39 protein-coding genes (1 of these 39 running past the window's edge) are annotated in these 57671 nt (G+C 67.1%); 27 read left to right on the top strand and 12 right to left on the bottom strand.

Going from position 1 to position 57671, the window contains the following annotated elements; all coding sequences use genetic code 11:
• Positions 1-2205, top strand: the 3' portion of a protein-coding gene (locus IT359_12790; GenBank protein ID MCC6929850.1) for a carboxypeptidase regulatory-like domain-containing protein. The gene continues 1587 nt to the left of window position 1, outside the view; 2205 of the gene's 3792 nt are visible here — the last part of the coding sequence; its start codon lies beyond the left edge, outside the window; its stop codon occupies positions 2203-2205.
• Positions 2206-2304: 99 nt separating this feature from the next.
• Here the strand turns inward: IT359_12790 and IT359_12785 are convergent, their stop codons facing one another.
• Positions 2305-3501: a di-heme enzyme gene (locus tag IT359_12785; GenBank protein MCC6929849.1), complete on the bottom strand. Its 1197-nt coding sequence runs from the start codon at positions 3499-3501 to the stop codon at positions 2305-2307.
• 143 nt (positions 3502-3644) lie between these two features.
• On the opposite strand from IT359_12785, the gene IT359_12780 reads away from it, so the two are divergent.
• Positions 3645-4262 carry a GNAT family N-acetyltransferase gene (locus IT359_12780; protein ID MCC6929848.1) on the top strand — a complete coding sequence of 206 codons (618 nt, stop codon included), beginning with the start codon at positions 3645-3647 and terminating at the stop codon, positions 4260-4262.
• A 35-nt stretch (positions 4263-4297) separates the two neighbouring features.
• The gene (locus IT359_12775; GenBank protein ID MCC6929847.1) at positions 4298-5587 is read left to right on the top strand and encodes a hypothetical protein; all 1290 of its coding nucleotides are present in this window, start codon (positions 4298-4300) and stop codon (positions 5585-5587) included.
• A 207-nt stretch (positions 5588-5794) separates the two neighbouring features.
• Here the strand turns inward: IT359_12775 and IT359_12770 are convergent, their stop codons facing one another.
• The 3 genes from IT359_12770 to IT359_12760 all read right to left on the bottom strand — a co-directional run bounded on the left by IT359_12770 (position 5795) and on the right by IT359_12760 (position 9272).
• Positions 5795-7054 (bottom strand): DUF1343 domain-containing protein, encoded by a 1260-nt coding sequence (locus IT359_12770; protein MCC6929846.1) that lies wholly within the window; start codon positions 7052-7054, stop codon positions 5795-5797.
• Between the two features lie 62 nt (positions 7055-7116).
• Positions 7117-8592: an amidohydrolase gene (locus IT359_12765; protein ID MCC6929845.1), complete on the bottom strand. Its 1476-nt coding sequence runs from the start codon at positions 8590-8592 to the stop codon at positions 7117-7119.
• Positions 8593-8717: 125 nt separating this feature from the next.
• The gene (locus IT359_12760; GenBank protein ID MCC6929844.1) at positions 8718-9272 is read right to left on the bottom strand and encodes a Uma2 family endonuclease; all 555 of its coding nucleotides are present in this window, start codon (positions 9270-9272) and stop codon (positions 8718-8720) included.
• Positions 9273-9564: 292 nt separating this feature from the next.
• Here IT359_12760 and IT359_12755 point away from each other — a divergent pair, with 292 nt between their 5' ends.
• From IT359_12755 to IT359_12735, 5 genes are all read left to right on the top strand, one after another.
• Complete coding sequence (locus tag IT359_12755) at positions 9565-10953, top strand: M24 family metallopeptidase (GenBank protein MCC6929843.1); 1389 nt, start codon at positions 9565-9567, stop codon at positions 10951-10953.
• A gap of 5 nt (positions 10954-10958) precedes the next feature.
• Positions 10959-12647 (top strand): amidohydrolase family protein, encoded by a 1689-nt coding sequence (locus IT359_12750; protein ID MCC6929842.1) that lies wholly within the window; start codon positions 10959-10961, stop codon positions 12645-12647.
• Between the two features lie 1431 nt (positions 12648-14078).
• Positions 14079-14474 carry a BlaI/MecI/CopY family transcriptional regulator gene (locus IT359_12745; GenBank protein ID MCC6929841.1) on the top strand — a complete coding sequence of 132 codons (396 nt, stop codon included), beginning with the start codon at positions 14079-14081 and terminating at the stop codon, positions 14472-14474.
• Entirely contained in the window at positions 14464-15924 is a 1461-nt protein-coding gene (locus IT359_12740; protein MCC6929840.1) for a M56 family metallopeptidase, read from the top strand. Before IT359_12745 ends, IT359_12740 begins: the two co-directional genes overlap by 11 nt.
• Before the next feature lie 127 nt (positions 15925-16051).
• Complete coding sequence (locus IT359_12735) at positions 16052-17104, top strand: M23 family metallopeptidase (protein MCC6929839.1); 1053 nt, start codon at positions 16052-16054, stop codon at positions 17102-17104.
• Here IT359_12735 and IT359_12730 read toward each other — a convergent pair.
• Positions 17098-19362, bottom strand: coding sequence for an EAL domain-containing protein (locus tag IT359_12730; GenBank protein ID MCC6929838.1), 2265 nt, complete (start codon positions 19360-19362; stop codon positions 17098-17100). The genes IT359_12735 and IT359_12730 overlap by 7 nt on opposite strands.
• A gap of 319 nt (positions 19363-19681) precedes the next feature.
• Between IT359_12730 and IT359_12725 the strand changes: the two genes are divergently transcribed.
• The 4 genes from IT359_12725 (at position 19682) to IT359_12710 (ending at position 26079) form a co-directional block, all read left to right on the top strand.
• Entirely contained in the window at positions 19682-21091 is a 1410-nt protein-coding gene (locus IT359_12725) for a hypothetical protein (protein ID MCC6929837.1), read from the top strand.
• Between the two features lie 63 nt (positions 21092-21154).
• Positions 21155-22537, top strand: a complete 1383-nt coding sequence (locus IT359_12720; GenBank protein MCC6929836.1) for a Zn-dependent hydrolase — start codon at positions 21155-21157, stop codon at positions 22535-22537.
• Positions 22538-22770: 233 nt separating this feature from the next.
• Positions 22771-23280: a winged helix DNA-binding protein gene (locus IT359_12715; protein MCC6929835.1), complete on the top strand. Its 510-nt coding sequence runs from the start codon at positions 22771-22773 to the stop codon at positions 23278-23280.
• A gap of 135 nt (positions 23281-23415) precedes the next feature.
• Positions 23416-26079: a carbohydrate binding family 9 domain-containing protein gene (locus tag IT359_12710; protein ID MCC6929834.1), complete on the top strand. Its 2664-nt coding sequence runs from the start codon at positions 23416-23418 to the stop codon at positions 26077-26079.
• A 635-nt stretch (positions 26080-26714) separates the two neighbouring features.
• Here the strand turns inward: IT359_12710 and IT359_12705 are convergent.
• The 3 genes from IT359_12705 to IT359_12695 all read right to left on the bottom strand — a co-directional run bounded on the left by IT359_12705 (position 26715) and on the right by IT359_12695 (position 29093).
• Positions 26715-27131 (bottom strand): PIN domain-containing protein, encoded by a 417-nt coding sequence (locus IT359_12705; GenBank protein ID MCC6929833.1) that lies wholly within the window; start codon positions 27129-27131, stop codon positions 26715-26717.
• On the bottom strand, positions 27106-27477 hold the full coding sequence (locus tag IT359_12700; protein ID MCC6929832.1) for a hypothetical protein: 372 nt from the start codon (positions 27475-27477) through the stop codon (positions 27106-27108). Before IT359_12700 ends, IT359_12705 begins: the two co-directional genes overlap by 26 nt.
• A 134-nt stretch (positions 27478-27611) precedes the next feature.
• Positions 27612-29093 carry an amidase gene (locus IT359_12695; GenBank protein MCC6929831.1) on the bottom strand — a complete coding sequence of 494 codons (1482 nt, stop codon included), beginning with the start codon at positions 29091-29093 and terminating at the stop codon, positions 27612-27614.
• Between the two features lie 1646 nt (positions 29094-30739).
• Between IT359_12695 and IT359_12690 the strand changes: the two genes are divergently transcribed.
• The gene (locus IT359_12690; GenBank protein ID MCC6929830.1) at positions 30740-31924 is read left to right on the top strand and encodes an aminopeptidase; all 1185 of its coding nucleotides are present in this window, start codon (positions 30740-30742) and stop codon (positions 31922-31924) included.
• Positions 31925-31941: 17 nt separating this feature from the next.
• Here IT359_12690 and IT359_12685 read toward each other — a convergent pair whose 3' ends face one another.
• Positions 31942-33420: a M20/M25/M40 family metallo-hydrolase gene (locus IT359_12685; GenBank protein MCC6929829.1), complete on the bottom strand. Its 1479-nt coding sequence runs from the start codon at positions 33418-33420 to the stop codon at positions 31942-31944.
• A gap of 154 nt (positions 33421-33574) precedes the next feature.
• On the opposite strand from IT359_12685, the gene IT359_12680 reads away from it, so the two are divergent.
• Both IT359_12680 and IT359_12675 read left to right on the top strand, forming a co-directional pair.
• A complete protein-coding gene (locus IT359_12680) occupies positions 33575-34492 on the top strand; it encodes an alpha/beta hydrolase (GenBank protein ID MCC6929828.1) in 918 nt (305 codons plus the stop codon).
• Positions 34493-34629: 137 nt separating this feature from the next.
• The gene (locus IT359_12675; protein ID MCC6929827.1) at positions 34630-36075 is read left to right on the top strand and encodes a HEAT repeat domain-containing protein; all 1446 of its coding nucleotides are present in this window, start codon (positions 34630-34632) and stop codon (positions 36073-36075) included.
• Between the two features lie 417 nt (positions 36076-36492).
• On the opposite strand, the gene IT359_12670 is transcribed toward IT359_12675, so the two are convergent.
• Together IT359_12670 and IT359_12665 are read right to left on the bottom strand one after the other, a co-directional pair.
• Positions 36493-38046: a cryptochrome/photolyase family protein gene (locus IT359_12670; GenBank protein ID MCC6929826.1), complete on the bottom strand. Its 1554-nt coding sequence runs from the start codon at positions 38044-38046 to the stop codon at positions 36493-36495.
• A gap of 21 nt (positions 38047-38067) precedes the next feature.
• Complete coding sequence (locus IT359_12665; GenBank protein ID MCC6929825.1) at positions 38068-39036, bottom strand: redoxin domain-containing protein; 969 nt, start codon at positions 39034-39036, stop codon at positions 38068-38070.
• A 375-nt stretch (positions 39037-39411) separates the two neighbouring features.
• Between IT359_12665 and IT359_12660 the strand changes: the two genes are divergently transcribed.
• Both IT359_12660 and IT359_12655 read left to right on the top strand, forming a co-directional pair.
• Positions 39412-40506, top strand: coding sequence for a hypothetical protein (locus tag IT359_12660; GenBank protein MCC6929824.1), 1095 nt, complete (start codon positions 39412-39414; stop codon positions 40504-40506).
• Positions 40507-40521: 15 nt separating this feature from the next.
• The gene (locus IT359_12655; protein ID MCC6929823.1) at positions 40522-41340 is read left to right on the top strand and encodes a hypothetical protein; all 819 of its coding nucleotides are present in this window, start codon (positions 40522-40524) and stop codon (positions 41338-41340) included.
• Positions 41341-41349: 9 nt separating this feature from the next.
• Here IT359_12655 and IT359_12650 read toward each other — a convergent pair whose 3' ends face one another.
• Complete coding sequence (locus tag IT359_12650; protein MCC6929822.1) at positions 41350-42534, bottom strand: ATP-binding protein; 1185 nt, start codon at positions 42532-42534, stop codon at positions 41350-41352.
• A 234-nt stretch (positions 42535-42768) separates the two neighbouring features.
• Between IT359_12650 and IT359_12645 the strand changes: the two genes are divergently transcribed.
• The 10 genes from IT359_12645 (at position 42769) to IT359_12600 (ending at position 56964) form a co-directional block, all read left to right on the top strand.
• A complete protein-coding gene (locus tag IT359_12645; protein ID MCC6929821.1) occupies positions 42769-43377 on the top strand; it encodes a hypothetical protein in 609 nt (202 codons plus the stop codon).
• Between the two features lie 184 nt (positions 43378-43561).
• Positions 43562-44464, top strand: coding sequence for a hypothetical protein (locus IT359_12640; protein ID MCC6929820.1), 903 nt, complete (start codon positions 43562-43564; stop codon positions 44462-44464).
• 97 nt (positions 44465-44561) lie between these two features.
• On the top strand, positions 44562-45650 hold the full coding sequence (locus IT359_12635; GenBank protein ID MCC6929819.1) for a hypothetical protein: 1089 nt from the start codon (positions 44562-44564) through the stop codon (positions 45648-45650).
• Positions 45651-46065: 415 nt separating this feature from the next.
• The gene (gene dcm / locus IT359_12630; protein MCC6929818.1) at positions 46066-47265 is read left to right on the top strand and encodes a DNA (cytosine-5-)-methyltransferase; all 1200 of its coding nucleotides are present in this window, start codon (positions 46066-46068) and stop codon (positions 47263-47265) included.
• Position 47266: 1 nt separating this feature from the next.
• Positions 47267-47698, top strand: a complete 432-nt coding sequence (gene vsr / locus IT359_12625) for a DNA mismatch endonuclease Vsr (protein ID MCC6929817.1) — start codon at positions 47267-47269, stop codon at positions 47696-47698.
• The gene (locus IT359_12620; GenBank protein ID MCC6929816.1) at positions 47691-48932 is read left to right on the top strand and encodes a hypothetical protein; all 1242 of its coding nucleotides are present in this window, start codon (positions 47691-47693) and stop codon (positions 48930-48932) included. Before vsr ends, IT359_12620 begins: the two co-directional genes overlap by 8 nt.
• 623 nt (positions 48933-49555) lie before the next feature.
• Complete coding sequence (locus tag IT359_12615) at positions 49556-51055, top strand: ATP-binding protein (GenBank protein ID MCC6929815.1); 1500 nt, start codon at positions 49556-49558, stop codon at positions 51053-51055.
• A complete protein-coding gene (locus IT359_12610) occupies positions 51052-53901 on the top strand; it encodes a Z1 domain-containing protein (protein ID MCC6929814.1) in 2850 nt (949 codons plus the stop codon). Before IT359_12615 ends, IT359_12610 begins: the two co-directional genes overlap by 4 nt.
• Positions 53898-54899 (top strand): PD-(D/E)XK motif protein, encoded by a 1002-nt coding sequence (locus tag IT359_12605; protein MCC6929813.1) that lies wholly within the window; start codon positions 53898-53900, stop codon positions 54897-54899. Before IT359_12610 ends, IT359_12605 begins: the two co-directional genes overlap by 4 nt.
• A gap of 13 nt (positions 54900-54912) precedes the next feature.
• Entirely contained in the window at positions 54913-56964 is a 2052-nt protein-coding gene (locus IT359_12600) for an AIPR family protein (protein ID MCC6929812.1), read from the top strand.
• Positions 56965-57671 lie beyond the last annotated feature (707 nt).

The raw sequence follows: 57671 nt of genomic DNA, 5'->3' as shown, positions 1-57671 counted from the left end.
CGCTGGGGGACGTTCACCTTCAACTCGCTGGCCGACTTCGAGGCGGGGCGCGCGGCGATGTACACGCGCACCCTCACGCCGCGCCTGCGCGAAGGGGCCGGCGCCAACGCGGCCGTCTACCTTGGCGACACGTGGCGGGTGAACCGTGCGTTGCAGCTCACGATGGGGGCGCGCGCCGAGGGGTCGTACTTTGGCCGCACACCGGCCTACAATCCGGTCGTGGAGCAGGCCTTCGGGTTCCGCACCGACAAGGTCCCCACCGAGTTCCGCCTGTCTCCGCGCGCGGGCTTCACCTACTCGTTAGGGATGCCGGAGCAGGGGCGCTTTGCCCCGCCCACGTGGGTGCTCCGCGGCGGCGTGGGCGAGTTCCGCTCGTCGCCCTCCATCGGGCTCGTCGCATCTGCCGCCGGTGCCACCGGGCTCCCGGACAACGAGTCGCAGCTCGTCTGCATAGGCTCGGGCGTCCCGATCCCCAACTGGAACCTCTACGCGCAGGACCCCGCGTCGTCCCCCACGTCGTGCCTCGACGGGGGCAACCAGGTCCTCCCGACCACGAGCCCCAACGTCACGGTGTTCGACAACGACTTCTCGGCCGCGCGTTCGGTGCGCTCGTCGTTCGGCGTGCAGCATCGCTTCCGGCAACGCTACAACATCAACCTCGACTTCCAGTACGCGCGCGGCGTGGCGCTGACCGGCTACACCGACGTGAACCTGCGCAGCACGCCGCAGTTTGGGCTCGCCGGCGAGGGAGGGCGCCCGGTCTTCGTTGACGCCTCGACCATCGTGCCGGTGACCGGCGCAGTCTCGGTCCTTGGCTCGCGCAACAACGGCGCCTTTGGCCAGGTGCTCGCCACCGGCTCCGACCTCTCCAGCGATTCGAAGCAGGTCACGCTGTCGATGGGCGGGATCACCTCGCAAGGTGCGGTGCTCAACTTCTCGTACACCTGGGCGCAGACCATCGATCAGGGGGCGACGGGGATGGGCGGCGGCGGGGCGTTCGGCGGCTTCGGCGGCGGTGGCGGCTCGTTCGGTTCACCGACCACGGCAGGGAACCCGAACATCCGCGAGTGGGCGCCGAGCGATTTCGACCGCCGGCACACCATCGTTGGAACGGTGACGTATCCGTTCAGTCAGGCGCTCGAGGTCACGGCCTTCGGTCGCCTGAGCTCGGGCTCTCCGTTCACGCCGATGGTCGGCGCCGACATCAACGGCGACGGCTCGCGCAACGACCGGGCCTTCCTCTTCAACCCGGCGACAACCAGCGACGTGGCGGTCGCCGAGGGGATCCAGCACCTGCTGGACAACGCCCCTGACGCGGTCAAGTCGTGCCTCGAATCGCAGCTCGGCGGGATCGCCGGGCGCAACTCGTGCCGCGGGCCCTGGCAGCCGTCGCTCGACCTGCAGCTCAACTGGCGCCCGAACTTCATGGGGCTCAACCGGCGCCTTGCCATCTCGGTGATGACCGTGAATGCGTTAGGCGGGCTGGACCAGCTCCTGCACGGCGACAACCTGCGTGGGTGGGGGCAGTTCCGCGGGACCGACAACACGCTCCTCTACGTGCGCGGCTTCGATGCCAGCACGCAGTCGTACAAGTACCAGGTCAACGAGCGCTTCGGCGCCAACCGCGCCGGCCAGAACGGGATCAAGGTTCCCTTCCAGCTCGGCATCCAGGCGCGCTACACCGTGGGCCCCGATCGCTTCCGCGACATGATTCGCGGGATGATTGGCGGACAGGGAGGAGCGGGGGGGCAGGGGCAGCGGGGCCCGGGCGGCTTTGGCGGCCCCGGTGGCCCCGGTGGACAGGGCGGTGGCCCCGGCGGCTTTGGTGGTGGCTTCGGGATGGGGGGCGCCAACGCTAACCCGGTGCAGCAGGTCCTCGCCCTCAAGGACTCGATTGCCCTCACGGCAGAGCAGGTGACGAAGTTGCAGCCGCTCAGCGACTCGCTCGCGGCCAGGAACAAGGTGCTGGGCGACGAGTTCCAGAAGATGCTGAAGGACGCCGGCGCCAACCCCGACATGGGGGCGTTGTTCGGGAAGATCCGCCCGAAGATGGAAGCGGCACAGAAGGATCGCGCCGCCGCGCTCAAGGAAGTGCAGGCGATCCTGACCCCCGAGCAGTGGGAGAAGGTGCCGGAGCGCGTGCGCAATCCGCAGTTTGGCCCCGGTGGGCAAGGCCAGCGCCGCCCCCCCGGGGGAGAGCGCTAGCCCTCCCAACGCGCGAAGTCTGGATGACGAGAGGGCGCCGGAGCCCCCGCGCCCTCGTCCTCTCGTCCCCAGCTTTCGCTGGGGCAGGCCTCTCGTCTTCTATTTAAGTGCCCACGGATTCGAGAACCGCGCCTCCTTCACCAGCGCCGAGTCGCTCAGCGAACGCAGGAACGCCACGAGGTCGAGCTTTTCCTGCGCTGTGAGCGTGAAGCCCTGGAGTCGCGCGTCCTTGAACGGACTCCGGCTCCCGTCGCCGGCAAGCGGGCCGCTGGCGATCAGGCGCCCGCCGCGCGCGTAGTTATCGACTACGTCCTCCAGCGACCCTACGCTCCCATCGTGCATGTAGGGAAAGGTGAAGGTGAGGTTGCGCAGCGAGGGAACACGGAACTTCCCCATGTCCTCCGCCTTTCCCGTGCGATCGAAGAGTCCGCGATTGTCGGCCGGATAGGCGCCGGCACCATCGAGGTTGTATAGCCCGTTGTTGGCGAAGACCGGGTGCGCGGTGCCGTCGGGATTGAACGACGAAGCGCTGGTGAAGAGCGGGCCCCAGTGACACTCGCTGCACTTGAGCGCGCTGGAGAAGAAGAGCTGTTGCCCGCGCAGCGCTGACGCGCTCATCGCCCCGCGTTCGCCGCGCAGCTCGCGATCGTATGGCGCAGTGCCGGTCACCATCGAACGCTGAAAGGCCGCCAGCGCCCGCGTCACGTTGGACACGGTGAACGGATCACCACTCCCCGGGAACGAGAGCGGAAACAGCTCGCGATACAACGGCTCGGCGCGCAGTCGGTCGAGCAGCTGCGTCTCCATTCCCTTGAGACCGAGTTCCACCGGACGGTCGCCGAACATCGGGACGAGCGCCTGGTGCTCGAGATCCGGCGTGACGGGATCGGTCCAGGTGAAGACGCGGAAGTAGCCGACGTTGGCGACGCTTGGGGAATTGCGCGGATGCGGCTCGCCCGTGGTGCCAATCGATCGGTTGCGCGCATCGGCAAAGCCGAACTCCTGGCGATGACACGCCGAGCATCCCGAAATCGCGTTTCCCGACAGGCGTACGTCGTAGAAGAGACGGCGCCCGAGCTCGACCTTGGCCGGTGACATCGGGTTGTCGGCTGGGACGGTCGGCGTGGGCCACCCATCGGGGAGCTGCCATGTGTAGTCAGCGGGATCACCCGAGTAGCGCGGTGCCAGCTCGTGGCCGTTTCCCGCGCACGCAGCGGCCAGCAGCGCACTGAAGCGTGCGGCTACGGCCAGGGGGGACGGTCGAGCACGAGCGGGGATCTGCGACACTTGCACCATGGGGTGACGCGATGGCTTGCCGGCGGCGTATCCTCCCTACAAACTCGCCCGGCACAGATGGACGTCAAGCAGTGGTGGCGTTCACCTCGAGCGGTCAACGCATTCCCATAGTTCCACTCGGCGCTCCCCCATCGTCGTTTGCCGTGTCGCACGCGGTTCGCCTTCGAACACCTCGCCTGGTCATTCGCCGCTGGTCCACCGCCGACGCCGACGGACTTGCGGCGGCGATCGAATCGAACCTGGAGCACCTGCAACGCTGGTTCAGTTGGGCGCGCGACGAACCGGCACCGCAGGCCGAGCACGTTCTGCGCCTCGACCGATGCGCGCGCGACTTCGATCTCGACCGCGATTGGCCGTTTGCCCTGCTCACCGCCGATGAACAGGTCATCGTGGGAGGCGCCGGCCTGCATGCCACGGGGCGAGATGATACGCTCGAAGTCGGGTGCTGGCTCTGCGCCGACGTCCAGGGGCTTGGCTTGGCGAGCGAGGTGACGACGGCACTTTGTCACGAGGCGTTCTTCCGACGCGGGATGTCGGCGGTCTCGCTGCGGTGCAATCCGCATAACGCACGTGCCATTCGCCTTGCCGAGCGCATGGGGTTCGTGCGACTCGACCAGCGTGAGGCGCTGGGGCTCGGGCAATCCAAGCATGGTGTGGCCGAGCCGACGGTCATCTATCTCCTGCGTCGGGATGAAGTCGCGCTCGATTCGCCGGTCCGCGAGGGCGGAGCGGTGTATGAGGATGACACGCCGGCATCCTGACGCCGACGTCATCCCCTTCTCGTCCCTATCTCGCCGTGACTGAACGAGCCGTTCGCCCGCAGCCGCGACCGTCGACGCCATGGTCGCTTGCCCGCGCCATGTTGCGCGCGCCACGGCTCGCGGCCGCGCTGGCGCTTGCCGGTTCGGCGTTGGTTGCGTCGTGCGACACGCGTCTGAGCGGTCGCGAGGCAAACGATGGGGAGCAGCGACTGCTGCGGGGGCGCGCCACTGGCCAGGACAGGCGCCGCGACCGCGAGCAACGCAAGGCAGCCCGGGAGGAAGCGCGGGAGGCCGAGCGCGTCGCACGAGCTTCAGCAACCGCGGCGTCAGGGATCCGCGTGGTACCGCTCGCCGAGCGTGGCGTCGTCGATGAGCGGTCGGCGGCGGCGATGAGTCGCGCAGTGGCCGGCGTCTTCTACACGATGAACGACTCCGGGAACGAGCCGGTGATCTTCGCCTTCGACACGACGGGAGCATTGCGCGGACGCTGGACGGTACGCGGCGCGCGCAACGTGGATTGGGAAGCGCTCGCGGTTGGTCCGTGCGGCACGCAGCGTCCAGGCGCTGCGGCGGGCGGTGCGGGCGGTGGTGCGACCGGTGGTGCGGCTGGTGGTGCGGCTGGTGGTGCGGCTGGTGGCGGTGGTGCAGCGGGCGTTGCGGCTGGCGGCGGGGCGGCTGTTGGCGCGAGCTGCCTGTATATCGGCGACGTGGGCGACAACGCGCAGCGTCGCCCCACCGTCACGCTGTACCGATTGCGCGAACCGCTGCCCGGCAGCTCGCGCGGAGTGGTCGACGCCGAGGCACTCTCCGTACGCTATTCCGACCGCGCGCACAACACCGAGGCGATGTACGTGGCCAACGATGGGGCGGTGGTGCTGATTCCCAAGGCCAACGGCCGCTTGCTGGGGATGGATGACGTGCGCCCGCGTCTCTATCGCGTGGCGCCGTCGGCGTGGATGCGTGCCTCGCCGGTCACGGCGACGTTGGTCGACTCCCTCCCCGAGTTCGCCGGCGGCGCCCGGAAGCGCATGGTCACCGATGCGGCGCTCTCGGCGGACGGTGCCTGGCTTGCCGTGCGTACGTACGAGTGGGTCGCTCTCTGGCCCGTGGACTCGGCGACCGGGCTTCCGCGCCGTGGCGCGGCGGGGGCGTTGTGCGACGTGCAGCAGCTCGAGGAGCGCCAGGGTGAGGGGGTGGGAATCGCGGTCATCGCGCGCGGCGCGGCACGACTTGTCTTCACCAGCGAAGGGGGGGAGCAGCCGTTGCGGCTGGCGGAGTGTCCGGCGAAGGCGGGACTGGCGGGGGCGCCGGGAGCAGTGCGATAGCGGACGGGCGAACGCTGACAACCCCGCGCCCAGCTGGAACAACAACTACTACTGCCACATGGTCGGCGCGGTGGCGGTCCTCCCACCCGCGCAGCAGCAGGCGGAAGGCGGCGAAGGCGGCGGGGAGACGGGAGACGGGAGAAAGCTTGCCCCAGTAAAGGCTGGGGGGGGTTGGGAGCCCCGACGCGCGTCGGGAGGGCGACGGTGTCAGCTGTAGAGCAGCGCCGACGTCACGCGTGCGGTCCAATCACCGGTTGCGGTCCACTCCTCGAGCATCGCGCGCGTGACGGTGAGCGAGGGGGTGTCGATGAGCGGGGCGATGCGACGCGTTCCTGCCAGCCGCGCGAAGTGATCGCCCCCGGTGGGGTTGGCGGCGGTGGGGTAGGTCGCCCACGCGAACGCGTCGCGATGCGTGCGGGCGATGGCCGCCATCAGCTGCAACGCGACGGCCACGGGGCGGATGGCGGCCGCCGCATCGCGATCGACCGGCTCGACACGAAGCGCGTTACACGCCGTTCCCGCATGCGGCGGTTGACCGGGGACGACGCGCGCGCTGCGCAGCCGAACGCCGGGCGGCAGTTCACCTTCCAGCGCCTCGATGACCACCTCCGGCTGCAACCACGGCGCGGCGACGAGTTGGAACGGCGTCGAAGTCCCGCGTCCCACGCTCAGGTTGGTCCCCTCGAACAGGCAGAGTCCGGGGTAGAGCCGCGCCGAGTCGAATGATGGCATCGCCGGCGACGTGGCGACCCAGGGGAGCCCGCACGCGGGCCAGGACATGTCGCGGCGCCACCCCTCGCACGTCACGACGCCGACGCGCGCGTCTCGAACGCGCGTCTGCTGCCAGGAGTTGGCCAGTTCGCCCAGTGTGAGTGAGTGCCGCACCGGGATCGCCCAGCGCCCCACGAACGACGCGCACGTCGCCTCGTCGAGCAGCGGTCCCTCGGCGCTCGCCAGCTCACCGCCTAACGGGTTCGGCCGGTCGAGGACCACCAGCGGCGTTCCCGTGCGTGCGCACGCTTCCAGCACGTGCGAGAGCGTCCACGTATAGGTGTAGAATCGCGCCCCAACATCCGGTATGTCGAAGAGGACGACGTCGAGATCGGCCAGCGACTCGTCAGGCGGGGCGAAGCGCTCCCCATACAGCGAGACGATCGGTAGCCCCGTCGCCGCATCGATGCCATCGAGCATTGGCGCACCGTCGTCGCCCTGCGCGCTCAACCCGTGCTCGGGCGAGAAGAGTCGCACCAACGCCACCCCCGCATCACGCAGCGCCAGGCGCGACCGCCGCTCCGCGTCATCCGCCAGTCGCGCCGCCTCGTTCGTCACCAACCCCACGCGAGGCGCGCGCGTCAGGCGCGGCTCGCGCAACCCGCGCGTCGCCAGCTCAGCGCGCGATGCGTCGAGCGCCTCCGCAATCAGCGAAGGGTCGGCGACCACGCGATCGATACCAAAGCGAACAGGCAAGTCTCTTATCCCGTCTCCCCGCAGCCTTCGCTGGGGCAAGCTTTCTCCCGTCCCCCGCCCCCCTACTTCCTGTAATCCAGCGCCGGCTTTTCCCGATCCAGCCGCGTGCTGTACACGAAGTTGGGGCCGCGGCGCTGGTCGAACTCGGCCTTGGCCTTCACGATGAGCGACGGGTCCTTGAACAGGTCGATCGCCGTAAGCGACATCGTCTTTGCCGCGACGAGCATTCCCTTGGCCCCGATCGGCGTTCCGCCAGCCGCAACGGCCTGCCACGAATGCGCCGGCGTCCCCGGAACCCAGGTGGCGGCGCTCAGTTGCACCGTTGGCACTGCCCACGACACGTCGCCCATGTCGGTGCTCGCCGGATCGACGCTCCCGCCCGTGAAGGGGAAGACCTTCCCCGCGTCGTCGATAGGCGGCACCGGGCCCTGGAGCGACTTCTGCAACTCGGTCGCGAAGGCGCGGTCTTCGGCTGTGTACTGCACGCCACCCACGCGCTCGAGGTTCTTCTGCTGCACCCGGGTCAGCACCTCGTTGGGCAGCACGTTGTACACGGCGCCGATGGTCTCATGCTCCACCGTCGTCATCGTCCCCATCGCCGCCCCCTTCGACGCGTTGATCATCCACTGCCAGATCTGGTCGAGGACGCGCATGTCGCTCTGCCGCGCGTAGATGAACAGCTCGGCGAAGTCCGGGACCACGTTCGGCGCCTTCCCGCCATTCGTGATGACATAGTGGATGCGCGTGTCCTGCGGGACGTGCTCGCGCATCATGTTCACCATGTGCGTCATCGCCTCCACGCCATCGAGCGCCGAGCGCCCCTTCTCCGGCGCCCCCGCCGCGTGGGCCGAGATGCCGCGAAAACGGAACTTGGCCGAGATGTTGGCGAGCGTGCTGTTAGCGTCGGCGACGTTGCGATCGCCCGGGTGCCACGACACCACGGCGTCGACATCCTTGAACAGCCCGGCGCGCACCATGTACACCTTGCCGCTCCCCCCTTCCTCGGCGGGCGTCCCGTAGAAGCGCAACGTTCCCGGGATCTTGTTCGCGACCATCCATTCCTTCACCGCGATCGCAGCGGCAGTCGAGGCGGTGCCGAAGAGGTGGTGCCCGCAGCCGTGCCCGGGCCCGCCGTCGCTGATCGCCTTCTTGAACGGCGACGCCTCCTGCGAGAGTCCGGGAAGCGCGTCGAACTCGCCGACGATGGCAATGACCGGCTTCCCGCTCCCGTAGTTGGCGATGAAGCCGGTGGGCTCGCCCACCACTCCCGCCTCAACGGCGAAGCCGGCGTCCTTGAGCTCCTTCTGGAGCAGGGCGCTCGACTTCTCCTCCTGATACCCGACCTCGGCGAAGCCCCAGATCTGCTTGGCGATGGAAGCGTAGTGGTCGAACTTCGCGTCGAGCGCGGAAATGATGGGGGCGGCCGCGTCCGGCTTTCCCTTCTGCGCCTTGGCGGCGGTAGGAAGGCTGAGCGCGACGGCAGCACCTGCGGCGACTAGGCGCCCCAGCGGACGGGAGAACGGACGGATGAGAGTCATGGCGGGAAGTGGAGGAAGTCTCCCGCCAACATAGGGACGAGCAGTCGAGCGTCAATCAATGAAACAGCGCTCCCTCCCGTGCACCGCCCAACTCCCGTCCCCCGTCCCCCGTCCCCCGTCCGCAGTTACGTGTCCAGCGCCTCCGCGAACAGCGCCTCGACATCGAGATCGAGTGGTGGGACGCTTGGCGCCGGCTCCCAGCGCAGCGTCGCGTCGATCATCTCGGGGCGGTCCTGACCCGGGCGCCAGCGCTCGATGGTGCGCGCGTCGGCGTCCACGATCCAGTATTCGCCGACCCCCTCTTCGATGTAGATGCGACGTTTGGTGATGCGGTCGTGGCGCGCCGTGCCGGGGGAGAGGACTTCGGCGGCGAGGAGGAGGTGGCGCACTTCTCCAAAGTCCATGGCGGGACGTCCAAGCACGTCGCGAATAGCGAAGACGTCTGGCTCCAGAAGCCGCGTCGGCGAGAACTCGACATCGGCCGGCGCCATGATCGCCCGCCCGAGACGATTCACGCGCAGGTACGCGTCCAGTTGGCGCGCCAAGGCGAAGACCACGTGTTGGTGCTTCCAGCCGGGCGCTGGCGTCACCGCCAGCACCCCGTCGAGCACCTCGTAGCGCTTCCCGTCGTCAGGGAGCGCCCGCGCCCGTTCCGCCGTCCACTCCGCCGCCATCGGCATGACCATACCATACCCCACACGCGCCGAGCCTCGCAAGCAGTTTCAACGGGGAGCCTAACGCTCGGCGCTCCGCGCACGCGTACCGGAATTTCGCGTGTGTCATCATTTCGACTCGCGCGCGGGGCGCGTTCGATCACGTCGCCGGCGCAAGCGCTTGAGCCGTGCCGACTGCGAGGGTCGCGGCGACTTTCCGTTGAGTAGCCGAGGTGCTAGCATCTGCAGTCGGTCGTTCGAAAGTGCAGCGTTATCCTTGCGTAGGCTCCCGCTCATCGCCCACCGCCGCGCCCGTCACATGCAACGCCTCCCGGTTGGTCTTCTCGCCCTGACGCTCCTTGGCATACTCGACGCCGCGCCCGCTGCCGCGCAAAACGCTGATGCGCCGCTCCGCCGTACCGTGAACGTGCGCCGCGACCCCGCCGCTTCCGCGCTCCCCTCGTGGTCGGAGCAGATTCGCATTCGCGAGTCGTGGCTCGACACGCGCCACCGCCTCCTGCTCGACATGATGCGAAAGCGCGGGATCGGGATGTGGATCGTCGTCAACGAGGAGTTCCACAACGACCCGCTCGCCGAGTTCGTCGCGCCGCCGCGCCCGTACACCGGCAACCGCGACTTCTTCATCTTCGTCGACACCGGCGGCACGGCGCTGCGCCGCATTGCCGTCACCGGCTACTCCGAGGACAACCTCAAGCGCTGGTTCGAGTCGCCGGACGAGCCGCGGCCGATCACCGCCGTCCTCCCCGAGCTGGTCAGGCAATACGATCCCCGGCGCATTGCGTTAGGCGCGGGCGGCAAGCGCGGCGTCACGCGCTCGCTCACGCACGACAGCTGGGTCGACCTCACGACGCTCATCGGCCCCGACGCCGGGCAGCGCGTGGTCCCCGCGGCCGACCTCATCGAGGAGTACCTCGACACGCGCATTCCCGAAGAGATGCCGTACTACCGCCAGGCGGTGCAGCTGACGGAGTCGCTGGCGCGGCGTGCCCTCTCCAACGAGGTCATCGTGCCCGGAAAGACCACGGTGGGCGACGTGCGCAACTGGCTGTACGACGCGCTCTGGGCCGCCGGCGTGCGCACCTGGTTCCAGCCCGACCTGCGCGTGCAGCGGCAGGGGATGGGAAAGGCATCGTCACGCGGTTTCCTCGCCGTTGCACCTGAAAGCACGGTGATCCGCCGCGGCGACGTGGTCCACCTCGACTTCGGCCTCTCGGTGATGGGCTTCGACACCGACTGGCAGAAGATGGCCTACGTCCTCAAGCCGGGCGAACGCGACGCCCCCGCCGGGCTCAAGGCGGCGATGCGCAACTCCAATACGCTGCAGGACGTGATGATGAAGACCTACTCGCGCCCAGGCGCCAGCGTCGCCGACGTGTACGACTCGACGATGGCGGACATGAAGCGGCGCGGGATCACGGCGATGATCTACTCGCACCCCATCGGCAACCAGGGGCACGGGCTGGGCGCGGCCATCGACTTCCGCTCCGCCCAGCGACCCGAGCTCGGTGCCTCGGGGAAGTCGCTGCGAAAGGGGTCGTACATCTCGATCGAACTCAACACACGGACAGCGGTCCCGGAGTGGGGCGGGCAGGACGTCTTCGTGATGTTCGAGGACGATGCGCACCTCACAGACGCGGGATGGGAGTTCTTCAGGCCGAGGCAGGAGGCATGGTACCTCATCAGATAGGGCTCATGACCAGGTTGAACGGCATGCACGTGACTCGTGGCGTTGCACTCGCCCTTGCGCTCGCGTCGGCAAGCACCATCTCATGGGCGCAGCAACCCGCTCGCGCCGCAACGGCCGTCGCCATCCGGCACGCGACGGTGATCGACGTCGCCAGCGGCCGCCTGACGAGTGGGCAGACGATCGTGATCGAGGGGGCGCGCATTCGTGCAGTCACGCCTGACGCGCGCGCGAACGTGCCGTCGGGGGCGCGCGTCGTGGACGCCTCGGGAAGGTTCGTCATTCCGGGATTGTGGGACATGCACGTGCACGCGGTCGGGCCGATGATCGATCGCCTCTTCCTCCCGCCGCTCGCGGCGATGGGCGTGACGGGTGTGCGCGACATGTGGGGGCGTTTCGCGTGGTATGATTCGGCGCGTGCGCAGGGCGCGCGCGGGGAACTCGTGACGCCGCGCCTGGTTGGCCCTGGACACATCCTCGATGGGGCGCCGGCCATCTGGCCCGGTTCGACCGGCGTGAAGGATGCCGCCGAGGCGCGCCGCATGGTCGACTCTCTTGCGGCTGGCGGCGCCGCCTTCATCAAGGTGTATTCGCGCCTCTCGCCTGACGAGTTTCGCGCGGCCGCGGCGCAGGCAACGGCGCGCGGACTCCCCTTCGCCGGCCACGTCCCGTCACTCGTGAGCGTCGGCGAGGCGTCGGACCGGGGGATGAAGAGCATCGAGCACCTGCAGATGATCGTGAACGCCTGCTCCCGCGACGAGGAGGCGATGCGCGCCGACTACGCCGCGGCGCAGGCGTCGCCCAAGGGGTGGGACTCGGCGGGCGTCGTTGCCCGGGTGCAGTCGCGCCGCATCGTCGACACGTTCGATGAAGCACGCTGTCGCGCACTCGCCGAACGCCTGAGGAAGAACGGGACGTGGATGGTCCCGACCATGACGGTGCTGCGCTCGATTGCCTATCTCGACGACAGCACGCTCGCCGCCGACCCGCGCATGGCGTACGTGCCGCGTTTCTTCACCGCCGGGTGGAATCCGAAGAACGACTTCCGCTTCCGCATGATGACCGCGCAGGACTGGGCGGTGCGGAAGGAAGTGTTCGCCGAGCAGCAGAAGATCGTGACGTTGCTGCACAAGGCGGGGGTGCAGTTCCTGGCTGGGACCGACCTGTCCAATCCGTACATCTTCCCCGGCTTCTCGTTGCACGAAGAGCTGCGCAACCTCGTGGCTGCCGGCTTCACACCGCGTGAGGCGTTGCAGGCCGCCACGCTCAACCCGGCGCGCTACCTCAACGCCACCGACTCGTTAGGGACGGTGCAGGCGGGGAAGCTCGCCGACCTGGTCGTCCTCGATGCCAACCCGCTCGAGAACATCGCGAACACGGAGAGGATCCACGCGGTGGTCCTCAATGGTCTCCTCGTCGACTCGGCGCAAAGGACCAAGCTGCTGGACGACGCCAAGGCGCGCACTCCCGTCTCCCCCCGGCCTTCGCTGGGGCAAGCTTTCCCCCCGTCCAGCTCTTCCAGCGATTCCCGCGCTTCTAGCTTCTCCGCCCGAACCCTTCCTCCACCCGCACCCACGCCGCTACCGCGAACCCCGGCACCGTGGACAGCATCACCCACAGGAAGAAGTGCTGGTAGCCCAGCCGCTCCTGCAGCGCGCCGGCGAACATTCCGGGGAGCATCATCCCTAACGCCATGAAGCCGGTGCAGATGGCGTAATGCGCCGTTTGCTGCGCCCCGCGCGACACCATCATCATGAACAGGATGTACGCCGTGAAGCCGAACCCGTAGCCGAACTGCTCCACCGCCACGGCCACCGAGATGACCGTGAGCGACGCCGGCTGCGCATACGCGAGCCAGACAAAGATCAGGTCGGGGAGGTGGATGGCGACCACGAAGAGCCAGAGCAGGCGCTTGAGCCCGTGGCGTGAGGCAAGCCACCCGCCAAACAATCCGCCGCCGGTGAGCGCGAGCACGCCGAACGTCCCGTAGGCCACGCCGACCTCGCTCGTGGTGAGCCCCAGCCCGCCGTCGGCTCGCGCGTCGAGCAGGAAGGGGGTCACCAGCTTCACGAGCTGCGCCTCGGCAAAGCGGTACAACAGGAGGAAGGCGAGGATCGACGTGATCCCCGGGCGCTGGAAGAAGGACGCGAAGACCGAGAAGAACGACGGCGTTGCGGCTGGCGGAACGTCGCGGCCCCCCTCGACATCACTGGCCCCCGAGAGTCGCTCCACATCGCTCGTCGCGACACGCCCCGCCGCCACGTCGCTCGCCGGTCGCGGCAGGATGACGCGATGCCACGTGGCGAGGATCGTCATCACCGCTGCGAGCGCGGCAAAGGTGATGGCCCACGCATGGCGCGGCGCATCGGGAGTCAGTGACTCCAACCACCCCGCCAGCACCACGAATGCCCCCTGGCCCGTGATCATCGCCAGCCGGTACGCCGTGCTGCGCACCCCCACAAACGCGGTGGCTTCCTGCGTCGGGAGCCCCAACAGGTAGAATCCGTCGCAGGCGATGTCGTGCGTGGCCGACGTGAGCGCCATTACCCACAGCACCGCCAGCGTCAACGCGAAGAACGCCGGCGACCCCAACGCGAGCGCAACCGCCACCAGCGCCGCCGACACGCCGAACTGCGTCGTCACCGTCCACCACCGCTTGCTCCCGTACAGCTCGATCACCGGGCTCCACAGCGGCTTGATGACCCACGGGAGATAGAGCCAGCTGGTGTAGAGCGCGATGTCGGCGTTGCTGATCCCCAGCCGCTTGTACATGACGACCGATACGGTCATCACCACGACGTACGGCAGCCCCTGCGCGAAGTAGAGCGAAGGGACCCAACGCCATGGGTGGCCGGTGGTGGGCTCGAGGGGCAGAGGACGAGAGGACGAGAGGACGAGAGGACGAGAAGATGCGAGCGAAGCGAGCAGCGAAAACCGGGGCCAGAAGACGAGGAAACGTCAGCGGGCAAGGCTAGCAGTTGGGGCCACTTCTGGCGAGCCGGAGATCGATCCCTTCTCTGCTTCGCCCCCCAGGGTAAACGCTCCCCCCACCACAAGTGTCAGACCCCATACACGCCTCTCGTCCTCTCGTCTTCTCGTCCTCTCGTCCTCTCGTCTTCTCAAGATCCATGGAAGCCCACGTCTCCCTCACCGACCTCCAGCTCGCCATCGTGCGGATCCTCTGGGCGCGTGGTTCATCGACCGTCGTCGAGGTGCAGGAGGGACTCCTACCCGAACGTTCGCTGGCACAGACGACCGTGGCGACGCTCCTCTCCCGTCTCGAGAAGCGAGGCGTGGTGAGCCACCAGATCGTGGGGCGGCAGTTCCACTACGAGGCCGAGGTGACCGAGCCCGAGGTGCGCCGTTCGATGGTCGGTGAGCTGACTTCGATGCTCTTCGCCGGACGTCCGGCGGCGCTCATCTCGCACCTCATCGTCGAACGCGACATCCAGCCGGGAGACCTGGCCGAGGTGAAGCGCCTCATCGCCGCCGCCGAGGAGCGCGTGTCGGCTAATGGACGCTAGCTGGCCGATTCTCTTCGCAGGTGTTGGTGGGAGCGGCGCCGTCGTGGCCGGCGCCTGGCTCCTGACCTACGCGCTGCACAGCACGGTGCTCCTCCTCTCGGCGTGGGTTGTGACGTCGATCCGGTGGCTGGGCTGGTCGCCGGCGGCGCGCCAGACCATGTGGCGCGTGGCGTTGGTGGCCGGCGTGCTGACCTCGGCCGCGCAGGTGGCGGCGCCGGCGCTGGCGAGGGGGCGCGTATTGCGCCTGACGGATGCGGCGCGCGGCTCCGTGGCGGCGCTGCAGGTGGTGCAGCGCAGTTCGGCATCGAGTGCGGCCGCAGCATCGGCGTCGCGCGGCTCAGGCGAGCGCAGCGCCCAAGCCGTCACGCTGCTCAGCGCCTTTGTCGGTGGACTGGACGGCTCCGCCGTCGGTGTAATGGACGGCTCCGCCGTCGGTGTAATGGACGGCTCTGCCGTCGGTGTAATGGACGGCTCTGCCCTCCGTGTGATGGTCTTCAGCATCTCGCGCGCGGCGGTGGTTGTTGCGGTGTGGGGGATCGTGGCGCTGGTGCTCGTAGCGCGCATGGCGTTGGGCCAGCGCCGGCTGATGCCGATGCTCGACGGGCGACGCGTGGCGTCGACCTCACTGGCGGCGGGGGCGCTGCGACAGCTCGCCGCGCTGGCGGGGGTGCGGCGCCCGGTCGCCCTCAGCACCAGCGATGCCCTTCGGGCCCCCGCCGCCATCTCATCGCGCGAGATCGTCCTTCCGTCGCGCGCGCTGCGTGACCTCTCGCTCGCCGAACAGGAAGGGGTGCTCGCCCACGAACTCGCGCACGTCGTACGGCACGACACGCGGTGGTTGCAACTGGCGGCATTGCTCGAGCGCCTGGCCTGGTTCCAGCCGCTCAACCGCGTGGCGCGCCGTCAGATGCAATTGGAGGGCGAGTTCGCCGCCGACGCCTGGGCCGTCCAGCTCACGCGGCAGCCGCTCGCCCTGGCGCGTGCCCTCTCCCGCGTCGCCGAGTGGGTCGCCGCCCAGCCGGCGGGCGCTCGGTACCATGCGGCGGGCGCGACACTCGCCGCGCGCGCCGACGGCTCTCCGCTGGTGGAGCGCGTGCGCCGCCTCACCGCCCCGTCGCGCGACCGCGCACGCCACCAGCGCCTGGGTGGACGCTGGGGCGTTGGCATCATGGCCAGCGCAGCCTCGCTCGCCCTCGTCTTCCTTCCTCGCATCGAGGCGGGGAACTCGGAGCGGCACGCCACCACCTTCCGTACCAACGAACGACTCGAGCTACGCCTCGCCGCGACGCCGCGCCACACGGTAACTCGCGTGGTCGACATGGGAACGCGCTGGTCCGGGACGCGGGTGCGACTTGTTCGCGTGGGGCAGTCTGCATTTCGACTCGCACCGCCCACCACCCCTCACCTGGTGCCACGTCGGATCCTCGTCATCGCTCGGCAGGTCTCGTAGCCCGAGAGTCGGCGCTGCGTCGGCGCAACCTGTCAGCGCCCGCCGCAGCACCCTTTGCGCGGTTGGACCCGCGAGCGTCTACCGATACTTTCTTCGGTATCGCTTCCCGGCGCGTTGCGTCTCGCAGATGGCCTTCCTGATAGCTCTCGTCGCGTTCGTCATCCCGCGCCCACGCCTCTCACGCGTGGCGTGCACCCCGCTGCTCGCGGTCATTGCAGCCGGCGGCGCCGTCACCGCGGTCGGCGCCGCCAGCACCGCCAGCGCCCAGTCGCCAGCGTGCGTCACCGCGTCGGCCGTGTCGTTCGCGCCGCTGCGCGCGCGCCCGGGCACACTCGTGACGGTGCAGCTGGCGGAGTGGCGGGGCGCGGCCTCGCCGACGGGGAGCGTGGCCGGCGAACCGTTGCACTTTCGACCGGCGGACAATGGCGCGTGGCGCGCGCTCGCCGCTGTTCCCATCGATGCGCGCGCGCTCGCCCTTCGCCTCACCTGCCCGCGCGACACGCCCGCCGCGGTTCCCGACACCATTACCGTCGCCCTCCCGCTCACCGCGGCCTCGTATCCACTGGAGAAGCTGCGCGTGGCGCCGGAGTTCTCGGCCAAGCCTGACTCCGCGCTGCAGGCGCGCCTCGATCGCGAAGCCGCACGCGCGGCCGCAGTCTCGCGAAACTCGCACGACACGCCGCCGCTCTGGAATGCCCCCTTCCGTCCACCGCGCGACAGCCGCATCACGTCGTCATTCGGTCGCGGGCGCGAATTCAACGGCACTGTCACCTCACGCCACATGGGGACCGACTACGCCGGCGGCGTGGGCGCCCCGATTCGCGCCGCCAATCGCGGCGTGGTGCGCATCGTCGATCGCTTCTACCTGGGCGGCAACGTCGTCTATCTCGATCACGGCGACGGGCTGGTGACCGCCTACCTCCACCTGAGCGAGCATCGCGTCGCCGAGGGCGATACGGTGGAGCAAGGGGCCATCATTGGCCTGGTCGGTGCCACGGGGCGGGTAACGGGACCGCACCTTCACTGGATCGCGCGCTACGGCCGCATTTCGGTCGATCCGGCGTCGCTCCTTCGCGCCACGCGGGGCGAGGGGTCCGACAGCAGCAACGCGAAGCCGGCAAAGTCCTCGACGCCCGCGTCGGCCAAGCGTCACCCGAAGGGTCGCACCGGCAATCAATAACCAGGGCGCGACGAGCGGCTCACCTCCGCCAGCGCGCTCGCATGCTGCGCCAGCCACGCCACCACGTTCTCCCCGCCCACGGGATGGCTGAACAGGTACCCCTGTCCCGTGTGGCAGCCCAGCTCCGTGAGCGTCTGTTCCTGCGTGTTGCGCTCGATGCCCTCCGCCACCACCTCGACGCCTATCGAGTGGGCGAGCGACAGCATCGTCCGCACGAACGACGCCTCGCGCTCACCATCCTCCATGCGCGACACGAACGAGCGGTCGATCTTGAGTTCGTCCACCGGGAAGTACTGCAGGTGCGAGAGCGACGAGTAGCCCGTTCCGAAATCGTCGATCGCCACGCGCACGCCTAACGCCTTCAACTCGCGGAGCCGCGCCAGCGCCGTGTCGGGGTGGCGCATGATCTCCCCCTCGGTGATCTCCAGGATCAGCCGTGCGGCGTCGAGCCCCGAGCGCGTCAGCGCGCCCTGGACATCGCCCACCAGCATCTCGCTCTCCAGTTGGCGTGGCGCGAGGTTCACCGACACCGAGGGGAGTCCGTCGCCCAGGTCGGGCCAGCTCGCCGCCTGTTTGCAGGCGTCATGCAGGACCCAGCGGCCGATGGTGATCATCAAGCCCGTCTCTTCGGCCACGGTGAGGAACTCTCCGGGCAACACGAGGCCGCGCCGGGGATGGCGCCAGCGCAGCAGCGCCTCGAAGCCGCGCACACGACCGCTCCCCAGGCGCACCAGCGGTTGGAAGTACAGCTCGAACTCCTGGTTCACGATCGCACGTCGCAGGTCCTGCTCGACCTCCAGCCAGACGACGGCCCGCTCGTGCATGGACGGGTCGAAGACGCGCGCACAGTGCTTGCCCGACGTCTTGGCCGAGTACATGGCGATATCGGCGGAGCGCAGGACGGCGTCACCGTCGTCGCCGGGCTCGGCGACGGCGATCCCGATGCTCACGTTCACCGCCACCTCGCGACCGTGCACCGTGATCGGGGCACTGATGATCCGCAGCAGGCGCTCGGCGAGCGACTGGGGATCCTCGTCATCCCGCACCGACTCGATCACGATGGCGAACTCGTCGCCGCCCAGGCGCGCCACGGTCTCGCCGGCCCGCACCGTGTTGGCGATGCGCTGACCAACGACGCGCAGCAGGGCGTCGCCCGCGGCGTGGCCAAGCGAGTCGTTCACGCGCTTGAATCCGTCCAGGTCGAGGAGGAGGACCGCGACGTCGGCGTGGTGCCGCGCGCGCCGCTCGAGGGCATGGCGCAGGCGGTCGCGGAACAACGCGCGGTTGGCCAGCCCGGTGAGCTCGTCCTCGAACGCCTGGCGCGTGAGCTCCTCCTCCATGCGCTTGCGTTCGGTCACGTCCTGCAGCATGAGCATCAGGCGCGGCGCATCACCGGTGGAGGCACTCGCCACGGTCAGCAGCCCCCACACCACGCTTCCATCGCGCCGGCACAGCCTCCGCTCCAGCGTGACCGACTCCCGCGCGGTGCTCACCAACTCGGCGAACAGCTCGGGAACGTCCAGCACGTCGTCGGGATGCAGGAATCGCTGCAGCGACGTCCCGACCATCTCGTCAGGCGCAAAGCCGAGTATGCTGCGGCAGGCCGGGTTGGCCCGCTCGATGCGCCCGTCGATCGTGAGTAGCTGCACGGCGATCCCGGCGTGATCGAAGAAGGCCTGGAAGCGCGCCGCGTTCTCGCGCGCCGCGCGCTCCGCCCGTCGCTGCGCCGTCACGTCGCGCATCATCATCAGCACCGCGTCGACGCCACCCAGCGAGATCTCCAACGCCTGCACCTCGGCCACGACCTCCTCGCGGCGTGCGGTCAGCAGCGTGGTCTCGGCCATGAACTGCGCATCGAAGCGCGTCCCGCCCATCAGCCGCATCGCGATCGCGCACCCCATCTGGCAGATCCCCAGGGCGTCGATGGGCGCGCCCACGACCTGCGCCTTCGACCACTCGAACGTCTGTTCCGCCGCTGCATTCCAGTCCATCACCACGCGGTCGCTGCGGCGCAGCACGAAAGCAGGGAGGGGACCCAGGTCAAAGAGGAGGCGATAGCGTTCCTCCGTGGCGCGCGATTGCTCGAGGCGATGCTCCAGCTCGTGCGAGAGTTCCTCGAGCGCGCGCTCGGAGGCGGCGCGCTCGCGTTCCGCGTCGTGCAACGTGGCGCTCGCCGCTTCCAGCACGGCACGCACTGCGTCAGGCAGCGGTACGTCGCCGAGGAGGGCGTGAATTGGCTGGGCGAAGGAGGGGTGCATCAACGCGCTCCGATGCCGGTGTGGGCGGGTTCGACCGGCGCGCCGGCCAGCAATTGTGAGGTGACTCTTAGTCTCGACCGCGCCATACCGGTTGTTCACCGCGATCGCCAAACATGAGGCGCTGCCAATGGGCGGTATTGCAGCTGCCTAATCCACGGACGACCCCGCCCACCGGGACGAAACGACGCCGGGCGACGAAGAGGGGAGGGGCGGTACAGTCGGCATGGGCAAACTGCCGATACCTCTCGGGGCAGAGGCCTCGAAGGTTGCTCTCGTACCCCACCGGCGGTGCTCACCGCCGGCACACACCGGTCCCCCAATGCGCTCACTCCTGCGTTTGCTCCCGTCACCGCGTTCACGCTCGCATCGCGTCGTTGCCGCGGCGGTGCTCGTCTCCATTTTCGTCGCGCCGCGCCTCGTGTCCGCGCAGCATCACGAGGAGAAGGCGCCGCCCAAGGTCAAGGAATCGCACGGTGCGGTGGCACCGGTGTCGTCGACCGCCGCCAAGCCGTCAGCCGCAAAGGCGGGGGAAGGGCACGCCGCGGCCAACGCGTCGGCGCATACTACGGCGCACGCTACGGCTGGCGCCGCGTCGTCGTCGTGCAACTCGCTCTCGTCGGTGACCACTGGGCGCCCGGTCGTCCCCGAGACGGCGGGGCCGGGCTTCGCGTCGTTCGTCGATCCCACGGCACGCGTCGAGTCGCCGGAGCGCGTGATGATCGGGTGCCGCTCCTACATTGCCCCGTTTGTCTCGCTCGACGGCTCGCAGGGCCCCATCGCCATCGGCGATGAGACCAACCTGCAGGACAACGTCGCCGTCTCCGGCAAGCTCGTGATGCTCGGCGATCGCGTCATCGTTGCCCACGGCGCCACGATCGTTGGGCCGGCGACCGTCGGCGCGTCCAAGGGGAAGCCCGCCTTTATCGGCTTCAACGCCTTCATCGACGGCGCCATGATCGAGCCCGACGCCTTCATCGGGCACCTGGCGCGCATCGCCCCGGGAATCGTGATCCACGCCGGGACCAAGGTCCTCCCGGGGAAGTTCATCAAGACGCAGGCGGAGGCCGACAAGCCCGAACTGGGGAAGGTCACCGCGGTGACCGAGGGCGACCGCGCCTTCATGGAAGGGGTGCTGCACGTGAACACCGCATTCGCAGCTGGCTACACGGATCTCTTTCACGCCTCGCCGACGCAGGTAAAGGGGGTGGGGCGCGACCCCGGCCACTCCGACTTCAACCACGACGCCGACCTCCCCACCTTCGGTGGCAAGCCCGAAGCGCACCCGGATATCGACCGCGTCCGCATCATCGGCGCCGTCTCGCTCGACGACCCGTATGAGGCGCTGCAGGCAAAGGTGGGGCGCAACATCGCCATTCGCGCCGACGAGGGTGAGCACTTTCGCCTCGGCGTCCTCACGCGCCTGCAGGATCGCGTCACCTTCCACGCCCTCGAGCACACGGATCTCGAGGTGGGCCAGCGCATCGACTTCGGCTACCACGTGGTGCTGCACGGCGGTCCCGACGATGCCGCCGAGCCGCACGAGATCACCAAGGTCGGCGACGACGTCACCGTGAAGGACTGGGCCGTCCTCTTCCGCTCCAAGGTCGGCAATGGCGTCACCATCGGGACGCGCGCCTACGTCGATGGCTGCCATCTGGCCGCGGGGACCGTCGTCCCGGATCGCGCGATCATGATCAAGGACAAGATCGTCGGTTATGTAGAGTGGTAGATCGAGCCGCGGCGCCGCACATTGTGGGACTCACCCCAACGGTCCCGAACGGACTCCCCCACCATGCGGCGTCGCGACTTCACCCGAACTTCTCTCTCAGCGCTCGGCGCGCTCGCCTTTGGTCGCCTGGACGGCGTAGGTCGTCTGGACGGCGTCGGCGAGTACGCCGGGCGCGTCGGCTTTCCACGCCGATCCAGCACGCGCGCTGACGCGCTCGCCCCGCTCGTCAACGGCGAGCGGCTCAACGCGCATCTCGCGGCGCTCTCGGAGTTCGGGAAGAACCCGTTTGGCGGCGTGTCGCGCGTTGCCTATTCGGAGGCCGACAAGCAGGGGCGCGCGTACGTGATGGGGCTCATGCGCGACGCCAGGCTTACCGTGAGTGTCGATGCCGCCGGCAACATCTGGGGGCGGCGAGCGGGGAGCGATGCGTCGCGCAAACCGATCGTCTTTGGTTCGCACGTCGACTCTGTGCTCGAGGGGGGGAACTTCGACGGCACCGTGGGGTCGCTCGGCGCCATCGAAGTCGCGCAGACGCTCTCGGAGCAGGGGATCACGACGCGCCACCCGCTGGAGGTCGTCGTCTTCCAGAACGAGGAAGGGGGGACGTTCGGGAGTCGCGCCCTCATCGGTCAGCTGCACGCGAGCGACCTCCCGCTCAAGGCGAGCAGCGGGAAGACCATCGGCGACGGGATTGCCTTTCTTGGGGGCGACGTGTCGAAGCTGGCGAGCGTGACGCGGCAACCGGGCGACGTGGCCGCGTACGTGGAGCTTCACATCGAGCAGGGAGGAAACCTCGACCGCGAGAAGCTGGATATCGGGGTCGTGGAGGGGATCGTCGGGATCGGGCAGTGGGAAGTGACGATCACCGGCTTCCAGAACCACGCCGGGACGACGGCAATGGCGGACCGGCACGACGCGCTGCTGGCGGCGGCGCGCTTCACCGAGATGGTGAACCGTGTGGTGCGCAGCGTTCCCGGGCGCCAGGTGGGGACGGTGGGGCGCATCCAGGCCTTTCCCGGAGCGCCTAACGTGATTCCGGGCAAGGTGGTCTGTTCGCTCGAGGTGCGCGACCTCGATCGCGCCAAGGTCGATCGCCTCGCCGAGCAAATCCGGAGGGAAGCAACGGCCATTGGCGAGGCGACGGGAACCACCTTTGCCTACACCGACCTGCACCAGGCGCTCCCGGCGCTGTGCGACCCGCGCGTGCAGCAGGCGGTGGAAGGTGCCGCGCACGCCCTCAAGCTCACCACGAAGTACCTGCCGAGCGGCGCCGGCCACGACGCGCAGCACATGGCCAAACTGTGCCCGGCAGGTATGATCTTCATTCCCAGCGTGGGGGGCATTTCGCACTCGCCCAAGGAGTTCTCGAAGGCCAGCGACATCACCAACGGGGCAAACGTCCTCCTGGCCACGGTGCTGGCGCTCGACGCCGCGTCGTGGAGCTGACGCGGGGCCCGCGCCCGGCACGAGGGCCGATCCGGACCTCGTGCAGCTGCAATTCGGGGTGGGGGGCGTGCCGGCGATCGATGGACGCTGCCATGTGCGTGCGATGTGGATGCTTCACGCGTGTAGGCTAAACGGCTACAGCAAGCGCCCGACGCAACTGGGGGGACTCCTCCCTCGTGCGTCCGGCGCCACGGGGCTAGCATGGGCTCATGGGCACTTCATCCGGACCCTCAATGACGCAGCGCCGAACCTCCATTCAGGAAGAGCTGCAACAGCGGCGTCCCTTCCAGAGCAAGCGGCAGGAGGTGTTCCTGGCCCTCCTGCGTACCGCCGCCGTGGTCAAGCGCCCAGTCGCCAAGGTGGTGGAAGCGCACGACCTGTCGCTGGCGCAGTACAACGTGCTGCGCATCCTGCGCGGCGCGGGCGACGAAGGGCTCCCGACACTGACCATTCGCGAGCGGATGATCGAGGAGGCGGCCGGAATCACGCGCCTCATCGACAAACTCGAGGCCTCGGGCCTGGTGCGACGCGAGCGCGGGGCATCGAGCGACCGGCGTCAGGTCTTTTGCCGCATCACCGAGGCGGGGCTCAAGGTACTGGTCGAGCTGGATCCCTCGGTTGCTGCCGCCACGGATGAAACGCTCGTCGACGTCGACACCGCGCGTCTCGACGACCTGCTCCTCGTCCTCGAGGAAGTGCGCGCCAGCGCCCGGCAGGCGCAGCGCGACGCCGAGGGCGGTTAGGGTGACGTTCGCGCGCGGCGAGTGGCGCTGCACGACTCACCCCACTCGTTAACAAAGTGCCCGGCTCGGGCGTAGAAGGAGGCGCCGCCGAATGGTGGCGCCTTCGTTGTCTCCCCCCTCGGTCGTCGCCACTGCATGTCGCACGTTCGCGCGCGCTGCGCCGGATCACTCGCCCTCCCCGGTCCGCGCATGCGCGCGCTGCCGCGCCCCTTGCTGTCGGCCCTGGCCTGTCTGATGGTCGTCGTCGCTCTCCCGTCGGTGGCAGGTGGACAGGACGGCGCACTCGATGTGTCGCGTGCGACGCCTTCGGGGGCCGTTCGCGCTGCCGGTGGCACTGGCGCCTACAACAAGGTGCCGAGCGCGCCGCCCAACAACGCGCTCAACACCGCGCGCGCGGTCCGCGCCCGCTCGGCGCCGGTTATCGACGGGCGCGACGACGATCCCGCCTGGATCGACGCCCCGCCCATTGACGACTTCAAGCAGTTCTCCCCGCAGGAAGACGGCGAGGCTTCGTTCCGCACCGAGGTGCGTGCCATCTACGACGACCGCAACCTGTACGTCGTGGTCCGCGCCTTCGACCCGCACCCCGACTCCATCGTCTCGCTCCTGTCGCGGCGCGACGTGCGCACCAACTCCGACCAGCTCAAGATCATCGTCGACGGCTATCTCGACCGGCGCACTGCCATCGAGCTCATGCTCAACCCCGCCGGGGTCAAGCGCGACGCCTCGATCTACAGCGACGTTGTCGAGGACATGTCGTGGGACGGCGTGTGGGACGGTGCGGCCGCCGTCGACTCGTTAGGGTGGGTGGCCGAGTTCAAGGTCCCCTTCTCGCAACTCCGCTTCAATCCCGGCGCGCGCGCCTTCGGCTTTGGCGTGTGGCGCGACATCGCCAGGCGCAACGAGCGCGTCGCCTGGCCGGCGTACCGGACTTCGCGCAGCACGCTTGCCTCGCAGCTCGGCACGCTCGAGGGGCTGGGCGGCATCCAGCGCAGCTCGCGCCTCGAGGTCCTCCCCTACCTCCTCACCAAGAACGTCACCGAGCCGGCCACCGGCGGATGGAGCCACCCGCAAAAGGTGACGGGGGGCGTCGACCTCAAGTACGGCATTACCGCCAATGCCACGCTCGACGCCACGGTCAACCCCGACTTCGGCCAGGTGGAGGTCGATCCCGCGGTCCTCAACCTCAGCGCCTTCGAGGTCCGCTTCGAGGAACGGCGCCCCTTCTTCCAGGAAGGCGTTGGACTCTTCAAGTGCGGCGGTCCGTGCGAGGGGGTCTTCTACACGCGCCGCATTGGGCGCACCCCGCAGCTGCGCGCCTCCGCGCTCGACGCGTCGGGGACCAGTATCCTCGGCGCGTCGAAGTTCACCGGGCGCTTGAGCAACGGATGGCAGGTGGGGATCCTCGACGCGATCACCAGTCGCGAGGAGGGGGTGAGCGGGAGCACCATCGAGCCGCAGACCAACTATTTCGTCGGGCGTCTCGTGAAGGACATGCGCGCTGGGCGGTCGCAGCTGGGGGCCATGTTCGGCGCCGTGAATCGCAACCTCGACGCCGACACCGATCCCTATCTCCGGCGCGCGGCCTATACGTCGCTGCTGCAGGGGTTCCACCGCTTCGGAAAGGACCAGTGGGAGCTGATGGCCTATACGGGACTCAACTCGGTGGAAGGGTCGCGCCAGGCCATCGCGCGCACGCAGCTCAACAGCGTGCACTTCTACCAGCGTCCCGACCATGAGGAGCACTTCGACAGCACGCGTACCTCGTTAGGCGGGCATGTCATGGCCGCGTCACTCTCAAAGATCGGCGGCGCCGTGCGCTGGAACACCTACTTGCGACGCGCCTCGGCCGGGCTCGAGCTCAATGACCTGGGCTTCGTCCCCACGGTGAACGACGCCTCCATTCGCAACGACATGACGTGGCAGGCGCTGCGCCCGGGACCCTTCTACCGCCGCCGCACCCTCAACGTCGCCACCGAGCATCACTGGACCACCGGCGGGCTCCCCAGCGGCGATCGCATCGCCGTCACCGCGTTGTGGGAGCTCCCGAACTCGTGGATCTCCACCCTCAGCGTCTCGGTGAACGACTACGGCAACGCGCATTGCGTCGCCTGCGCGCGCGGCGGTCCGGCGGTGCGCCAGTCGGCCAAGTATGACGTCAACTGGTCAATCACCGGCGACCCGCGGCTCCCCTTCGTTCCCAAGCTCCTCCTGGCGACTGGGGTGGGCGACGACCGCCGCTCGTACGGTTATGCGACCACCCTGGGCGGTGACCTGCGCATCGCCTCCCGATTCTCGATGGGGGTCGAGGCGCAGTACACGCACCGCAACGACGACCAGCAGTGGATCGCGAACTACGGCTCGGCGTTCAGCGACACCACGCACTTCACCTTCGCCCACCTGGACCAGTCCACGCTCTCGATGACCGGGCGCGTGAACTTCACCGCGTCGCCGACGCTGTCGTTGCAGCTGTACACGCAACCCTTCGTCAGCACGGGCGACTTCGACAACTGGCGCGAACTCCGCGACCCGCGCGCGGCGCGATATCGCGACCGCTACAAGCCGTACGGCGGCAGCAGCAACCCCGATGGCTTCTCGTACAAGCAGTTCAACTCCAACGCCGTCGTGCGGTGGGAGTACCGTCCCGGCTCGACGCTCTTCGTGGTCTGGCAGCAGGGTCGCTTGCGCGATCAGGTGCTGGGGCGCGGCTTCGACTTCGCCCGCGACTATCGCGACCTCTTCCGTGCGCATCCCGACAATACGCTGCTGGTGAAGCTGGCGTACTGGTTGAATCCGTAGCGGGAGAGGACGAGAAGACGAGAAGACGAGAAGACGAGAAGAAAGAAGACGAGAAGCCTGCCCCAGCGAAGGCTGGGGACGAGACGACAAACACCCTGCGACCAAGCCGGCACCCGCCAGCGACCTCGTCCTCTCGTCTTCTCGTCTTCTCGTCTTCTCACATTCACGTGTGGCATCACGTCACAGAGGAATCGGCACCTCGCGTGTAGCGTGGGAGCGTTCGTGGCGCGCCGTCAGGTAGCCGCGGGCTCAACCATAAGAGGGCCGCATGACGAAGACATGGTGTGTGCAAGAGGACGCGCGCGCCGGGGGACGGCGCCGCTCGCGTTCGCCGCCGGGCGGCGAGCGCAATCACCACAGTGGCCGAGGACACGTCTGGACGTTGGCCGCACGCAGCAAAAGCGTCGAACGCCGGGACTCGCCTCATCTCTGGGCCGGCGGCGCACCACGTCATGATTCGTCCGGTCCCCCCGGCACGATCTGAACGCGGTGCCGTCGTGAGGTGAGGCACCCGGCATTCGATGCCTCGAAAGGAACCCCGCTCACACATCCGCACCACACGGAGTGGAACGCTGAGAGGGCCGCGCCCGAAATTCCGGGGGGTGCGGCCCTCTCTCCGTTCGTGCGACGGCGAGCTACGGCTCGAGCGTGAAGCCGGCGGTGATGAAGTCCTGGTCGTAAGCGAACGCCGAAGCGATTCCCTCCTCGCGCATCACCTCGAACGAGACGCTATCGGTGAGGGAGAAGCGCTGATCGCCGAAGCGCTCCATCCACCCCGCCATCGCCCGGCTCAGCAGGTCGCGCCCCACTTCGCGCCACTCGAAAGCGGGATCGCGCAACAAGCCGAGTACCACGCGCCGCGCCTCGGCGTGCGGAAGTCGCCGTAACAGGTGACCGTGTACCTCGCCCAGCACCAGCGCATGGCTCACGAAATGCGCGCGTTGCTGCTGCAGTCGCAGCAGCGTCCGCCGCGCGCGCGCATGGTACTGGTCACGCGTGCTGGCCAGCGCCAGCAACGCCCCCGTGTCAACGGCTACGCGGACCGCGGGCATTTCCCTTCCTTGTGGACGTTGCGGACGAGCTGGCGGGTTTCGACGGGCCGCTCACACGGCGCAGCTGCGTTGGTGCTGACGGCTCGGCGTACAGGTACTCGTCGTGGCGCGCCGCCAGGTCGGGGGGGACGTCGCGTGCGACATCGAGCGAACCCAGCAGCCCGGAGAGCCCGGCCCCCGGGCGCTGCGCCAGTTCAAGCTCCTGCGCCATCCGTCGGATCCCCTGTCGAATCACCTCGGCCTTGGACACCGACAAGCGTTCGGCGAGCGAGGCGAGCAGCTCGGCGTCATCGGTCTCGAGATAGGCCTGCACGGGCTCGCGAACCCTGCGCGGTGTGGGTGTCATGCATGTACTCCTGCTGAGTGTACATGTAGCTAATACATGCATCAGGCCGAGTCAAGCCGACGGGGGCGCCGCCGCGGCATCGCGCGTCGCTCAGGAGGCGATGGCGCGCCCTCACACCGTGCTGCCACGGCGCGCTACCACGGCATGCTCACGGACGGCCACTTCGTGGCCCAGGGGCGCGCGCGCTCCAACTGCCCGGCCACGCGGAAGAGCGTCGCGTCGTCGCCAAAGCGCCCCGCCAGCTGCACGCCGATCGGCAACCCTTCGCCGTTCCACCAGAGCGGCACCGACATCGCCGGCTGCCCGGTGACGTTGAACAACGGGGGATAGGGGATGAAGTCGAACACGGTTGCCGCAGCCTGCGACACCGCGCCGAGGCGTTTCATCAAGCCGCCGGCATGCAGCGCCCCAAAGACACGCAGCATCAGTGCCTCGCCAGTTTTCGGCTGCAGCGCGCCGTGCGGGACGGGAGGCATGCCCAGGGTTGGCGTGAGGAGGAGGTCGTAGCGCTCGAAGAACGATCCCAGGCCGCGCGCCGCACGCTGGAGATAGCGCTGCGCGATGGCGTACTCGCCGGCGCTCACCGCGTGTCCAAGCATTGCCAATCCCCAGGTGGCCAACTCCACGTCGGTGCGCGTGGCGGTGCGCGCGAGGCGCGCCGTCGCATCGTGCAGGTCGGCGACGACCTCGCCGCAGACAATGGTGACGAAGGCCTCGTTGAAGCGGTCGCGATCCACCGCGGGCGCCGCTTCTTCCACGTGGTGGCCTAACGACTGGAGCAATGCTGCCGCGTCGCGCATCGCGGCCGAGCAGTCGGGGTGCGTGCCGTGCCCCAGCATTGGCGCATCGGTGAAGGCGATGCGCAACGGGGGAGGCTCGGTCGTCACTTCGTCGAGGAAGGCGCGCGCCTTGGGTGGCGCGGCGTATGGCGCTCCCACATCCTCGCCGTCGATGGCATCGAGCATCGCCGCCGAGTCACGCACCGTCCGGGTGAGCACCCCCTCGCTCACGGCGCCTCCCCACAGCTCGCCGTCGTCGGGGCCGGTCGGGACTCGCCCCCGCGTGGGCTTGAAGCCGAAGATCCCGCAGCACGATGACGGAATGCGAATCGACCCGCCGCCGTCGCCGCCTCCCGCCATCGCCACCATCCCGCTCGCCACCGCCGCCGCCGATCCACCGCTCGAGCCGCCAGAGGTGCGCGTCACGTCCCACGGATTCCGCGTGACGCCATGCGCCGTGGGTTCGGTGTACGGCGTGAGCCCGAACTCCGGCGTCGCCGTCTTCCCCAGCACGATCACCCCCGCCTGGCGATAGCGGCGCATCAGCTCCGAGTCGTGCGGGGCGCGGTATCCGTGGTAGAGCTTCGATCCGCTGGCGATCGGTTCACCCTCGTATGCGGTGAGGAGATCCTTGATGAGAAACGGCACCCCGGCAAACGGCGCCGCCGGATCGGCCAGCGGGCGTGATGCCAACTGTCGCGCCTGATCGAACATCGGATACACGACGGCATTGAGCTGCGGATTGAGCTGCTCGATGCGCGCGATCGCCGCGTCGACGGCCTCTGCGGCCGAGAGTTGACGCGTGCGGATGAGGTGGGCGAGCGCGAGGGAATCCATGGCGCGTATGGGAGAAGACGAGAGGACGAGATGACGAGAGGACGAGAGGCCTGCCCCAGCGAAGGTTGGGGACGAGAAGACGAGAGGGGGTGGCGCGGGTGGGGGGTGGGGGACAATCTCGGGGGAGGGGGGCGTGGGGGAAGGGTGTCCGTGGCGAGCGTGGGGGGTGAGTGGCGAGGGGGGGATGAAATGGAGCTTCACGGAGGTCGCACGGGGGTTCACGGTGTGAAGCTGTTCATCACGGAGGCACGGAGGAGCACGGAGGGATGCCGCGACGACGATGGGAAGCGGTACCAGTTCGACCAAAAGGCCCGCAGGAAAGCCAGGCACCGCACGCACTCATCCGGCAAGCCGATCCCGTGTCCTCCGTGCCTCCGTGGTGAACGCTCTTCTCCGTGTACCTCCGTGAACCCTCCGTGAACCTCCGTGTCCAGCTTCTGCTCTCTTGCCCGCACTACGCCTAACCACAGGCGCCGCGCGACGCGCCGAACCCAGCCCCCACGCCCACCTTCCCAGCGAAAGCTGGGATCCATTTGTCCTCGGCACACCCGCGATCGGCTGTCTGGCGCGCCGGTGACCGCGACAACCAAAGCACGACACGGAGGACCACGGAGGAAACACGGAGGACCACGGAGGAAACACGGAGGCGCACGAAGGAGACACGGAAGCGCGCGAAGGAGACACGGAAGCGCACGGAGGCGACAAGGAGGCGCACGGAGGAGACACGAAGGCGCACGGAGGTGACACGGAAGCAAACGAAGGAGACACGAAAGCAAACGAAGGAGTGCCGCGACGCGTCGAACCCAGCCCCCACGCCCACCTTCCCAGCGAAAGCTGGGATCCATTTGTCCTCGGCACACCCGCGATCGGCCGCCTCGGGCGCCAGTGACCGCGACAACCAAAGCACGACACGGAGGACCACGGAGGAAACACGGAGGACCACGGAGGACCACGGAGGAAACACGGAGGACCACGGAGGAAACACGGAGGCGCACGAAGCAGACACGGAAGCGCGCGAAGGAGACACGCAATCAAACGAAGGAGACACGCAATCAAACGAAGGAGTGCCGCGACGTGCCGCACCCAGCCCCCCACGCCCACCTTCCCAGCGAAAGCTGGGATCCATTCGTCCTCGGCACACCCGCGATCGGCTGCCTGGCGCGCCAGTGACCGCGACAACCAAAGCACGACACGGAGGACCACGGAGGAAACACGGAGGACGACGGAGGAAACACGGAAGCGCACGAAGGAGACACGGAAGCGCACGGAGAAGACACGAAGGCGCACGAAGCAGACACGGAAGCGCGCGAAGGAGACACGCAATCAAACGAAGGAGTGCCGCGACGCGCCGAACCCAGCCCCCACGCCCACCTTCCCAGCGAAAGCTGGGATCCATTTGCCCTCGATACACCCGCGATCGGCCGCCTTGGGCGCCGGTGACCGCGACAACCAAAGCACGACACGGAGGAGACACGGATGAGAAACGGAGGGAAACGCAGGAGTGCCGCGACGCGCCTTCAACCTCCGTGGTGCCTCCGTGTACCTCCGTGTCGAGCTTGTGCAGTCTTGCCTGCACCACGCCTAACCACCGGCGCCGCGCGACGTGCCGAACCCAACCCCCCACGCCCGAATCACACAAACTCGCCATGCGCCACTCCCTGACCTTCGCCGTCATGGCCCTCGCCCCGATGCTGGCCGCTGCCCAGTCTTCCAAGCCGCCAGCTGCACCATCACCGCCGCCGAGCTGGCCCGCGACGGTAGCCGCAATCGTTCGGCAGATGCAACTGGGCACGGGCGAGCGCGTCCTCATGGTCGCCGAGCCTGGGCAGGCCGACGGGGTGGTCGCCCCGCTGCGCGCCGCGATCCGGGCGGCGGGGGCGACGGACCTCGGCGTCATCGCGGTGCGCGGCACGGCGCCGGCCACCTGGAGCACCGACTTCACCCGCGGCGCCGCTGGGAAGAGCGCCGATCAGCTGGTCTCGTACCTCGCCTCCGTCGACCTCGGCATCATGCTCCCCGGCGCCGCGCCGACCGATGCCGCGTACGACGCACTGCAGCGCATCCTGCGAGATGCGCCTAACGCCAAGCCGGCGCGCGGCGTGCGCACGGTGCACTTCCACTGGGCTGGCGCGTACGCGCCCACCGGCGAGCTGCTGACCACCGCGCCGGCGTTCGCCGCACTCTACCAGCGCGTCCTCGAGCAGACCGACTACGCCGCCCTCGCCAAGGCACAGCGCGACTTCGAGTCGGCAATGCGCGCTGCCCCGGTGCGCGTCACCACGCCGGGCGGGACCGACCTGACCTTTCGCATTGGCGACCGCGTCGTGACCAGGCAGGACGGCAACGCCTCCGCCGCGCACGCGCGGGGCGGCAAGGTCCTCATCGATCGCGAAGTCGAACTCCCGGCCGGCGCCATCCGCGTTGCCCCAATCGAGGAAAGCGTCAATGGGACGATCGCCTTCCCCGACGGCACCTGGGGAGGCGTCGCCGTGAAGGGGCTGGTCATGACCTTCGCCAAGGGGAAGCTCACGACCTTCACCGCCCGCACGGGGAAGGAGGGCATCGACAAGGAGCTCGCCACCGCCGGCCCCGCCGGACGCTCCTTCCGCGAGTTCGCGCTCGGCTTCAACCCGCTGCTCGCCATCCCGGACAAGGGCGAGCGTTGGATCCCCTACTACGGATACGGCGCCGGCGTGGTGCGCTTGTCGTTAGGCGACAACTCCGAACTCGGCGGCAAGGTCACCGGCGGCTACGTGCGCTGGAACTTCTTCACCGATGCGACGGTGAGGGTGGGGGGGAGGGTGTGGGTGGAAGGGGGGACGATGAGGTAGGGGCGTCCCCCTCCGCCCTACTGTATCGACGTATTCGACGCCAACGCCTTCGTCAGCCGATACAGGAACTCCTGCCCCTCGAAGTAGCTCCGCACCCCCATCCGCTCGTCGCGCCCATGCGCCCGCGCGTCGACCGTCGGGTCGCTGAACAATCCCGACACCCCGTACGACGGAATCCCTAACGCGCGGAAGAAGCGCGAGTCGGTCGCACCGGTGCTCATTGTCGGGATCACCGGGATGTCGCCCCACATCTCGCGCGTGATCTGCTCCACCGGCCCCATCACCTCGCGCGCCAGCGTGGTCATCGGCGTCGCCGAGCGCTGCGTGCGGATGATCACCTTCACGTTCGAGTCGGCAACCACCTGCTCGAGTTCCGCCCGCACCTCGGCGGCGCTGCTCGTCGGGTAGATGCGGCAGTTGATGTTGGCCTCGGCCAGCTGCGGAAGGGCGTTGGAGGCGTGCCCGCCGGCGAGCTGCGTGGCGACACAGCTCGTGCGTAGCATCGCGTTGTAGCGCGGGTCGCTCTCCAGCACCGCCAGCGCACCAGCATCCGACGGGTTGGCGACCAGCGCCTTCATCGCCTGTCCCACCGCCGGCGTCTCCAGCGCAGCGGTCTGCGAGAAGAAGGCGCGCGTTACCTCGTTCAACTGCACCGCGAAGCGGTGGCGCCCCACCTTCGAGAGCGCGTCCGCCAGCTGCGTGATGGCGTTGTCGTCGCGCGGGACCGAGGAGTGGCCGCCGCGATTGGTCACGCGCAACGTGAAGTTGGTCGTGATCTTCTCTGCAGCCTGCACCGTGTTGAACAGCTGCTTCCCGTTGCGTAGCGTCCCTCCCCCTCCTTCGTTGATCACCAGCGCCGCATCCACCAGGTCGCGATGGTTCTTCGTGAGCCAGTCGACGCCGTTGAACGGCCCGCTCTCCTCGTCGGCAGTGAGGGCGATGATGATGTCGCGGTCGGGAACGTATCCCTCCTGCTTCATGCGGAAGACGTTGGCGACGAAGATCGACGCCATCGCCTTGTCATCCGCCGTGCCGCGCCCGTAGAAGTAGCCGTCGCGTTCAAGGAAGACGAACGGGTCCAGGTCGGGCGACCAGTCGGCCTTGAGTGCCTCCACGACGTCGATGTGCGCCAGGAGGAGGATCGGCTTCCCCGCGTTAGCTCCTCCCTTGCCGTGGATGCGCGCCACCAGGTTGTGCTTCTTCGGGTTGGGCCCGCCGATGAACAGGTCGCTGTCGGGAATCCCCGCGGCCTTCAACCGCTTGAGCATCGCCTCGGCCGCCGTCGTCACGTTCCCCGTCTCCACACCGGTGTTGATCTCCACCAGCTCCTTGTAGATCTCGCGCGTGAGCTGCTGGTGCGGCGTGAGCGCTCCGGCGGTGTAGATGGGGGCCCTGCCCTTGGCGGGAGTCTTCGCCTTCCCCTGCGCTGCCACGAGCGCCGGGACGAACACCGCGGCGCCGAGGGCCACGACTGTACGGACAAACCTGTTTGGCATGAGACGAGCGCTGGTGGGAACGGTGCAGACGCGACGCACAGACATTAGCGCCATTCTCCCCCTCTCGCACCCCATGGCGCGAACGCGCTCCGCACGAAAGGATTGAAAGATCCCCGGACAGCATCCCCCCCGGAGTTCCCGCCCCCACCCCCCCATGCCCTCTCGTCTTCCCGTCTTCCCGTCCTCTCGTCTTCTGTGTCTCATCGCCGCCCTCGCCACGCCCACTCCCGCCCGTGCGCAGCAGTTCCTGAGGCCCGCCGACATCAACGCCCTCCCCAGCAAGGCCCCCGACGCCGTGATCGCCTACGGCGCCGACTCGCTCCAGTTCGGCGAGCTGCGCCTGCCTAACGGGAAAGGACCCTTCGCCGTCGCCATCGTCATCCACGGCGGGTGCTGGATCCACGGCTACGCTGCAGCGCGGAACGCCGCCCCCTTGGCCGACGCGTTGCGCGATGCCGGCGTGGCGACCTGGAACGTCGAGTACCGCCGGCGCGACAACCCCGGCGGCGGTTGGCCCGGGACCTTTCTCGATGTCGCCGCCGCGGCCGACTCGCTGCGTGGCATCGCGAAGCGCTACCCGCTCGACCTGTCGCGCGTCGTCGCCATCGGCCACTCCGCCGGTGGCCACATGGCGCTCTGGCTCGCCGCACGCCGTAAACTCCCCGCCTCCTCGCCGCTGCACGCCGCCTCGCCGTTGCTGCTGGCGGGCGTCGTTGCACTCGGCGGACCCGGCGACCTCTATGACTTCAATACCTACGTCGACCCCATCTGCAGCGAAGGGACCGTTCCCAAGCTCCTCGGCGGCACCGCCGCGCTGGTCCCCGACCGCTGGCGCGACGCCTCCCCCTCCAGCTGGCTCCCGTTAGGGGTCCCCCAGGTCATGCTGGCTGGCGAGTCGGATCGCATCATGCCCCGCGCCAACCTCGAGGCCTGGGCCACCAAGGCGCGTGCTGCCGGCGACCGCGTCGACGTCGTCGTGGTCCCCAATGCGGCGCACCACGAGGTCATGTCACCGCGCGCGGTGACATGGCCGGCCATACGCGAGGCGGTCCTGCGACTCGCCACCAGATAGAACCCGGGAGGGCTCCCCCGCCAGCCGCGTGGGGCAAGGGCGCCGGCGCTCGCGCGCACTGGCTGGTGTGCAACCGCTAATGTTCGCTGCGAAAACTGCCGAGAATCACCCGCGGACCGTTTCCCATTGGCGAGGTCATGTCGAGCGACGACGGCAAAGAGTACGTCCTGGCGCTCTCGCGCCTGATCCAGAGCGTCTCCAACGCGATGCACACCGCGTCGGCGCGCGACGCGCACGTGCGCGACGTGGAGTCGCGCTCACGCCGGCGGGCGCTGGCGCTCGAACTCGACGGTGACGTACTGCGCATCGGATTGGAGGAGACGCTCACATTCGAGACGCCAGGGGTCGAAGCGCTGCTGTCGGCGCTCCTCGGACATGGCGTGGCGCGCCTCGTCATCCGGCAGCTCACGCCTGCGCGTGACCTGCTGGAGATGGCGCGTCTCCTGGCCGCGACGCCACGCAACGCGAACGAGGGGCGGGCCATCGAGACGCGGGCCCTCGACTCGCGCCTCTGGAACATCGAGTTCATCGGCGCCTTCGAACTCGATGACGAACACATCACGGCCAACCTTCCGCCAGAACTCCTCATCTCGCTTCGCGACGGCGCCGAGTACGTCCACGCCGAGTCGGCACTGGCCAAGCTGGCAACGCGTGGTGAGCAGGCGCTGGAAGGTGGCGACTCGCGCACCATTGCCGCCGTCCTCGTCACGATCTGGTCGTTCGAGCGCAGTACACAGCACGACGCCTTGCGACACACCGCGGAGCTCGCGCTCAAGCGCCTCATCTCGCCGATGGCGCTCAAGCTCACGGCGCAGGTCATCCCCTCGGCGCGCCGGCGCGAGCGACTCCTCGGCGTGCTCTCGCATGCGGGGGATGAGGGGGCCGAGGCGCTGTTTGCGCACCTGTGTGAATCGCAGGACATGTTCGAGCGGCGCGCCTACTTCGATGCGCTGATCTGGTTGCGTTGCGGCGTCAGCATGCTGATGCAGGCGCTCGATTCGGAACAGTGGTACGTGGCGCGCAATGCCGCCGAGTTGCTGGGAGAGATGCGCATCGACGGCGTGGAGTCGTCGCTCGCCATCCTGCTCGAGTCCGACGACGAGCGCCGGCGAGTTGCGGCATCGTCGGCGCTGGCGCGCCTGCGGACTCCCGACGCGCTGGCGGCGCTCAACACCGTCATCAACGATCCGTCGGATGCGGTGCGCTACTTTGCCAGCACCGCCCTCCTGGCGCGCATCGAGGGGGCCAACGCGCGACAGTTGGGCGTCGCCCTGGACGCCGACGGCGATCTCGAGATGAAGCTCCAGATCGTCGCGGCACTCGGGAAGCTCGGCACGCCGGACGCTGTGCAGAAGCTGATCAAGACGCTCATGTCGCCGCAGGCCGTGAGCGCCGCGGCCAACCTGGACAGCGAGTTCCGCTGCGCCTCACTCGAGGCCGTTGCGACCGCGCGCGGGTCGGCGGCGATGCCGTTGATCTCCCCCTTCCGTCGCGACAAGGACCCACGCGTCGCCGAGACCGCGACGCGCCTCTACACACGCCTTGCGCGCGGGCCGCGGGTCATGCTGACGTTCTCGGCGTAGAGGAGCGCCTAACGCGGCGTGTGTGGCGCGGAAGACATTCGCAGGTCGTCGTCGATCTTTCGCACCCCACCTTCCCAGCTTCGCACCCCACCTTCCGAGCTTCGCACGCCCACCATCCCAGCTTCGCACCCCACCTTCCCAGCGAAAGCTGGGACCCATTTGCCCCCGCATCGGCCACCGACCGTCGCCGCCGCGCGCCCACCGCTGCCCCCCCCACCGTCCCAGCGAAAGCTGGGACCCATTTGTCCTCGCATCGGCCACCGACCGTCGCTGCCGCACTCCCCCCGCTGCGCCCCCCCCACCTTCCCAGCGAAAGCTGGGACCCATTTGTCCTCGCATCGGCCACAGGCCGTCGCCGTCGCGCGCCCACCGACGCGCTCCCGCCAACCGCCGCTCGGTAGTGTCGATGGAGCTCCCCTAACGCTCCACAACCCCCAGCCGCTTGCGCATCACCGCCGCCCACGCGGTGACCTCGCGCTTCACCTCGTCACTCATCGATGCCACCTGCGCGAGCGCGCTCGCCAGGCGCCGGTTGGCGGCGAGCGTCGCCTGGTGGCGGATGAGGAAGTCCCAGTAGAAGGTCGTCATCGGGCAGGCGTCGTCGCCCGTGCGCATCCCCGGCTCGAAGCGACAGCCGTCGCAGTAGTCGGAGTGCTTCTCGATGGTGCGCCCGCCGGCCACGGGCGCCCGGGTCCCCACCGTCCCGCCGTCCGCGTGCTGCGAGCTGCCTAACGCGTTGGGGAGCGTCGCCCAGTCGACGCCGTCCACGAACATTCCCAGGTGCCAGTCGCTCACTTCCTTGGGGTCCACGCCGGCCAGCAGGGCGAAGTTGCCGGTGACGAGCAGGCGCTGCGCGTGGTGCGCGAATCCGTGCTGCAGCACCCCGCCCACGCCCTCGCGCAGGCAACGCATCTCCGTCTCGCCGCTCCAGTAGAGCGTGGGGAGCGCACGCCGATGCCCCAGCGCGTTGCGGCTGGCGTAGTCCTGTCCTTCGTGCCAGTACACGCCGCGGATGAACTCGCGCCGCCCGATCACCTGTCGCACGAACGCCTCCACCGCCGGCAAGGGCGCCTCCCCGCGCCGGTGGGCATCAACCGCCAGCTGCACCACCTCGCGCGGGTCGAGCAGCTTGAGGTTGAGCGGGGCGGCGAGGAGCGAGTGGTGCATCCACGGCGCCCCGGTCGCCATGTCAGCCACGTCGTCGCCGAAGTGCGCCAGGCGGTGCCGCACGAAGTCGTGCAGTTCGGCCAGTGCCTGCTCGCGCGTCACCGGCCAGTTGAACTCCGCCGCCGTCCCCGGGAGGTCGCCCAACGACCGCTCGACCGAGGCGATCACCGCGCGCGTCGTTGCATCCGGCGTATGCACCACGCGTTTCGGGAGCGGCGGGCGATTGCCCGCGAAGCGCGGCCTGCTTTCCGCGCGTAGGGTCCAGGCCCCGCCCTCGGGGCGACCGTCGTCGGTGACCAGGATCCGGAAGCGCTTCCGCACTGCCCTGTAGAAGCGCTCCATCACCAGCTCCGTGCGACCATTCGCCCACGCGCTGAACGCCTGCGGCGTGACCAGGAAGTGCGGGTCCTCGTGCACCCTGAGCGGGAGCTTTCGCTGCGCCGCCACGCGCTCGATCATCCGTAGCACGCGCCATTCACCCGGGCGCACGATGGCCAGCGACTGGGGTTGCAGCGTGTCCAGCGCCCTCCGCAGCTCACCGGCCAGCGTCGAGGCGTTGCCGACGTCGTCGAGCCGGGTGTAGCGCACCGTGACACCCTTCGAGCGCAGCCGTTCGGCGTAGTGCCGCATGGCCGCGAGAAAGAGGATCGTGCGCTGCTTGTGCGACGGGACGTGGCGCGACTCGTCGCTCACCTCGGCCATCAGCACCACGTCGCGCGCCTTGTCGAAGTGACGGCGGAGGACCGTGAAGTGCGGATCGAGCTGGTCGCCCAGGACGAACCAGAGTGTGCGTGTCGCGCTCACCGCCGAGCCCCCGCGGTAGCGTCAGGCCGCCGTCGTCCCACCCGGCGGGATGTCGCACGCCCCCGTGGCCAGGGCGAGGTAGTCCGGGCGGTCGCCGGCGTGCGTGTGGCGATAGGAGCGCAGGATGGCACCGTTGGAAACTACGAAAGCGCCGGGGAGCTGCAATGCATCGCCGTGGAAATACCCCTGCATGTGCCCCTTGAGCATCGCCAGGAAGCCGCGCAGCGCCACCTTGGGGCCAAAGAGCTGGACAAACGACCCCTGCGGGAGCTGGAACGCCTGGTACAGCTCGCGCAGCGGATCCCCGATCATGTCCACTCCCGAGAGCCCGTTGTCCTCGGCCAGCGCCTCCCCCTCATCGGGCATCCCCATGTGCACCAGCGCCAGCTTGACCCCGGCCGACTCGATCTGGCCGCGCAGCGCGCGCAGGTCGCCTAACGTCTCCCTGCAGAAGATGCACCCGGTGTGGCGCAGGAAGATCACCAGGCGAGGCCCCTCCTCCGACAGCTCCAGCAGCGATTCCCCGTGGTCGGTGATCGCATTCGCCATCGCGTCGCGCAACGTCCCGCGGAAGATCGAGCGCGGATACTCGCCGGCCGCGGCCTCGCGGATCGCCAGCCAGAGCAGCTCCCCGAACGGGGCGAGCCACAGCAGGTCGTGCACCACCACCAGGGCGCCAAAGGCCCGCGGGAGCGCCCCCGTCACCAGCCCGAAGACGAATCCCAGCGGCGCAACCAGCTTGGGAATGAAGCCGATCATGATGACCGGCCAGTAGCGCAGTGGGTTGCGGGCGGTGACCGCGTAGCCCACCCCCATCACCGCCGTCATCACCCCGATCCCCTGCCACACCTGCGGGTAGTTGAGCGGCGCGATCTTCGTGAAGGTGAAGAACGCGCTGGGCGCGATGATCATCGCCCCCCCCAGGATCAGGTGCCACGCGCCGGCGAAGACCAGCACCTGTCGCAGCCACTGCGGTACGCGGTTCGGCATTATTCGTCTCGCCTAGTTCGCCCGTATCCAACCGCTGCGCGTGCCACTGCTCCGCTCCCAGTTGCCATGCCTTCGTGCCTCCAGCCACACCGGGGCGTCGAGTCCCGGCGGTCGTTCCACTCCAGCTCCCCTGACCCCATCGGCCGGGGCGTACACGAAACGAACAATGTCACCTTGCTTCCGGTTTCGTGGATTTGGTGATCCGCCTGGCGAGTCTCAACCCAAATGGTTGCGTGCGTGTCAACCATTGAGAGAGCTGGGGCGGGACTGGCCGTGAAACCAAAGGCGCTCCCAGCACCGTACGCGGCGGTGAACCGTGTGCGCCACGGCGCGACACGGCTTCCGTGCGCTTCGCACCGAGCTACACATCCGATCATGAAGCGAACCATTCCGCGCGCCGTTCTGGTAGTTGCCGCTGCCGCGGCCGTCGCCGTCACGGCGACCATCTTCCTGTTCTCCCCCCGAGTCGTTCTCTCCCAGGAAAATCGCCGAACGCGCGACGACGATCGCGGCGGCGATCGCGCCCTCAACATTGGCCCCAACCGCACCGGAATCAGCATCGGCGATTCCCGCGAATGGACCGGGATCCGCCTCAACTTCCGCGATACCCGACTCGAGCGGGTCTCCGGCCTCAACCTCACCATCTGGCACCCGACCAACGGGGGCGAGGGCGACATCAGCGGCATCGCGGTCGCCCTCCCGCTCACCGGCGGGCGCGACGTGCGGGGGATCCAGCTCGGGGGCGGGATCTCCGCCACCGGCCGCCTTCAGGGGGGCACGGTCGCCGCCCTTGGCGCCGGCGCGGGGGGTAACGTCTCCGGGCTCCTCGTCGCCGGACTCGGCGCCGGCGCGGGCGGCGACATCACGGGGATCGGGATCGGCGGCCTTGGGTTCGGCGGCGGCGGAAACGTGAACGGGGTGATGGTCGGTGGCTTGGGAGTTGGCGCCGGCGGCGAGGCGAACGGCATCGTGATCGGCGGCCTTGGGGCAGCGGCCGGTGGTGGCGGTCGGGGAGTCCTGGTTGGTGGGCTGGGCGGCGGCGTTGGCGGCGACTTCAAGGGGATCGGAGTTGGCGGCATCGGCTTCGGCGGCGGTGGTGACCTCACCGGCGTCTTCGTGGGAGGCGTGGGCGTTGGGGCTGGCGGGACACTCAAGTACCTCAGCGTCGGCGGCGTCGGCGTGGGAGCACCACGCGTGCACGGCATTGCCGTGGGTGGCTTTGGTGTGGGGGGCGAACAGTTGCGCGGGCTCATGGTGGCCGGTGGCACCGTGCGCGTGATCGAGGGCGGGACCCTGCGCGGCGTCGGCGTCAGCTCGTTCAACTACATCCAGGGGCGCCAGCGCGGACTTACCATCGGGATCGTGAACTACGCGCGCTCGTTGCGCGGGGTGCAGCTTGGGCTCATCAACATCGTCCGCCATAACCCGAGCGGGCGCAAGGTGTTGCCGGTGGTGAACTGGGGACAGTGAGTCGTAGGTTGGGGAATGCGAGTCCTCGCCTGCCTCAACGCCGACCTCTTCTCCGCCCTCGCCATCAACCGCCTGCTGCCGGCGCTCGAGGGGCATGCGGTATCCATCGCCCTCTCCCAGCGCGTCGGGAGCGCGGCGCCGGCGCCTGACGAGGCGCCGCAGCGACACGAGTTGCGCCTGGCGGAACAGCGCATCCCGCTCGACCTCCTCTTCCCCCTGGTCGAGCGCGCCGCCCTCCCCGACGACGGCGCACGCTGCCTCACCTTTCGCGAGTTGACGACGCGCCGAGGGATCGCGGTCACCAACCTCCCCAACCCCAACAGCGCCGACGGCCTCGCCTGGGTGCGCGCGCAGGCGCCGGACCTCATCATCTCCATCCGCTATGGGGCGATCTTCAAGTCGGCGCTCCTCGCCATCCCCCGTTTAGGGGTTCTCAACCTCCACTCCGGCCTCCTCCCCGCGTACCGCGGCGTCCTCGCGACCTTTCGCGCGCTGGCCAACGGCGACACGACCATCGGCTGCACCGTGCACACCATCCCCGATGGCACGATCGACACCGGCCCCATCGTGACGACGACACGCACGAGCGTCGATCGCACGCGCTCGCTCTTCTGGCACATCGCGCAGCTCTATGCCCCTGGTGTCGACGCGTTAGGCTTGGTGGCACAGCGTGTGTTGTCTGGCGAGGTGCTGCAAACGACGCAGCAGCCCGGGGGGCGCTACTTCACCTATCCCACACGAGAGGAGTGGGACCGCTTTTCCGCCGCGGGATGGACGGCGGTGACGCTGGAGGATGCCGCGGAGGTGTGGGGGCGGTTCGGGGTGGTGACGTAGAGACGCAGGTCACGGCCCCAGGCAGCCGATCGGAATCACTGCCACACCATCCGGGCGCCGGTATCCGTAACCGGTGGCCACGATGACGCCGAGGCAGGCGGGCGCGCCGCACTTCGATATGTCCACCTGCTCGGCGAAGCTGAGCAGTGACGCCGCACCTTCGTCGACCTGATCCCGCCCCAGCTTGACCTCGAAGGCACCCCATCGCCCGTCTGCCACCTCGACGATGGCGTCGACCTCGCGGCCGTTGCTGTCACGATAGTGAAGGACGCTCGCGTCGCATGCTTGCGCGTACACCCGAAGGTCGCGTACCACGAGTGACTCGAAGAGCAGGCCGAGGAGATTGAGGTCGGCGAGCAATCCCTCCGGCGTGGCGCGAAGCGCCGCGGTCGCCAACGATGGGTCGACGAAGTGCCGCTTGGCGGCGCCGCGAACGCGAGCCTTCGACCGTAGATGCGGTGACCACGCCGGCTGGTCCTCGACGATCATCAACCGCTCGAGCGCCTCGAGGTAGTCGGCGACGGTGTCGCGCGCCAGGGACCCGTCATCGGCGCCAGCGTCGGCGCCCAGCGTGGCGATGGTCGCCTCGGTGGCGACATGGCGCGCGAGTGATCGGAGCAGGTGCCCGACTTTGACCGGATCGCGCGATCGATCTCCCACCCGACTCAGGTCTGCCCGTCGGACCTCTTCGAGATAGTCGCGAACGGCCCGCGCCGACTCGACTGCATCTCGCGCCAAATTCCCCGGCCACCCGCCCACGACGATCTGCTCCGTCAGGTCGCGGATCGTGAAACCCGAATCGCCGGACCGCGCGCTGTCTCCCGAGAGAAGCTGGCTCAGCGAGATCGCACCCGTGACCTTTCCCGACTCGAAGAGCGACATCGGGCGCATCCTGAGCCGCGTGATGCGCCCGGCGCCGGTGTGTCGCGTGATATCGTCCGCCGGAACCGCGGATCCGGTCAGGATGAATTGCCCCGGCGTCCCCCGGTCATCCACGGCGCGTCGGATATGGTTCCAGATCTCCGGCGCGAGCTGCCACTCGTCGATCAGTCGCGGAGTCGCGCCCTCTAGCACGAGGGATGGGTCGATCCCGATCGCCTGGCGAGCGTTGGTATCGACGTCCAGCAGGACCTCGCTTCTGGCCACCTGCCGGGCGGTCAGAGTCTTCCCGCAGGCTCTGGGACCCTCGATCACAACCGCCCCTGTCGACCTGAGCCGGGTCGCCAGCTCGCGGTCGGTGACCCTCGGCGAATACGGCAGACATATTGCTAGTCATTTCGCAGAGGAATCGGTAGCGAGTCTGCAGGGATAGCTGCTGATGCGGCGGCGGAGAAGGGGGGCGAGTATCACTCCTGAGCCCCTTGCCGTTTCGAACAGAGCTTTTATAGTTCTTTGAGAACTCTTTAAAGTATCTCGTTGAGAACTATAATGCATCTTTTCGGCTCGGACGATGTCGAACTCGCGCTTTCCCGCGTCGGTGAACTGCTGGCGGCAGAGGGGGTGACGTTTGCGGTGGTCGTGGTGGGCGGCGCAGCCCTGAACCTTCTGGGCATCGTCACGCGAACGACGACCGACGTCGACATTCTCGCCTTCGCGCGGCACCGACAAGGCGCGCATCCCGATGTTCATTCCCTCTCGGAGCCGCCAACGCCCCTTCCCGAACCGCTGCTGCGAGCGGCGCAGAACGTCGCTCGTGACATGGGGCTCGACGCTGATTGGCTGAACTCCGGACCTGCACTGCAGTGGCGTGCCGGGCTTCCTCCAGGCCTTGATGCACGTATCGAATGGCAGCGATACGGCGGCCTCTGGGTGGGGATTGTCGCGCGGTACGACCTCGTGTTCTTCAAGCTCTTCGCGGCGGCCGATTCGGAGGGAGCGAGCAGCGTCCACTACCAGGATCTACTGGCGCTCGCTCCGACGCCGGCCGAACTGGCCGACGCCGCCGTTTGGGTTTCCACGCAGGATGCCGCTCCCGAATTCGCGCAGATCCTGCGCGAGGTCGTGGCGCAGGTGACGAGGGATCTCGATTATGCCTAACGATCAACAGAGGCTTCGGGCCGACGACGCGCGCCAGCCGCTGCATGAGCTCGCGATTCAACTGCGTGAGACTGTGCTGGCGGTGATCTGGCGGCAATGGCGCGCGATTGGAGGGCAGACGTCGGCCGCGTCGACGCGTCCGTCCGCGCCGAGAGGCGCTGCAGGGACGTCCGGCATAGAGACCATGATTGACCCGGAGGCCCTCCTCCTGATCTCGCTCGTGCTCGTCGATGAGGAACGCCGTCTCGCCGATCTCATTCAGGACTGGGGTGTGCGCAACTCCGACCTGCTGAGCGTCCAGCGGACAAAGAACCTCGCGGCGCTCTACCCCGAGCACGTACACGATGCCTTCGTACCGTCGCTGCGGTGGTTCGCCCGTGTGTCGAGCGAGACGGGAAAGGACCTGCGATGGAGTGCTCTGGCAAACGAGGGGAGAGATGAGCGAATGCCAGCATTGGCGTCCGAGTCGGGACGCGCGACCTCACGCGACTCGGCGGATGACACCGCGCCCGCATCCGTTCGGCGCTCGCCGGGAAAGTCGCGTGCAACGCGCGCCAATCTCACGTCGGCGCCGATGTTGATCTTCAGGCTGCGGCTTGGCCTTGGCGTCGGTACCAAGGCGGACCTGATCGCTTACCTGCTCGGCAGTGACGAGGCGTGGCACACGGTGCGCGACATCGCGACGGCGACAGGCTACACCGTCGCCGCGACACGACGCGCCGTCGATGACCTTGCCGCCGCACGGATGATCGAGTCGCGCGAAGGTCAGCCAGCGAGATATCGAGCCAACGTCGCGGCTTGGGCGCCGCTCCTCGCCCTAGACCGTCGCCCGCCCCAATGGGGAAGTTGGCACGAACGATACGTCTTCACGGCAGCGTTTCTGGCGTGGGAGCGTTCCGCCCGCGAACGTCCCTTGAGCGACTACGCCTTCGGTGTGCACGGACGCGACCTGCTGGAGACCTATCGACCCGCGTTTGCGCGCGACCCGTTGGCCACGTGGAGCGAGCACACACCGGTGGCCGATTGGAAAGCGTTCGTCGAGGAGAAGGTGCACTCGCTCGTGAACTGGATGGAATCGACGGCGTAGAGCCCGCGGCACCCCTTGCGTGTCAATCCCCACTGCTACTTGCTGGCGCCGCTCTGCTGGACCACATCATCCGTCACTCCAAAGCTCCCGCGCCCGCATGACCACCAGCTGGACCGTCCACCGCACAGGCCATCCCCGGTTCGCCTTCCGCGTCGCCGTGGAGCGGGACGGGCGTACCGTACTCGCCGTGCGCGCCACGGCGGCGTGGCCGGGGCCGGGTCAACAGGTCTTCTGCCTGCGCGAGGACGGCTCCGACCCCGACGAGCCGATGACGCTCGTCGAGCGCGTCCCCGTCGTCAGCTGCACGCAGCTTGGCCGCAAGCTGGCCGTCGTCCTCGACCGCCCCGTGCGCAAGCGGTGCGAGTTCCTCTTCATCGCCAAGCCGTTTCGCGACAAGCCCGGCACATACGAGCAGGTCTTCTTCCGCACCGAGGCCGCGATCCGGTCCCACCGCTCGCGCTCGCGCCTCGAGGTCCGCGGCGGCGACGAGGAGCTGCAACTGGTGATCGACAGCAGCGAGCGATATGCGTGGCACTTTCCTGGGGCCGCCGTCACCACGCGCAAGCTCCCGGCCGGCGACTACGCCCTGCTCGACGGTGAACGCATCGCGGCCGTCGTCGAGCGCAAGTCGTTCGACAACCTGCTGGGCGATCTGGGCGCCATCCAGGCGTTGCACCATGCCCTTGCGCACCTGGCGCAGTATGCGTGGAGCGCGATGGTCGTGGAGGCGCAGTACGCGGACTTCCTGGACGAGAAGCGCCTCGCGGGGCGATGGCCGGCCTCGTTTGTCGCCCGCGCCCTGGCGGAGCTCACCGTGATGCACCCGCGCCTCCCCATCGTCTTTGCCGGCAATCGCAAGTTGGCCAACCAGTGGACGCACCGTTTCTTCGTGGCCTGCGCGGCGCACCGCGCATCGCCGCAGCTGACGCTCGTGCGGGAGACGCCGCAGGGCGAGCTGCCGTTGCACCAGGCGGGTTCGCTGGATGAGCGCGTGCGACTGGCCGTGATGCGCGCGGGGCTGACGCGCTTCGCGCTGCAGGAGATCTGCGACGAGGTGGAGGGGGCGTCGCTCGTCACCGTGCGTCGGGTGGTGAAGGAGCTGGAGCGGGAGGGGAAGGTGCGGTGTCTGGGGCGGGGGCGTGGGGCGCGGTGGGAGGTGGGGGGTGGGGGAGGGGAGGGCGCCTGACGTCGATGTGGACGGGTGAAGCGTCCGGATCGGCTTGAGTTGGACGGAATCGCCGCTCAGTTCCCGGAGTGGCGCCGCTCCTTACTCCGCGCGTACCCGCCGAGCCGCGCGTCCGCGCACCACGGTCCCGCTCGGACGCTTCGCGTCCGTCCCCCCACTGCTCAACCGTGCTCGCGCTGGTGTTGAGGTAGCGCGCGAAGACAGGTCCGTTGAAGTGCAAGCGCTCACACAGCCGCTTGATCTGCTCGGGGGTGCGCGATTCCGGGACCGCGAGGCACACCAAAGCCCCTTGCTCCACGGGACAACTCGGTGTCACATTGTCACCGTGCCTTCCGCCCGAAGAAAACCCGCTAAGCCGCCGGTCGCGACCGAGCTCCGCGACCTCCGCATTCGCAACGGCCTTTCACAGTCGCAACTGGCGAAAGTCGCGGACTGTTCGCTCGCGACCGTGAAGCGCTGGGAGGGGGGAAAGCACGAGCCGAGCGCGCTCGAACTCGCGGAGCTTCGGCGTCGGCTTGAACCGAAAGGAAGTCTCGTTCGGGAAACGCCGCCGTCCTTGGAGTTCATCGACTTGTTCGCCGGCATAGGCGGGCTACGCCTCGCATTCGAATCGATCGGTGGTCGGTGTGTCTTCACGTCCGAGTGGGACGAACACTCGCAGCGCACGTATCGAGCGAACTTCGGCGAACACGAGATCGCGGGCGATATCGTGAAGGTCGCGTCCGAGGATATTCCGAGGCACGACGTTTTGCTTGCCGGGTTTCCCTGTCAACCGTTCAGTATCGCGGGCGTCTCCAAGAAGAACTCGCTCGGCAGAAAGCACGGATTCGAGTGCGAAACGCAGGGGACGCTCTTCTTCGAAGTCGAGAGAATTCTCGAGCATCATCGCCCGCGCGCGTTTCTTCTCGAGAACGTCAAGAATCTCCAAGGGCATGACGGCGGCCGTACGTTCGCGGTCATCATGCGCACGCTGAAGGAGAAGCTCGGATATCGCGTCTGGCCCAAGGTTGTCAACGCGCGCGCCTTCGTCCCGCAGCATCGCGAGCGGATCTTCCTGGTGGGATTCCGTGACGATGTCGACTTCAGTTGGGAAGACGTTGCGATTCCGCCGCAGGAAAAGTGGCCGGTTCTTCGCGATATCCTCCATTCGGACTCCGACGCCGGACAGGTCGATGATCGCTTTGTCGATTCCAATGGGCGCCCGCATCGCAAGTACGTCCTCACCGATCATCTCTGGAAGTACTTGCAGGACTACGCCGAGAAACACCGCGCCAGGGGAAACGGATTCGGCTTCGGACTTGTCGGCCAGGCCGATATCGCACGCACGCTCTCAGCGCGCTATTACAAGGACGGCTCTGAAATCCTGATCAAGCGCGGAAGCGGGAATCCGCGGCGCCTGACGCCGCGGGAGTGCGCGCGCCTGATGGGCTTCGACCGAGGCGACCGCCGGTGGGAGATTCCAGTCTCGGATACGCAGGCGTATCGCCAGTTTGGCAATTCCGTCGTCGTCCCCCTTGTGGAGGCGATCGCTAGTGCTATGCGCCCGCACATCCTGGGTGAGTCGTACCATGCTCGTCGCAGTCAGCTCTCGTTGGAGCTCGTGGCCGCGGACTGACGTGGCCGACATCGTCGATCGCGCGACGCGCAGCCGGATGATGGCCGGCATTGGAGGGAAGGATACGGCGCCGGAACTGATCGTCAGGCGCTTCCTGCATCGGGCGGGTCTTCGTTTCAGACTACACCGGCGCGATCTCCCAGGGAGGCCGGATCTGGTACTGACACGCTTCTGCGTCGCGGTGTTGGTACATGGATGTTTCTGGCACCGGCACCCTGGCTGTCGCTTTGCCACCACTCCGTCAACGAACACCGGTTTCTGGCGGGCTAAGTTCGCCGCGAATGTCGCGCGCGATCGACGCACCCTGCGCGAATTACGACGGCGAGGATGGCGGCCGATCGTCGTTTGGGAGTGCAACCTTACTCCGTCGCGTCTCTCCGCGCTCGTTCGCGACGTGCGGCAAACGAAGGATCACGGAGGGAAGTGTGGCTAAGGAGAACGAACTCTCGAACTGGTTCGAGGACGTGTCTGGGCCCGAATGGATCTGGTACGCGAAGTACCTCTCCGCCAATGACACCTATGCGAAGCCTAACGTGCACCAAGGTGGCCCGTATGTGGCCAAGGAAGTGCTCCGGCTCGCCTTTCCTCGCCTGAGCCATCGAAGTGCCAAGGAGAGGAATCCCGACATCTTACTAAGCCTAGTCGTCGACTCGCATGACGGATACGAAGCCACGCTCCGCCTTGTCTGGTACAACTCGAAACGTCTCGGGCAGAAAGGCGGGCGCGATGAAGCCCGCCTTACACGTTGGGGTGCCGTCGATGCACCTGTAGTTTCCGCCGATTCGACAGGCGCTCTCGCCGTCTTCGCATATCACAGAGTTGGAGCGAAAGATGCTGATGCACTTCGCGTCTGGGTTGCTCGTACTCTCGACGAGGAGGAGCGCATAGTTGAGCGCGTTGGTCCGGTTGACCCGGGAGATGGCGTTGTCATCACATCATCCGGAGTAGTCGTTTCCGGAATGGCTCCCTCCGCTGTGCGCTCGTGCGTGCTGCATCCGTCAAGAATGCCGCAGGCCTGGAAGGAGAGCTTCCCGCCCGGTGACGAGATCGTCTCACGGGTGATTGAAAGCTTGATGCCCGCTCGAGGTCTCGACGTCGACGAGCGACTACTCCGTCGGCGACGCTGCGAATACGAAGTGTTTCGTTCCGTCGAGGCGTATCACGTGCTACCTGAATTGGGGAAGCCGTTCTCTACGGTCGATGCCTTCCTTGAATTCGCGCACTCGGTGACTAACCGCCGGAAGAGCCGATCGGGTCGCTCGCTAGAGCTTCAGCTTGCGGGAATCTTCCGGGAAGAGGGCGTGTCATTCTCGCACGGCGCGGTGGCCGACGAACGAAGTCGTCCTGACTTCTTGTTCCCATCGATAGTTGCATACCGCGACAAGGAGTTTCCGAGAGAACGGCTGAGGATGTTGGCCGCAAAGACGACGGTCAAGGACCGATGGAGGCAGGTTCTCGCGGAAGCGAGCGAGGTTCATACGAAGCACTTGCTTACGCTGCAAGAAGGCGTGTCGGAGGCTCAGCTCGATGAGATGACACGCCACAACGTGATCCTCGTCGTGCCGGAACCTCTGCGGAAGGCATTCCCGAAGCAGCTATGGTCGCGACTCAAGACCCTGCAGGGATTCCTGGAGGAGGTCAGGCAGGATCAACGACCGGCAAGCTAGCGGCCTCACCCGACGAAGCGGCGGAACTGCTGCAGCAGCAATTCAATCATCGCTGGCTCGGTCATCGCTTCATAATCCCACGTGAGGTCAAGCTGTAGGAGGAATGCAGCCAGACGCCGCGCGCTGCCTGCGCCCTTACCTGCCGCAGCGGCCTTGAGCTTCTTCGTTGATACGTTTCAGTACAGACGCTGGGAAAGCTGCACGACTGCTCGGCTGGTTACGACCTCTTGTCGCGACGCGATCTGTTCGTAGAGCTCACTAGGCGTGCTGGGGTTGCCGGCGAGGACGGCTCTCGTGACAGGAGTCGTCGTGGCGCGCGCTGCCCCTCACGCAGGCGTACGACGGCTTTTCGGCGCAGCGAAGGAATCTAGAGTCGCGCCCCGACTCCGCCAGGAGATCTTTCGCCGTCGACGGACGCGCACCCCGGCGCCGCCGTCAAGTGCCAGACCCTCCCCGAACTCGTTCTGGGAATGGGTGCCACTTCGAAACTCGGTCTGTCGCGCGCGAACCGGACCCCAGGGTTACTACTAGTTGTGCGGCCGAGCACGGCATCGAAATTCCCTGCGACCACTCGCCACAGCTCCTCCCCGACAAGGCCCACCTCCGACACGCCGTATCCGCGCATGGCCCAGAAGCAACTGACGCCACCTGCCTCGGCGCTGATGCAGTCGATCCGCGGCGTGGGATACGACGCCAAGACCGCCGTCGCGGACCTGATCGACAACTCGATAGCGGCGGGGGCGTCGACCGTATGGCTTGAGTTCCGGTGGGACGGCCGCGACTCGACGGTGACGCTTCTGGACGATGGACGTGGTATGGCGCCGGAAGAACTCGATCGCGCCATGACACTCGGAAGTCGTAGCCCGCTCGAACAGCGGGCCGCGAGCGACCTAGGCAGGTTCGGACTCGGACTCAAGACCGCATCGCTCTCGCAGTGCGCGCGTCTTCTCGTCGCCTCGAAAGCCGCCCAATGCGATGTTCACACGCGCGTGTGGGATCTCGCACTTGTGCACCGGACGGATCAGTGGCTTGTCGAAGATCGCTCCGAAGGGTCTGAGGGCGAGCTCCTTCGGCCCTTGGACGCCATGAACTCCGGGACCGTTGTCGTCTGGCGTTTGCTGGACCGCCTCGTCGGTGACGTCTGCACGGACGATTCCAGGGCCCGATTGGATTTCCAGCGCACTTCGCGAGAAGTCGAGGCCCATCTTGGCATGGTGTTCCACCGCTTCATCGAAGGGATGCGCCCGAAGCTTCGCATTTACGTCAACGGCGAGACCGAAGAGTTTCGAGTGAAAGGGTGGGATCCATTCCTCACTGCCCATCCATCGACGCAGCAGATGCCGGAGGTACGCCGGGGTAGTTCCGCCGGCACTGTGGTCCTCCAAGGCTTCGTTCTGCCTCACAAGGACCGATTCGACGGCGACGAATACGAGGTAGCCGCCGGCCCAGCTGGGTGGACCAGCCAGGAGGGTTTCTACGTCTATCGCGGGCAACGACTGCTCGTCTCGGGGTCGTGGCTAGGACTCGGCAAGCCGAAACGCTGGATTCGGGATGAGCAGCACAAGCTCGCGCGGATCAGACTCGATCTCCCGAACACGCTCGACGCGGCGTGGAACATCGACGTCAAGAAGTCGGCCGCGCTTCCTCCTCTGGAGCTGCGTGACTGGCTGACCCGGAATGCAGAGGGCATCCGCTCCGCCGCGCGCGAAGTCTACGTCCATCGGGGGAGCCCACTGCCGCCGGGAAGAAGGGCTGCGTTCTCCCCCGCGTGGTTATCAGGAGCGGGGAACTCACCGGCCTACCTCATCAACCGAGAACATCCCGTGGTGGCGGAGCTGCTCCGCACAACACCAGCGCAGAGGGCGATCGTCGAGAGGGCGTTTCGACTTCTCGAGACCACAGTGCCGGTACACCGCATCTGGCTGGACGTCTCTGAGCGCCCGGAAGCACCGGCATCCACCTCCGAACAGCTGGACGCAGAAACTGTCGAGAAGCTCGCAAAGGACCTGCTGAGCCGGCTCGAGGCAGGCCAGAAGATGTCGAGGGCGAACGCCTTGGAGGTTCTGCGGCTAACGGAGCCCTTCGACCAGTTCCCTGCCATCCTCGCATCGCTTGCCTCATGAGCCTATCATCGTCCCCCGCCTACGAAAAGCTCCTCAAGATCTGCCTTACCGCGCTTGGTTCCGACCTGCAGGCAGGAGAGCTGATTGCAGAAGAGAAGATCACCGAGACAGCGAGGTCATTCGCCGCCATCATCAGCAAGTCCGCTGACTCGGAGGAGGTACAGAGCGTTATAGCCGAACTCACCCGACGATTCAACATCTGGACGGGGCCTTGTGGAGTACTCACCGGCGACGACCCGAGCCACAAGGCGTGGCTTCCGGTTCGTGTGAAGGAAGTTGAGTGGCGCTTCTGGAATCGCTATCGACTCTTTCTCGAGACGAGGCTCCCTCCAAAGGTTGTGACAGAACTGAGTGATATGACGGACACCGTTCTGGGGCTGCTGGAGGATCCCACGCGAGCGGGAGGGTGGCGGCGGCAAGGGCTGGTAGTGGGACACGTTCAATCGGGCAAGACGGGCAACTATACAGGTCTCCTCTGCAAGGCAGCCGATGCGGGCTACAAGGTCATCGTTGTGCTTTCTGGCATCCACAACAGCCTTCGCGCTCAGACACAGATCCGTCTGGACGAGGGCTTCCTAGGTTATGCCAGGCAGTGGAACGACCCAGCCACAACACGGGTTCCGGTCGGCGTTGGTGAGATCGATCCGACTCTTATCGCCGACTCCGTCACGACGCGTGACGATCGGGGAGACTTCAACACAGCCAAGGCCCAGGGCTTTCAGATTCATGCTGGGGGCAATGTCCTGCTGTTCGTCGTGAAGAAGAACGTGAGGGTTCTGAAGAATCTGATTGATTGGGCAAAGCTCAGCGCGAAGAAGCCGATCGGCGACGGCCGGTTTGTCGTCGGCGAAGTTCCCCTCCTTGTTATCGACGACGAAGCGGATCAGGCATCTGTCGACACAAGGGTGCAGGCATTCGACGAGGAGACCGGTCAGCCGGATCTTGACCACTCCCCCACGGCAATCAACCACCTCATCCGGACGCTCCTGGAGACCTTCGAGCGACGCGCCTACGTCGGCTACACTGCGACGCCGTTCGCGAATGTGTTCATTCACCCCGAGGGCAAGACACCCGAGGGTGGCGAAGATCTCTTTCCCAGACACTTCATCATCAACCTCTCCGCCCCCTCGAACTACTTCGGACCTGCAAGGATCTTCGGTCGCGGCGATGAGACGCTTCCACGACAGGGGGAGCGGCCGAGCCGCATCCGATTCATCAAGGATGCAAGCGAGTGGATTCCACCGAGCCACAAGAATGGGCTGGTGCCGCGGTATAAGGACACCGACGTGCTTCCACCGTCACTCGAAGAGGCGATTCGTGCGTTCGTCCTTTCCAGCGCTGCGCGGCGGGCGCGTGGTCAGATTACTGACCACAAATCGATGCTCATCCACGTCACGCGCTTCACCGCCGTTCAGGGAGTAGTGCATCGCCAGGTGAGCGAGTACGTGAACTCACTCAAGGATCGCTGGCGCACCCGCAATACCACAACCGGCGAGACGATCGGCCATGACCTGCGTGAGATGTGGGATACGGACTTTGCGCAAACGAGCACCGCTCACGGCGAAAGCGCCATGTCGTGGGAAGCCGTCGAATCCGAAGTATGGTCCGTACTGGAGCTGATCCGCGTGAATCTCATAAACGCGAAGGCTTCCGACGCGCTTATCTACGAGGAGCACAAGAAGTCCGGGCTTCACGTCATCGCTGTTGGCGGTGACAAACTGTCGCGAGGACTGACGCTCGAGGGCCTGAGCGTCAGCTACTTCCTGCGCGCGGCCCGAATGTACGACACATTGATGCAGATGGGACGCTGGTTTGGCTATCGGCCAAACTATGAAGACCTTTGTCGGCTGTATCTCAGCTCCGAGCTCGCCGAGTGGTACGGACACATTACGGACGCGGCAGAGGAACTGCGCCAGGAGTTCGACCGGATGGTCTTACTCGGTGGCACTCCGGACGACTATGGGATTCGGGTTCGGACACACCCGGTACTGGCCATTACGGGCAAGCTGCGGCCAGGGCTGCCCTCGCTCACCACGTCCCTCAGCGCGACGCCGTTCGAACCTACCATTCTTCTCGAACGAAGTGCTGTCGTCAGGCGCAACTGGGAGTTGACACTGAACTTCGTCAACTCACGTGGTGCACCCTCTGAGTTTCCCGTGTTTCGAGATGATCCAGACAAGGCGTATCGTCGCGGACGGTGGCCTGGTGCCATTGAGTGGGACGGAGTCTCAGGTGCTGCGGTGCTTCCCTACCTGAAATCGTTCGAGTTTGCGGAGCGGGATCTCTCGCGCACGCCGGCAATCGCGGTGCGCAATTACATCGAGGACCGGATCGCGAACGGCGAGCTAACCGAGTGGTCCGTCGTGGTACTCGGGAAGGGTGCAGCAAGTTCTGTTGCCGCGTCGAGCGATGCATTCCCGTCGTTGCCGATTGCGTTGAGCGGATGCCGGATCTCAACGATCTATCGCGACCGAATCACTCCCGCGGCGGAACGGAAGGAACGATATGTCGTGAAGCGTCTCGGAAGCCCGAAGGACGAGTCGATCGACCTGTCTGTAGATGAGTGGCGGCGAGTCGCGCGCGATCTCGCTTGCCTTCGGGACGATCCGCAGCGTCCGCCGGAGCTGACGCGAGGTCGTTTGCTCCGTGAGGGCCGACCGAAGACGCGGGGACTGCTGATTCTCTATTTGCTCTCCCCTGACCCTTCGCAGTGGGATCGCGCCGAGGGTGAGATCGTACCGCTCGTCGCCCCGTTCGTAAGCTTCCCGCACTCCGCGGACGCGAATCCGGTGAGCTACACATTGAACTACCGCTATTGGGAAGACGAACTCGCAGGGGTCGAATGAGCGCGACCTCCACCGTCTATGAGGAATTGCGCAGTTCGGCGCCGCTCTCGCCGGGAATCGCGTACCGGGCCTTTTACGGGCCGCCGAACCTCGGCATTCGAGCCTTTGTCGATGGCGAGACTCGCATCCCAGGGTTTGCCCTAAGGACGACACGGTCATGCGTCCCGCACGGGATGAGCCTACCGAAAGTCCGCGGCATCGAGATCGCGGCGACACATGGCAGCGGCGAAGGCATGCACGCCGAAGTGATCTATGAGATTAGGGCGTCCGCAAAGGTATTCGCAGACGTCTTTGTTGAGCTGGCAGCCAAGCTGCTCGATGATTGCATAGTTGCTCCGACGGCGCCGATGGCACTGCTCGAGGTGAGTCGGCGCGTGGCGGCGTGGGCGCGATTCTTCGACGCCCGAGGAGACGAGGGGCTTGGGAGATCGGGGCAACTTGGATTGATCGGAGAACTTCTCTGCATCGAGCGTCTGTCGAGCCTCGCAGGAGCCGAGAGTGCGCTTCGCGCATGGACGGGTCCCTCCGGAACTCCACACGACTTCCAGACGGATCAGGGGGCCGTGGAAGCAAAGCTCTCGACGAGTTCGGCCCCCGAACGCTTCCGAATAACCTCGGAGCGTCAACTTGACGAGTCGGTGGTGCCCTGGCTCGGCCTCTTCGCCGTGACAGCGCAGGAGGTACGCGCAGGTGGCGAGGGACTCGAGGCAGTGGTTGATCGCGTGCGCCGGCTGGTGCAGAGTGAGGCTCCCGGATCACTGTCTCTGCTCGAACAAGGGCTCATTGATTCCGGCTACTCCGACTCCGATCGAGTACGGTACGCGGTGCGCATCAAGGTGCGGGAGACAGAGTTTCTCCATGTACGGGACGATTTTCCGCGCATCAGACCGTCAGAGCTCCGCGCTAATGTGTTCTCGGTGTCCTACGACATCTCGTGGGGTGCCATCGTCCAGTATCAAACACCGGACGCCGACGTGAGGAGATTTCTCTTTGCCTGAGACAAGTGAACAGTTGTCCGAGTTTGCCCGGGCCCTGAATGAAGAGGTCCGCGAGAAGGCCGTTGACGGCAATCCGTACGCTACAGAGATCGAGTGTTTCGCGGATGCAGTCCTCGAAATGTTCTCGGAGGCAGGGGTCATCGAGGATCCCGAGGTGTGCGTCCGCGGCGGCCGGCTCGGACGCGCCAACTGGGAAATCGCGGGGTGGGCGTTTCCGCCGTCTGACGACGAGGATCTCTCATCACTTTCAATCCTAGCGGTACTCCACAACGATGATCCCGAGACTCCTCCAGCATCAGCGGAGGAGCTACGTCGGCGGTTCGAACTTGCGGTTCACTTCATCACGTCGATGCTTGACGGCAGGGCCGACGATCTCGAACCCGCGGCGGACGCAGCGGCACTCGGCCGCATTATCCACGAGCGCCGGAAGAAACTGAAGCGAATCGAGGTGCATATTGCAACGGACGGGCTCACGCAACGTCTGAAGTCGATCGATTCAGTTGAGGTGAGCAAGGTCGAGGTTACGTGCGCGATCTGGGATATCGAGCGCCTTAGTCGACTGTCGGATCCTAAGCAGGAAGAGATCGAGATCGACGTGCTGGACGTGAATCACGGATCAGGGCTTCCGTGTCTCAGGGTTCCCGAAGACGATCCGCATTACGATGCTTATCTGTGCGTAGTCCCTGGAACATTGCTGTTCCATGCGTACGAGAAGTATGGACAGCGGTTGCTGGAGCAGAACGTCCGCGCGTTTCTGTCAGCGACGGGCAAGGTCAACAAGGGGATTAGAGAGACCATTCACGGCAACCCCGATCGATTCTTTGCCTACAACAATGGCCTGGCGCTGACCGCGAGGAGCGTTGAGGTCCGTCGCCGGCCGGATGGACATGAAGAGATTACGAGGATCGTCGGTCTCCAGGTGGTCAACGGTGGACAGACAACCGCGTCGATTCATCGCGCGGTGAAGGTCGATGGAGCTGCAAACAGCGTTGCGAAAGTATTCGTACAGGGAAAGCTCGTCGTCGTCACCACGGAGGACGAGGATCACGACGGGTTCATAGAACTCGTTCGCAGCATCTCCAAGTTCGCCAACAAACAGAACGCCGTTAAGGACGACGATCTCGAGGCGAATCAGCCGTGGCACGTCGCGTTCGAGAAGCTCTCGAGGACGATCTGGACGCCAGATCGGCAATCGCGATGGTACTATGAGCGTTCTCGCGGCGCATACGCGACCGAGAAGATGCGAGTTGCCACCGCGCGCGCGAAACGCATTGAGTTTGAGAAGCACTCCCCGCGATCACAGCTCATCACGAAGACGGATCTTGCCAAGTGCTGGAACGCGTGGAATCAGCTCCCTGAAGAAGTCAGCAAGGGAGGCCAGAAGAACTTCAAGAAGTTCACGGACGCACTTGATGATCAGCTCCGACGACCGGAGCTCGATCATAGCGAATACAAGCGCATCGTCGGCAAGGTCATTCTGTATCGGGATACGACGAAGCTGGTGAACGATCTCAAGGACGCGATCCCGGCGTACCGAGCAAATGTCGTCGCCTATCTTGTCGCGTACCTGTCATTCCGAATGCCGCAGGGCATCGATTTCGACAGGATCTGGGAGAAGCAGGCGGTGCCTCCGAAGATCAGGGAAGTCATCCGGCACTGGGCGGAGCCGATCTACCGTCATATCGTGACGACCGCTGGCTCGCGCAATGTCACAGAGTGGTGCAAGAGTGCGGTATGCTGGACAGAGCTCCGGGGTCTCCAGCTGTCCACCGACGTCGATCTCGCCCGCTACGGATCGCCCAACGGGAAGGCCGCGATCAGCTCCGGCTTGGTCGATGTCGATGACGCGCACGCCATCTCCGAGTGCCTTCGTCTTTCACCCGAGGAGTGGGAGAACCTCATGAACTGGGCGATGCGCGCCGACAACATGCATTGGGGAGCCCGCGGCGTCGTTTCAACTCTTCGAAGCTATGCACTCGGCAATTGGGAGCGGCGGCCTTCGGTCAAGCAGGCTCGGTCGGCGGCGAGGGTGATTCGAAGATGGAGAGAAGAGGATGGCCCGTGAGCGATCACGTCAGTCGCGCGCACGCGCGCCTGTCCCCCAGTAGGACGTCTCTTTGGTCCGGCCGCACCCGGGTGACACTCTCGCTTGCTGCGCGCACGCGGTGCGGATCGTCCTCACGAGTCCCTCGAGAACATCGCATCCATAGTCTGCAGGCACTCTTCGGAACCTCGTTGGGAACTTGCAACTGAGAAAAGTGCTCCTTTCCATCGCTGACGCGCCCACGACGCGATGAGGTGGCGCGCGCATCCCGCCGCGTTTCTCTGAAGAATCCTGGTTCTCGTCTCTCTGTGTGAACTGAAGCAGTGGTAAATTCAAAGCGACGCTTCTGACGCATCGGAGATGCGATATATCGGAAGCCTCGTCGAGCAGATGCAGCAGCGCGTGACACCTGCAAGCGCTTCGTGGTGGTTCAATGCGACGCGCACGCCTCCAACGCTAGAACATGTTGCGCCGATCCAGGGGTCATGCGGCTTCGCACAAGGCGACCGATCTCCTATCAGTGCAGTGGCATGTTGCCGTCTAGGCCCTACTGCCCCGATACATCTCCCCCAACCCCCAACACACATACGGGTGCCCGCTCTGTCCTGGTTCAGCGAGAATGTGACAGGTGGGGTGGGTGTTCAGTGTAGTGCCGCGGGGTGACGGGTGGTCGTGGTGCAGTGGTAGACGGCGTGGCGCGCCGCGCGGCGCGCGCCGCTTCGAGCTTC

It is taken from the genome of Gemmatimonadaceae bacterium, from assembly GCA_020852815.1.
Classification (GTDB): Bacteria; Gemmatimonadota; Gemmatimonadetes; order Gemmatimonadales; family Gemmatimonadaceae; genus SCN-70-22.
The sequence above is the reverse complement of the archived record's forward strand: the minus strand, read 5'-3'. Positions and strand labels throughout refer to the sequence as shown.

Excerpts from the sequence above, each read along its gene's own strand:
- IT359_12730 (MCC6929838.1), bottom strand. The coding sequence starts at position 19,362 with ATGCACCCCTCCTTCGCCCAGCCAATTCACGCCCTCCTCGGCGACGTA.
- IT359_12665 (MCC6929825.1), bottom strand. The coding sequence starts at position 39,036 with ATGCCGAACCGCGTACCGCAGTGGCTGCGACAGGTGCTGGTCTTCGCC.
- IT359_12655 (MCC6929823.1), top strand. The coding sequence starts at position 40,522 with ATGCGAGTCCTCGCCTGCCTCAACGCCGACCTCTTCTCCGCCCTCGCC.
- IT359_12710 (MCC6929834.1), top strand. The coding sequence starts at position 23,416 with ATGTCGCACGTTCGCGCGCGCTGCGCCGGATCACTCGCCCTCCCCGGT.
- IT359_12690 (MCC6929830.1), top strand. The coding sequence starts at position 30,740 with ATGCGCCACTCCCTGACCTTCGCCGTCATGGCCCTCGCCCCGATGCTG.
- IT359_12685 (MCC6929829.1), bottom strand. The coding sequence starts at position 33,420 with ATGCCAAACAGGTTTGTCCGTACAGTCGTGGCCCTCGGCGCCGCGGTG.
- IT359_12715 (MCC6929835.1), top strand. The coding sequence starts at position 22,771 with ATGACGCAGCGCCGAACCTCCATTCAGGAAGAGCTGCAACAGCGGCGT.
- IT359_12645 (MCC6929821.1), top strand. The coding sequence starts at position 42,769 with ATGCATCTTTTCGGCTCGGACGATGTCGAACTCGCGCTTTCCCGCGTC.
- IT359_12735 (MCC6929839.1), top strand. The coding sequence starts at position 16,052 with ATGGCCTTCCTGATAGCTCTCGTCGCGTTCGTCATCCCGCGCCCACGC.
- IT359_12610 (MCC6929814.1), top strand. The coding sequence starts at position 51,052 with ATGAGCCTATCATCGTCCCCCGCCTACGAAAAGCTCCTCAAGATCTGC.
- IT359_12695 (MCC6929831.1), bottom strand. The coding sequence starts at position 29,093 with ATGGATTCCCTCGCGCTCGCCCACCTCATCCGCACGCGTCAACTCTCG.
- IT359_12680 (MCC6929828.1), top strand. The coding sequence starts at position 33,575 with ATGCCCTCTCGTCTTCCCGTCTTCCCGTCCTCTCGTCTTCTGTGTCTC.
- IT359_12660 (MCC6929824.1), top strand. The coding sequence starts at position 39,412 with ATGAAGCGAACCATTCCGCGCGCCGTTCTGGTAGTTGCCGCTGCCGCG.
- IT359_12675 (MCC6929827.1), top strand. The coding sequence starts at position 34,630 with ATGTCGAGCGACGACGGCAAAGAGTACGTCCTGGCGCTCTCGCGCCTG.
- IT359_12725 (MCC6929837.1), top strand. The coding sequence starts at position 19,682 with ATGCGCTCACTCCTGCGTTTGCTCCCGTCACCGCGTTCACGCTCGCAT.
- IT359_12760 (MCC6929844.1), bottom strand. The coding sequence starts at position 9,272 with ATGCCGATGGCGGCGGAGTGGACGGCGGAACGGGCGCGGGCGCTCCCT.
- IT359_12640 (MCC6929820.1), top strand. The coding sequence starts at position 43,562 with ATGATTGACCCGGAGGCCCTCCTCCTGATCTCGCTCGTGCTCGTCGAT.
- IT359_12720 (MCC6929836.1), top strand. The coding sequence starts at position 21,155 with ATGCGGCGTCGCGACTTCACCCGAACTTCTCTCTCAGCGCTCGGCGCG.
- IT359_12765 (MCC6929845.1), bottom strand. The coding sequence starts at position 8,592 with ATGACTCTCATCCGTCCGTTCTCCCGTCCGCTGGGGCGCCTAGTCGCC.
- IT359_12785 (MCC6929849.1), bottom strand. The coding sequence starts at position 3,501 with ATGGTGCAAGTGTCGCAGATCCCCGCTCGTGCTCGACCGTCCCCCCTG.
- IT359_12635 (MCC6929819.1), top strand. The coding sequence starts at position 44,562 with ATGACCACCAGCTGGACCGTCCACCGCACAGGCCATCCCCGGTTCGCC.
- IT359_12615 (MCC6929815.1), top strand. The coding sequence starts at position 49,556 with ATGGCCCAGAAGCAACTGACGCCACCTGCCTCGGCGCTGATGCAGTCG.
- IT359_12605 (MCC6929813.1), top strand. The coding sequence starts at position 53,898 with ATGAGCGCGACCTCCACCGTCTATGAGGAATTGCGCAGTTCGGCGCCG.
- IT359_12750 (MCC6929842.1), top strand. The coding sequence starts at position 10,959 with ATGACCAGGTTGAACGGCATGCACGTGACTCGTGGCGTTGCACTCGCC.
- IT359_12700 (MCC6929832.1), bottom strand. The coding sequence starts at position 27,477 with ATGACACCCACACCGCGCAGGGTTCGCGAGCCCGTGCAGGCCTATCTC.
- IT359_12755 (MCC6929843.1), top strand. The coding sequence starts at position 9,565 with ATGCAACGCCTCCCGGTTGGTCTTCTCGCCCTGACGCTCCTTGGCATA.
- IT359_12745 (MCC6929841.1), top strand. The coding sequence starts at position 14,079 with ATGGAAGCCCACGTCTCCCTCACCGACCTCCAGCTCGCCATCGTGCGG.
- IT359_12705 (MCC6929833.1), bottom strand. The coding sequence starts at position 27,131 with ATGCCCGCGGTCCGCGTAGCCGTTGACACGGGGGCGTTGCTGGCGCTG.
- IT359_12740 (MCC6929840.1), top strand. The coding sequence starts at position 14,464 with ATGGACGCTAGCTGGCCGATTCTCTTCGCAGGTGTTGGTGGGAGCGGC.